This window comes from Nonomuraea sp. NPDC050310, assembly GCF_040655795.1.
Lineage (GTDB): Bacteria > Actinomycetota > Actinomycetes > Streptosporangiales > Streptosporangiaceae > Nonomuraea.
The window spans coordinates 1-56,049 of the sequence record NZ_JBFAKP010000030.1 but is presented as its reverse complement, the minus strand read 5'-3'; the positions used below and the strand labels follow the sequence as shown (position 1 = coordinate 56,049).

General features: G+C 71.3%; 51 protein-coding genes, 2 pseudogenes and 1 riboswitch (1 of these 54 only partly in view). Of the genes and pseudogenes, 34 read left to right on the top strand and 19 right to left on the bottom strand.

Annotated elements, in window-relative coordinates; genetic code table 11:
- The 3 genes from AB0I67_RS39375 to AB0I67_RS39365 form a co-directional block, all read right to left on the bottom strand.
- Nucleotides 1–874, bottom strand: the 5' portion of a protein-coding gene (locus AB0I67_RS39375; RefSeq protein WP_357935104.1) for a mandelate racemase/muconate lactonizing enzyme family protein. 275 nt of this gene lie to the left of the window's left edge; 874 of the gene's 1,149 nt are visible here — the first part of the coding sequence; it begins with the start codon at nt 872–874; the stop codon falls past the left edge of the window.
- Between the two features lie 85 nt (nt 875–959).
- The gene (locus AB0I67_RS39370) at nt 960–1,670 is read right to left on the bottom strand and encodes a FadR/GntR family transcriptional regulator (protein WP_357935102.1); all 711 of its coding nucleotides are present in this window, start codon (nt 1,668–1,670) and stop codon (nt 960–962) included.
- A gap of 4 nt (nt 1,671–1,674) precedes the next feature.
- Nucleotides 1,675–2,970 carry an MFS transporter gene (locus AB0I67_RS39365; protein WP_357935099.1) on the bottom strand — a complete coding sequence of 432 codons (1,296 nt, stop codon included), beginning with the start codon at nt 2,968–2,970 and terminating at the stop codon, nt 1,675–1,677.
- A gap of 100 nt (nt 2,971–3,070) precedes the next feature.
- Between AB0I67_RS39365 and AB0I67_RS39360 the strand changes: the two genes are divergently transcribed.
- The 9 genes from AB0I67_RS39360 to AB0I67_RS39320 all read left to right on the top strand — a co-directional run bounded on the left by AB0I67_RS39360 (nt 3,071) and on the right by AB0I67_RS39320 (nt 18,384).
- Nucleotides 3,071–5,365, top strand: coding sequence for an alpha-L-fucosidase (locus AB0I67_RS39360; RefSeq protein ID WP_357935095.1), 2,295 nt, complete (start codon nt 3,071–3,073; stop codon nt 5,363–5,365).
- A gap of 100 nt (nt 5,366–5,465) precedes the next feature.
- Nucleotides 5,466–6,455, top strand: a complete 990-nt coding sequence (locus tag AB0I67_RS39355; RefSeq protein WP_357935092.1) for a LacI family DNA-binding transcriptional regulator — start codon at nt 5,466–5,468, stop codon at nt 6,453–6,455.
- Between the two features lie 76 nt (nt 6,456–6,531).
- Nucleotides 6,532–7,800: a sugar ABC transporter substrate-binding protein gene (locus AB0I67_RS39350; protein WP_357935089.1), complete on the top strand. Its 1,269-nt coding sequence runs from the start codon at nt 6,532–6,534 to the stop codon at nt 7,798–7,800.
- Nucleotide 7,801: 1 nt separating this feature from the next.
- Nucleotides 7,802–8,737, top strand: a complete 936-nt coding sequence (locus AB0I67_RS39345; RefSeq protein ID WP_357935086.1) for a sugar ABC transporter permease — start codon at nt 7,802–7,804, stop codon at nt 8,735–8,737.
- Nucleotides 8,737–9,576 (top strand): carbohydrate ABC transporter permease, encoded by an 840-nt coding sequence (locus AB0I67_RS39340; protein ID WP_357935083.1) that lies wholly within the window; start codon nt 8,737–8,739, stop codon nt 9,574–9,576. Before AB0I67_RS39345 ends, AB0I67_RS39340 begins: the two co-directional genes overlap by 1 nt.
- Nucleotides 9,573–12,485 carry a glucoamylase family protein gene (locus tag AB0I67_RS39335; protein WP_357935080.1) on the top strand — a complete coding sequence of 971 codons (2,913 nt, stop codon included), beginning with the start codon at nt 9,573–9,575 and terminating at the stop codon, nt 12,483–12,485. The genes AB0I67_RS39340 and AB0I67_RS39335 overlap by 4 nt, the downstream gene beginning before the upstream one ends.
- A complete protein-coding gene (locus AB0I67_RS39330) occupies nt 12,482–14,785 on the top strand; it encodes an alpha-L-fucosidase (RefSeq protein ID WP_357935077.1) in 2,304 nt (767 codons plus the stop codon). Before AB0I67_RS39335 ends, AB0I67_RS39330 begins: the two co-directional genes overlap by 4 nt.
- A 4-nt stretch (nt 14,786–14,789) precedes the next feature.
- Nucleotides 14,790–16,196, top strand: coding sequence for a sulfatase (locus AB0I67_RS39325; protein WP_357935074.1), 1,407 nt, complete (start codon nt 14,790–14,792; stop codon nt 16,194–16,196).
- Nucleotides 16,177–18,384: an alpha-L-fucosidase gene (locus AB0I67_RS39320; protein ID WP_357935071.1), complete on the top strand. Its 2,208-nt coding sequence runs from the start codon at nt 16,177–16,179 to the stop codon at nt 18,382–18,384. The genes AB0I67_RS39325 and AB0I67_RS39320 overlap by 20 nt, the downstream gene beginning before the upstream one ends.
- On the opposite strand, the gene AB0I67_RS39315 is transcribed toward AB0I67_RS39320, so the two are convergent.
- The gene (locus AB0I67_RS39315; RefSeq protein ID WP_357935068.1) at nt 18,368–19,729 is read right to left on the bottom strand and encodes a family 20 glycosylhydrolase; all 1,362 of its coding nucleotides are present in this window, start codon (nt 19,727–19,729) and stop codon (nt 18,368–18,370) included. The genes AB0I67_RS39320 and AB0I67_RS39315 overlap by 17 nt on opposite strands.
- A 117-nt stretch (nt 19,730–19,846) precedes the next feature.
- Here AB0I67_RS39315 and AB0I67_RS39310 point away from each other — a divergent pair.
- A pseudogene (locus AB0I67_RS39310) lies at nt 19,847–21,220 on the top strand (ABC transporter ATP-binding protein); the annotation flags it as partial.
- A gap of 92 nt (nt 21,221–21,312) precedes the next feature.
- On the top strand, nt 21,313–21,627 hold the full coding sequence (locus AB0I67_RS39305) for an ATP-binding cassette domain-containing protein (RefSeq protein WP_357935170.1): 315 nt from the start codon (nt 21,313–21,315) through the stop codon (nt 21,625–21,627).
- 19 nt (nt 21,628–21,646) lie between these two features.
- On the opposite strand, the gene AB0I67_RS39300 is transcribed toward AB0I67_RS39305, so the two are convergent.
- Nucleotides 21,647–22,228 (bottom strand): TetR/AcrR family transcriptional regulator, encoded by a 582-nt coding sequence (locus AB0I67_RS39300; RefSeq protein WP_357935065.1) that lies wholly within the window; start codon nt 22,226–22,228, stop codon nt 21,647–21,649.
- Nucleotides 22,228–23,616 (bottom strand): MFS transporter, encoded by a 1,389-nt coding sequence (locus tag AB0I67_RS39295; RefSeq protein WP_357935062.1) that lies wholly within the window; start codon nt 23,614–23,616, stop codon nt 22,228–22,230. The genes AB0I67_RS39300 and AB0I67_RS39295 overlap by 1 nt, the downstream gene beginning before the upstream one ends.
- 102 nt (nt 23,617–23,718) lie before the next feature.
- Between AB0I67_RS39295 and AB0I67_RS39290 the strand changes: the two genes are divergently transcribed.
- From AB0I67_RS39290 to AB0I67_RS39280, 3 genes are read left to right on the top strand one after another with little or no spacing between them, the layout of a single operon-like run.
- On the top strand, nt 23,719–24,027 hold the full coding sequence (locus AB0I67_RS39290) for a nucleotide pyrophosphohydrolase (protein ID WP_357935167.1): 309 nt from the start codon (nt 23,719–23,721) through the stop codon (nt 24,025–24,027).
- An 8-nt stretch (nt 24,028–24,035) separates the two neighbouring features.
- The gene (locus AB0I67_RS39285; protein WP_357935059.1) at nt 24,036–25,187 is read left to right on the top strand and encodes a lactate 2-monooxygenase; all 1,152 of its coding nucleotides are present in this window, start codon (nt 24,036–24,038) and stop codon (nt 25,185–25,187) included.
- A gap of 49 nt (nt 25,188–25,236) precedes the next feature.
- The gene (locus AB0I67_RS39280) at nt 25,237–25,440 is read left to right on the top strand and encodes a DUF5302 domain-containing protein (protein WP_357935057.1); all 204 of its coding nucleotides are present in this window, start codon (nt 25,237–25,239) and stop codon (nt 25,438–25,440) included.
- 115 nt (nt 25,441–25,555) lie between these two features.
- Here AB0I67_RS39280 and AB0I67_RS39275 read toward each other — a convergent pair whose 3' ends face one another.
- Entirely contained in the window at nt 25,556–26,506 is a 951-nt protein-coding gene (locus AB0I67_RS39275) for an NADP-dependent oxidoreductase (RefSeq protein WP_357935054.1), read from the bottom strand.
- A 190-nt stretch (nt 26,507–26,696) separates the two neighbouring features.
- Nucleotides 26,697–26,832: riboswitch (cyclic di-AMP (ydaO/yuaA leader) on the top strand.
- Nucleotides 26,833–27,022: 190 nt separating this feature from the next.
- Between AB0I67_RS39275 and AB0I67_RS39270 the strand changes: the two genes are divergently transcribed.
- Together AB0I67_RS39270 and AB0I67_RS39265 are read left to right on the top strand one after the other, a co-directional pair.
- Nucleotides 27,023–27,844 (top strand): hypothetical protein, encoded by an 822-nt coding sequence (locus tag AB0I67_RS39270; RefSeq protein WP_357935051.1) that lies wholly within the window; start codon nt 27,023–27,025, stop codon nt 27,842–27,844.
- A 164-nt stretch (nt 27,845–28,008) separates the two neighbouring features.
- A complete protein-coding gene (locus AB0I67_RS39265; protein WP_357935048.1) occupies nt 28,009–28,872 on the top strand; it encodes an alpha/beta hydrolase in 864 nt (287 codons plus the stop codon).
- Between the two features lie 55 nt (nt 28,873–28,927).
- Here the strand turns inward: AB0I67_RS39265 and AB0I67_RS39260 are convergent, their stop codons facing one another.
- The 5 genes from AB0I67_RS39260 to AB0I67_RS39240 all read right to left on the bottom strand — a co-directional run bounded on the left by AB0I67_RS39260 (nt 28,928) and on the right by AB0I67_RS39240 (nt 32,202).
- Nucleotides 28,928–29,299, bottom strand: a complete 372-nt coding sequence (locus tag AB0I67_RS39260; RefSeq protein WP_357935045.1) for a hypothetical protein — start codon at nt 29,297–29,299, stop codon at nt 28,928–28,930.
- Nucleotides 29,299–29,679, bottom strand: coding sequence for a roadblock/LC7 domain-containing protein (locus tag AB0I67_RS39255; RefSeq protein WP_357935042.1), 381 nt, complete (start codon nt 29,677–29,679; stop codon nt 29,299–29,301). Before AB0I67_RS39255 ends, AB0I67_RS39260 begins: the two co-directional genes overlap by 1 nt.
- A gap of 32 nt (nt 29,680–29,711) precedes the next feature.
- Entirely contained in the window at nt 29,712–30,482 is a 771-nt protein-coding gene (locus AB0I67_RS39250) for a DUF4388 domain-containing protein (RefSeq protein WP_357935039.1), read from the bottom strand.
- A gap of 3 nt (nt 30,483–30,485) precedes the next feature.
- Nucleotides 30,486–30,857 carry a roadblock/LC7 domain-containing protein gene (locus AB0I67_RS39245; RefSeq protein WP_357935036.1) on the bottom strand — a complete coding sequence of 124 codons (372 nt, stop codon included), beginning with the start codon at nt 30,855–30,857 and terminating at the stop codon, nt 30,486–30,488.
- A 145-nt stretch (nt 30,858–31,002) separates the two neighbouring features.
- Complete coding sequence (locus AB0I67_RS39240; RefSeq protein ID WP_357935033.1) at nt 31,003–32,202, bottom strand: DUF4032 domain-containing protein; 1,200 nt, start codon at nt 32,200–32,202, stop codon at nt 31,003–31,005.
- Between the two features lie 22 nt (nt 32,203–32,224).
- Between AB0I67_RS39240 and AB0I67_RS39235 the strand changes: the two genes are divergently transcribed.
- Nucleotides 32,225–33,793 carry a DUF885 domain-containing protein gene (locus AB0I67_RS39235; RefSeq protein WP_357935030.1) on the top strand — a complete coding sequence of 523 codons (1,569 nt, stop codon included), beginning with the start codon at nt 32,225–32,227 and terminating at the stop codon, nt 33,791–33,793.
- 204 nt (nt 33,794–33,997) lie between these two features.
- Here the strand turns inward: AB0I67_RS39235 and AB0I67_RS39230 are convergent, their stop codons facing one another.
- Nucleotides 33,998–34,849, bottom strand: coding sequence for a DUF4352 domain-containing protein (locus tag AB0I67_RS39230; RefSeq protein ID WP_357935027.1), 852 nt, complete (start codon nt 34,847–34,849; stop codon nt 33,998–34,000).
- Between the two features lie 535 nt (nt 34,850–35,384).
- Here AB0I67_RS39230 and AB0I67_RS39225 point away from each other — a divergent pair.
- Both AB0I67_RS39225 and AB0I67_RS39220 read left to right on the top strand, forming a co-directional pair.
- Nucleotides 35,385–35,792, top strand: a complete 408-nt coding sequence (locus AB0I67_RS39225) for a hypothetical protein (RefSeq protein ID WP_357935024.1) — start codon at nt 35,385–35,387, stop codon at nt 35,790–35,792.
- 405 nt (nt 35,793–36,197) lie between these two features.
- Complete coding sequence (locus tag AB0I67_RS39220) at nt 36,198–37,379, top strand: serine hydrolase domain-containing protein (protein WP_357935021.1); 1,182 nt, start codon at nt 36,198–36,200, stop codon at nt 37,377–37,379.
- Between the two features lie 17 nt (nt 37,380–37,396).
- Here AB0I67_RS39220 and AB0I67_RS39215 read toward each other — a convergent pair whose 3' ends face one another.
- The gene (locus AB0I67_RS39215) at nt 37,397–38,287 is read right to left on the bottom strand and encodes an NAD(P)-binding domain-containing protein (protein ID WP_357935018.1); all 891 of its coding nucleotides are present in this window, start codon (nt 38,285–38,287) and stop codon (nt 37,397–37,399) included.
- A 128-nt stretch (nt 38,288–38,415) separates the two neighbouring features.
- On the opposite strand from AB0I67_RS39215, the gene AB0I67_RS39210 reads away from it, so the two are divergent.
- Complete coding sequence (locus tag AB0I67_RS39210) at nt 38,416–38,754, top strand: helix-turn-helix domain-containing protein (RefSeq protein WP_357935015.1); 339 nt, start codon at nt 38,416–38,418, stop codon at nt 38,752–38,754.
- Here the strand turns inward: AB0I67_RS39210 and AB0I67_RS39205 are convergent.
- Nucleotides 38,738–39,340, bottom strand: coding sequence for a TetR/AcrR family transcriptional regulator (locus AB0I67_RS39205; protein WP_357935012.1), 603 nt, complete (start codon nt 39,338–39,340; stop codon nt 38,738–38,740). The genes AB0I67_RS39210 and AB0I67_RS39205 overlap by 17 nt on opposite strands.
- A 53-nt stretch (nt 39,341–39,393) precedes the next feature.
- On the opposite strand from AB0I67_RS39205, the gene AB0I67_RS39200 reads away from it, so the two are divergent.
- Nucleotides 39,394–40,434: a GNAT family N-acetyltransferase gene (locus AB0I67_RS39200; protein WP_357935009.1), complete on the top strand. Its 1,041-nt coding sequence runs from the start codon at nt 39,394–39,396 to the stop codon at nt 40,432–40,434.
- Here AB0I67_RS39200 and AB0I67_RS39195 read toward each other — a convergent pair.
- Both AB0I67_RS39195 and AB0I67_RS39190 read right to left on the bottom strand, forming a co-directional pair.
- Nucleotides 40,406–41,050 (bottom strand): class II aldolase/adducin family protein, encoded by a 645-nt coding sequence (locus AB0I67_RS39195; protein WP_357935006.1) that lies wholly within the window; start codon nt 41,048–41,050, stop codon nt 40,406–40,408. The two genes, AB0I67_RS39200 and AB0I67_RS39195, sit on opposite strands and share 29 nt — an antisense overlap.
- A complete protein-coding gene (locus tag AB0I67_RS39190; protein ID WP_357935003.1) occupies nt 41,047–41,637 on the bottom strand; it encodes a TetR/AcrR family transcriptional regulator in 591 nt (196 codons plus the stop codon). The genes AB0I67_RS39195 and AB0I67_RS39190 overlap by 4 nt, the downstream gene beginning before the upstream one ends.
- Before the next feature lie 49 nt (nt 41,638–41,686).
- Here AB0I67_RS39190 and AB0I67_RS39185 point away from each other — a divergent pair, with 49 nt between their 5' ends.
- The 9 genes from AB0I67_RS39185 to AB0I67_RS39145 all read left to right on the top strand — a co-directional run bounded on the left by AB0I67_RS39185 (nt 41,687) and on the right by AB0I67_RS39145 (nt 49,276).
- The gene (locus AB0I67_RS39185; protein ID WP_357935000.1) at nt 41,687–42,604 is read left to right on the top strand and encodes a sugar kinase; all 918 of its coding nucleotides are present in this window, start codon (nt 41,687–41,689) and stop codon (nt 42,602–42,604) included.
- Nucleotides 42,601–43,821: an aminotransferase class III-fold pyridoxal phosphate-dependent enzyme gene (locus AB0I67_RS39180; RefSeq protein ID WP_357934997.1), complete on the top strand. Its 1,221-nt coding sequence runs from the start codon at nt 42,601–42,603 to the stop codon at nt 43,819–43,821. Before AB0I67_RS39185 ends, AB0I67_RS39180 begins: the two co-directional genes overlap by 4 nt.
- 104 nt (nt 43,822–43,925) lie before the next feature.
- A complete protein-coding gene (gene ngcE, locus AB0I67_RS39175) occupies nt 43,926–45,377 on the top strand; it encodes an N-acetylglucosamine/diacetylchitobiose ABC transporter substrate-binding protein (RefSeq protein WP_357934994.1) in 1,452 nt (483 codons plus the stop codon).
- Nucleotides 45,378–45,383: 6 nt separating this feature from the next.
- Nucleotides 45,384–46,298 (top strand): sugar ABC transporter permease, encoded by a 915-nt coding sequence (locus AB0I67_RS39170; protein ID WP_357934991.1) that lies wholly within the window; start codon nt 45,384–45,386, stop codon nt 46,296–46,298.
- Nucleotides 46,298–47,143, top strand: coding sequence for a carbohydrate ABC transporter permease (locus AB0I67_RS39165; protein ID WP_357934987.1), 846 nt, complete (start codon nt 46,298–46,300; stop codon nt 47,141–47,143). The genes AB0I67_RS39170 and AB0I67_RS39165 overlap by 1 nt, the downstream gene beginning before the upstream one ends.
- A 4-nt stretch (nt 47,144–47,147) precedes the next feature.
- Nucleotides 47,148–47,390 (top strand): 4a-hydroxytetrahydrobiopterin dehydratase, encoded by a 243-nt coding sequence (locus AB0I67_RS39160; protein WP_357934984.1) that lies wholly within the window; start codon nt 47,148–47,150, stop codon nt 47,388–47,390.
- A 17-nt stretch (nt 47,391–47,407) separates the two neighbouring features.
- The gene (locus AB0I67_RS39155) at nt 47,408–47,965 is read left to right on the top strand and encodes a superoxide dismutase family protein (protein ID WP_357934981.1); all 558 of its coding nucleotides are present in this window, start codon (nt 47,408–47,410) and stop codon (nt 47,963–47,965) included.
- 40 nt (nt 47,966–48,005) lie between these two features.
- Nucleotides 48,006–48,956 (top strand): low temperature requirement protein A, encoded by a 951-nt coding sequence (locus tag AB0I67_RS39150; RefSeq protein ID WP_357934979.1) that lies wholly within the window; start codon nt 48,006–48,008, stop codon nt 48,954–48,956.
- The gene (locus AB0I67_RS39145) at nt 48,953–49,276 is read left to right on the top strand and encodes a nuclear transport factor 2 family protein (protein ID WP_357934975.1); all 324 of its coding nucleotides are present in this window, start codon (nt 48,953–48,955) and stop codon (nt 49,274–49,276) included. Before AB0I67_RS39150 ends, AB0I67_RS39145 begins: the two co-directional genes overlap by 4 nt.
- Here AB0I67_RS39145 and AB0I67_RS39140 read toward each other — a convergent pair.
- Nucleotides 49,270–50,232 carry a pirin family protein gene (locus tag AB0I67_RS39140; RefSeq protein ID WP_357934972.1) on the bottom strand — a complete coding sequence of 321 codons (963 nt, stop codon included), beginning with the start codon at nt 50,230–50,232 and terminating at the stop codon, nt 49,270–49,272. The genes AB0I67_RS39145 and AB0I67_RS39140 overlap by 7 nt on opposite strands.
- A gap of 59 nt (nt 50,233–50,291) precedes the next feature.
- Nucleotides 50,292–50,933 (bottom strand): GntR family transcriptional regulator, encoded by a 642-nt coding sequence (locus AB0I67_RS39135; protein WP_357934969.1) that lies wholly within the window; start codon nt 50,931–50,933, stop codon nt 50,292–50,294.
- A gap of 97 nt (nt 50,934–51,030) precedes the next feature.
- Between AB0I67_RS39135 and AB0I67_RS39130 the strand changes: the two genes are divergently transcribed.
- The 4 genes and pseudogenes from AB0I67_RS39130 to AB0I67_RS39115 form a co-directional block, all read left to right on the top strand.
- Nucleotides 51,031–52,962 (top strand): beta-galactosidase, encoded by a 1,932-nt coding sequence (locus tag AB0I67_RS39130; RefSeq protein ID WP_357934966.1) that lies wholly within the window; start codon nt 51,031–51,033, stop codon nt 52,960–52,962.
- Entirely contained in the window at nt 52,959–54,272 is a 1,314-nt protein-coding gene (gcvPA, locus tag AB0I67_RS39125; protein WP_357934963.1) for an aminomethyl-transferring glycine dehydrogenase subunit GcvPA, read from the top strand. Before AB0I67_RS39130 ends, gcvPA begins: the two co-directional genes overlap by 4 nt.
- Nucleotides 54,269–55,822, top strand: coding sequence for an aminomethyl-transferring glycine dehydrogenase subunit GcvPB (gcvPB, locus tag AB0I67_RS39120; RefSeq protein ID WP_357934961.1), 1,554 nt, complete (start codon nt 54,269–54,271; stop codon nt 55,820–55,822). Before gcvPA ends, gcvPB begins: the two co-directional genes overlap by 4 nt.
- A 3-nt stretch (nt 55,823–55,825) precedes the next feature.
- Nucleotides 55,826–56,049 (top strand): annotated as a pseudogene (locus AB0I67_RS39115) (ATP-NAD kinase); the annotation flags it as partial.

Here is a 56,049-nt window from a genome sequence, read left to right as displayed (position 1 = left end):
CCTGCGCGGCCACCCGCTGGAACTCGGTGATGCCGCCGACCATGCCGACGTCCGGCTGGACCAGGTCGACGCCGCCGGCCTCCATCAGGCGCTCGAACTCCTGCCGGGTGGAGTAGCTCTCCACGCCGGAGATCGGCACCTCCAGCGCGGCGCGGGCGGCGGTGTAGCCCGCCACGTCCTCGGCCCGGCAGGGCTCCTCGTACCAGCGCGGCCCGTATCGCGCCAGATGCTCGCCCACGCGCAGCACGTCGGCGAGCGGCCAGGGCCGGCCCGCGCAGCCCTGCACGGCGTCGAGGACGAAGCGGGTGCCCGGCTCCAGCGCGGCCACGACCCGGTCGATCAGGCCGATGGTGCGCTCGGGGCCGGTCATCGCGCGGAACTTCACCGTGGCGAAGCCGCGCGCCTCCATCTCCTTGACCCACGCCAGCACCTGCTCCTCGTCCACGCCGAGGCCGCCGCTGGCGTACAGCTCGACGCTCGGGTGCCGGAGCCCGCCGAGCAGCTCGTGCACCGGCACCCCGGCGGCCTTGCCGGCGGCGTCGAAGGCGGCCACCTCGATCGCGGCGATCACGCCGGAGGCCACCCCGCCGCGTGCCCAGAAGGCGGTGCTGGCCCGCAGCGCGTCGCCGACCGTGCCGGGCTCCTCGACGCTCAGGCCCACGGCGTACTGCCGCAGCGCCTCGACCACGCCCGGTACGGCGAGCGCGCCCATGATGCCCTGCGCCACCTCGCCGAGGCCGGTCACCCCGGCGTCCGTGGTGATCTCCACGAGCGCGGCGTCCCAGGTCTCGATGCGCCCGCCCACCCACTCCAGGGGCGGCTGCCCGGCGTAGTCATGGCTGAGCAGGACGGCGCGGATGTCAGTGATCTTCACATGAACCTCCTATTGGTCCAACCAATATAGCCATCTGAAGGCAAAGCGGTAGCTAAGCCTGGGAAGAACGCGGAGATTGGTCGGACTAATGCTGGGCGGCGCGGAGGAACGCCTCCACACCGGCCACGTGCGCGGCGGCCACCGCGCCCGCCCGTGCCGGATCCCGGTCGCGCAGCGCCTCGAAGATCGCCTCGTGCTCGCGGATCGCCCGGTCGAACACGCCCTGGTCCACCCGGCCCCGCCAGGTGCGGGCGCGCAGCGTGCGGGTGCTGAGCGCCTCGATCAGCGCGGCCAGCACCGGGTTGCCCGCCGCCTCGGTGACCACCGCGTGAAACTGTGCGTCGGCGTGCACCACCTCGTCGACGCTGCCGTCACCGCGCTGCGGGTCGTGCCGCATCTCCTCCAGATGCCCGGCCAGCCGGCCGAGCTGCTCGTCGGTGATGCGGGAGGCGGCCTGCGTGGCCGCGACCGACTCCAGGGCCCGCCGTACCTCCAGCATGTCGAGGACGGTCGCGTCCGCCGACAGCTCCACCAGCATCGCGAAGGTGTCGAGCAGCATCGCCGGGGACAGGCTGGTCACGTAGGTGCCGTCACCCTGCCGTGCCTCCAGCAGCCCGGCCAGCGTGAGCGCGCGGATCGCCTCGCGCAGCGTGTTGCGGGAGACGCCGAGCTGCACCGCCAGGTCCCGCTCGGTCGGCAGCCGCCCGCCCGGCGGGAACTCCCCTGAGGCGATCATCTTCTTCAGGTGCTGGATCGTCTCGCCCGAGGCCGAAGTGCGGGTGCCGTTGCCTGCCACGGAGTCAGCGTAGCCGTACCGGCGCGGCCTGCCGCAGGTCCGCTCCCCGGGTCTCCGGTACGGCCAGCACCGCCACCAGCGAGATGAGCGCGAGCCCGCAGACCAGCGCGGCGATCGGCCACGAGGCGCCCCCGGACCAGGCGAGCACGGCCGAGGCCACCAGCGGGGCGGGCCCGCCGATCAGCGCGGCGGTGGACTCGCGGGCCAGCGCGATGCCGCTGAGCCGGAAGCGCGCCTCGAAGAGCTCCGCGAACAGCGAGGCCTGCGCGGCGTACATCGAGGCGATGCCCACCGCCAGCCCGAGCACCACGGCCAGCACGATCGCGACCGGCGCCCTGGTGTCGACCAGCCAGAACATCGGGAAGGCGAACAACGCCAGGAACCCCGCCCCGAGGAACCAGACCGGCCGGCGGCCGATGCGGTCGGACAACATCCCGAACAGCGGGGTGGCGACGATGGCCAGGGCCGAGGCGCTGACGTTGGCGATCAGGCCGGTGCTCTTGGCGACGCCGAGCGTGGTCGTCACGTAGGACAGCACGAAGACCTGGATCAGGTAGGAGATCGCGACGAACGGCCCGTTGGCCGCCATGGCCAGCAGCAGCCGCTTCGGCTGGTGGCGGATCACCTCGACGACCGGCGCCTTGCCGGTCTCGCCGGTGCGCCGCAGTTCGGCGAAGATCGGGGTCTCCTCGACCTGGCTGCGGAAGTAGAGGCCGAGCGCGACGCCGGCCAGGCTGAGCAGGAACGGCAGCCGCCAGCCCCAGCTCTGGAACTGCGCCTCCGGCAGTGAGGAGATGCCGCTGAAGGTGAGCGTGGCGAGCAGGATGCCGATGAACACGCCGGTGCCGGGCAGCGACGACAGGAAGCCGCGCCGCCGCTCGTCGCCGGACTCGGCCGCCATGACCAGCGCGCCCACGTACTCGGCCCCGGCGCCGAAGCCCTGCAGCAGCCGGAGCAGCACCAGCAGGATCGGGGCGAGCACCCCGATGGTGCCGTAGCCGGGCAGCAGGCCGATCGCGGCGGTGGCGAAGCCCATCAGCAGCAGGGTCGCGACCATCATCGGCTTCCTGCCGATGCGGTCGCCGTAGTGGCTGAAGATCACCCCGCCCAGCGGCCGGGCCAGGAAGCCGACGGCGAAGGTGGCCAGGGAGGCGAGGGTGGCGGCCAGCGGGGAGGTGCCGGGGAAGAACTGCTCGCCGAAGACGAGCGCCGCGGCCAGGCCGAAGAGGGTGAAGTCGTAGTACTCCACCACGCTCCCGACCATGCTCGCGGCGGCGACGCGGTTGCCTGACGCGCTCAAGGAGACTCCAAAGGACGGTCCAATATGAGTGTTGAGAGGGAGTTTTTCGTACGATTTCGTCTCTTGTCTATGGATTGGCCCAACCAATACTGTGCAAGGCATGAGACGCAGCAAGTCGCTGGCGGTCGCCGCCGCCGTGGTGGCCTCGGCCGCCCTCCTCACCCCCGCCGCCTTAGCGCAGGCGCCCTACGAACCCACCGACGAGTCGCTCGCCCGGCACGTCGCCCCCCAGTGGTTCGAGGACGCCAAGCTGGGCTTCTTCATCACCTGGGGCGCCTCGTCCGTCCCCGCCTACGCCCCCGTGGACAAGGAGGACGAGAGCAAGTACGCCGAGTGGTACTGGTCCAAGATGAACACCAAGGACACCGCCACCCAGAAGCATCACCTGGCCACCTGGGGCAAGGACGTCGACTACGACGACTTCCTGACCGAGCACTGGAAGGCCGAGAAGTGGGACCCGAAGAATTGGCTGGACCTCTTCCGGCAGGGCGGCGGCAAGTACTACGTCCTGGTCGCCAAGCACCACGACGGCATCGCCCTGTGGGACAGCGCCTACTCCGACCGCACCACCGTCAAGTACGGCCCCGGCCGCGACTTCACCCGTGAGCTGGTCGAGGCCAACCGGACCGGCGGCTACGGGCTGAAGGACGGCCTCTACTTCTCGATGCCCGAGTGGTACAACCCCGCCTCGCCCGTCCAGTGGGGCGGCTGGTTCGGCCGCGGCGCGCCCAAGAACCCCTTCACCGGCCAGCCCGTGCCCTACACCGGCTACAAACCGGTCGCCGACTACGTCAAGGACTTCCAGCTCCCGCAGATGAAGGAGCTGGTCGACAAGTACGACCCCGACCTGATCTGGTGCGACATCGGCGGCGTCAACGACTCCAACACCTTCATGGCCTACTACTTCAACAAGGCCGCCGAGCGGGGCAAGGAGGTGACGGTCAACAACCGCTGCGGCAACAAGGCGCACGACTTCACCACGCCGGAGTACGCCGTCGAGCCGGACATCAAGAAGAGCAAGTGGGAGGCCTCGCGCGGGCTCGGCCACTCCTACGGCTACAACGCGCAGGAGGGCCTCGACGAGACCCTCACCCCCGACCAACTCGTCGACAGCTTCGTGGACATCGTCTCCAAGAACGGCAACCTGCTGCTCAACGTCGGGCCCAAGGCCGACGGCACCATCCCCGAGATCCAGGCCACCCGCGTGCGGGCCCTCGGCGCCTGGCTCCAGGCGCACGGCGAGGCGGTGTACGGCTCGCGCCACTGGACGCAGGCCGAGGACAAGGGCGCGACCGTGCCGGTGCGCTTCACCACGCAGCCGCGCGCCTTCTACATCACCGCCCTGGACTGGCCCGGCGAGAAGCTGACGGTCACCGCCCCGGTCCCGGTCAGGGACGGCGACGTGATCACCATGCTCGGCGACCCGCTGCCGCTGCCGTACAAGAAGAACCCGGACGGCACGCTGGAGATCACCACGCGCAAGCCCAAGGGCGCCTACGCCTACACCTTCCGCATCGCCCGGCCCGGCTACCTGCCCTCCATGGAGCGGCTGCTCGGCGTCGAGGGCAGCGTCGCGCCGGCCAGGGCGGGGGAGAACGCCAAGGTCGAGATCACCCTGGCCAACCGCGGCGACAAGGAGATCGCGGCCGGCCGGCTGACCGCCCGCGCGCCCTTCGGCACGCAGAGCTTCGCCTTCCCCAAGCTCGCCCCGCACACCCGGCTCAAGCAGACCGTCGAGCTGCCGATCCCGGCCGGGACCCGGTCCGGCTCCTACGAGGTGACGCTGGAGGCCGTCGCGGGCGTGCACGGCGCCTTCAGCGCCACCACGCCGCTCAAGGTCGTGGGGGAGAGCGTCCCGGTGGACCTGAGCGCGGTCTACGACCACGACTCGATCGCCGCCGCGGACGCGCCGAACGACGGCACCTTCGGCAACGCGCCGGTGGCCTACCCGGCCGAGGAACTGCCCGCCGCGGGCGAGATCGTCCACGACAACCTGCGCTTCCGGTGGCCGTCCGGCGCCACCGGCGTCAAGAACAACCTCAACGCCGGCGGGCAGCAGGTGCCGATCCCGCCGGGCTCCTACAGCACGCTGCAGCTGCTAGCCTCCGCCGGCTACGGCCCCGGCGCCAGCGACGTCACCGTCACCTACGCCGACGGCAGCACCGACGCCGCCAAGCTCACCGTGGCCGACTGGATGACCGGCGGCGATCGCGCGGTCCTCACGACCAGCCACCGCTACCAGTGGGGCAAGCTGGCCGACGCGGTCACCAAGGTGTACCGCTACGAGATCCCGGTGAACCCGGACAAGCAGGTCACCGGCCTGACCATCGGCCGGCCGGCGGGCCCGAGCCAGAACACGGCCACGCACGTCTTCGCCGTCACCGCCGAACGCTGATCCCCGGCCCTCTTTACAGCTCCGATCTCTGCCTGCAACACTCCGGTCATGGAACCGCTTCCAAAGGGTTGGAAGCGGTTCCAGCCAGAAAGGAGTTCCCATGACTGCCACCATCTACGATGTCGCCCAGCGGGCCGGCGTGGGCATCGCCACCGTCTCGCGCGCCCTGCGCGGCTCGGGATCGGTGCGTCCGGAGACCCGCGAACGCATCCTGCGGGCCGCCGAGGAACTCCACTTCACGCCCAGCCGGCTCGGCGTCTCCCTCGCCCAGGGCCGGCACGCCGCCAACGGCATCGTCTTCCCCAACCTCAGCGCCCCCTACTACGCCGAGGTGCTGCTGGGCTACGAGGAGGTCACCTCCGAGCTCGGCCGGTCGGTGATCATACTGTCGGCCGGCGGCCGCGGCGTCACGCCCGAGCAGGTGCGCGACCTGGCCGGCCGGGTGGACGGGCTGGTCGTCCACGGCAGGACCGTCCCGGCCGACCTCCTCGCCGAACTGGTCGACGGGGGTCTGCCCACCGTCCTGCTCGCCGGCGCGCCGGTGGCCGGGGCCGACCTGCTCACCACCGAGAACACCGGCTCCGCCCGGCTGCTGGCCGAGCACCTGCTCGGCCACGGCCTGCGCCGCCTCGCCTTCCTGGGCGGCCCGAGCGGGGGACCCGACGTGGACGAGCGCTGGTCGGCCGTGGCCGCCGCGCTCGCCGCCGCCGGCGCCCCGCCGCCCCGGCCCGCCCCGCTGACCGAGTACGGCGTGGCCGCCGCCCGCCGGGCCGCGCTGGACCTGCTCGCCGGGCCCGACCGGCCCGAGGCGCTGGTCTGCGCGCACGACGAGGTCGCCCTGGGCGCGCTCGCCGCGGCGCGCGAGCTCGGGCTCGACGTCCCGGGCGACCTGGCCGTCACCGGCTGGGACGACATCATGGCTGCCGAGCACTCCTGGCCGCCCCTGACCACCGTCCGCCAGCCGCTGCGCCTGCTGGGCGCGACGGCGGCGCGGGCGCTCGACGAGCTCGTCAGCGGAGCCCGCGCCGAGCCCGGGCACCGGATCCTGCCCACCGAACTCGTGCTCAGGTCGAGCTGCGGCTGCCGCTGAGCGGGACGCCCCGCGACCGCGCCGACCTGCCACGCCCTGTTGTGTAAGCGGTTACACCCACCCCCCGAGGAGAACCATGAGACTCGCCACCAAGGCCGGGCTCGGCCTGCTGGCCGCCGCCCTGGTCCTGACCGGCTGCGGCCGCTCGACCGGCACCGCCGCCCCCGAGCAGGCCAAGGAGGTCGCCACCGACACCCCCGCCACCGGCACTGTCAAGGTCTGGGCGATGGGCGGCGAGGGCGAGAAGCTCCCGCAGCTCGCCAAGGAGTACGAGGCGGCCAACCCCGGCGTCCGCATCGAGGTCACCGCCATCCCGTGGGGTCAGGCGCACGACAAGCTCGCCGGGGCCATCGCCGCCAAGACCACGCCCGACCTGTCCATGATGGGCACCACCTGGATGCCGGAGTTCGGCAGGACCGGCGCCCTCGACCCGGTGCCCAGCCTGATCGACACCACCAAGTTCTTCCCGGCCGCGCTGGAGCCGCCCACGGTCGACAAGACCCTGTACGGCGTGCCGTGGTACGTCGACACCCGCGTGCTCTTCTACCGGAAGGACATCCTCGACAAGGCCGGCATCAAGCAGGCGCCCAGGACCTGGGCCGAGCTCACCGCTGCCGCCAAGGCCGCCCAGGACAAGGGCGGCGCCAAGTACGGCATGTACCTGCCCCCGGGCAAGGGCGGCGCCGCCGACGTCTACCTGCCGTGGATCTGGCAGCAGGGCGGCGACATCCTCGGCGCCGACGGCACGTTCACCTTCGACACCCCGGAGAGCGTCAAGGCGCTCAGCTACTACCAGTCCTTCTTCACCGGCAAGCTGGCCCCGATGGCCACCCAGCCGGGCGACGCCGAGCGCTGGTTCGTCGACGGCAGCCTGGCCATGCAGATCACCGGCCCGTGGATGGTCAGCAAGTTCCTGGAGCTGGGCGGCCCCGGCTTCGCCGACAAGTTCGCCGTCGCACCCGTGCCCGGCGACAAGACCCGCACCTCCTTCGTGGGCGGCGCCGACCTCGTCGTCTTCAAGGACTCGCCCAACCGCGACGCGGCCTGGAAGTTCGTCAACTGGCTGAGCGACCCCGCCGTCCAGGTCAAGTGGTACGGCCTGCAGAAGGACCTGCCCAGCGTGCAGGCCGCCTGGCAGGCCCCCGCGCTGCGCGACAACGACAAGGTCGCGCCCTTCGGCGAGCAGCTCAAGGACGCCAAGGCCACCCCGCCGATCGGCACCTTCCAGCAGATCCAGAAGCTCATCGAGGACCAGTCCGAGAAGCTGATCGTCGGCGGCGTCTCGCCCGAGGACACCGCCAAGGCGCTCCAGCAGGGCGCCGAGCGCATCGGCACCGGCGCCTGACATGGCGACGGCCACCCTGCCCGAGTCCGCGCGGCGCGCGGCTGGAGCCCGGGCGCGGTCCTCCGACCGCACCCGGCGGGCGGTCGCGGGCTGGGTGTTCGCCCTGCCCTTCGTCCTGCTCTACGCCGCCTTCGAGCTCTTCCCGCTGATCGTCTCGGTCGTCATGAGCTTCACCGACATGAGGTCGACCGACCTGCGCGACCCGCTGAACATCAACACCGTCGGGCTGGACAACTTCGCCCGCATCCTCGGCGACGCCAAGTTCTGGCAGGCGACCTGGAACACCCTGGTCTTCGTCGCCTTCAGCGTGCCGTTCACCCTGGCCATCGGCCTGGCGCTGGGCATCGCGCTCAACTCCGGCGTCCGCCGGCTGAGGGCCGTCTTCCGGATCGGCTTCTACCTGCCGGTCATCTCCAGCGGCGTCGCGGTGGCGGTCATCTGGCGCTACCTGCTCAGCACCGACGCCGGCCTGATCAACTCGGCGCTGCGGCTGGCCGGCATCGACGGTCCGGCGTGGCTCAACGACACCAGGACCGCGCTGCCGTCACTGATCGCCATGGCGGTCTGGCGGCACGTCGGCTTCGCCATGGTGATCTTCCTGGCCGCGCTCCAGGGCATCCCGCGCGAGTTGTACGAGGCGGCCGAGATCGACGGCGCCGGCCGCCGGCAGGCCTTCCGGCACGTCACCCTGCCGCTGCTCCGCCCGGCGGTGTTGTTCATCGTGGTCATCTCGGTCATCGGCAACCTGCAGTTCTTCGAGGAGCCGTTCATCATGACCCAGGGTGGCCCGCTGGACACCACCACCTCGATCTCTTACCAGATCTACACCACCTTCGGCTTCGGCCAGTACGGCTACGCCGCCGCCATGTCGTGGGTGCTGTTCGTGATCATCGCCTGCCTGACGCTGCTGCAGTTCCGGCTGATGAGGGAGAAGTGATGGCGACCGGCACCCGGCCCGGCGAGTACCGCGGCCAGCCCTGGATCTACGGCGTCCTGGTCGTCGGCCTGGTCGTGGTCTGCCTGCCGTTCGTGTGGATGGTCTTCAGCTCCTTCAAACCGGAGGACGAGATCTGGCGCTTCCCGCCGACCTTCCTGCCGGAGCGGCCGACCACCGCCAACTACGCCGACCTGCTCACTCAGCTCGACTTCGGGCGGCTCGCGTTCAACAGCGTGCTGATCGCGCTGGTCTCGACCGCGGGCAACCTGCTGTTCTGCTCGATGCTCGGCTACGCGCTGGCCAAGCTGGACTTCCCCGGCAAGCGGCTGGTCTTCGGGCTGGTCATGTCCAAGCTCATGATCCCCGGCATGGTGCTGGTCATCCCCACCTTCGTGGTGGTCGCCGCGCTCGGGCTGATCAACACCTACGCCGGCATCATCCTGCCGGGCCTGGCCGGGCCCATGGGCGTCTTCATGATGCGGCAGTTCATGCTCGGGCTCCCCGACGACCTGGCCGAGGCGGCCCGGATCGACGGGGCCGGCGAGTACCGGATCTTCTTCCGCATCTTCCTGCCGCTGTGCAAGCCGGCGCTGGCCACGCTCGGCATCCTCACCTTCCTCGGCTCCTGGAACTCCTTCCTGTGGCCGCTGATGGTCGCCCAGGACAAGGACCTGTTCACCCTGCCGGTCGGGGTCGCGCTGTTCGCCTTCGACCACCAGAACACCGACTACGGGGTGCTGCTGGCCGGCTCGACGATGCTCGTGCTGCCGGTCATCGCGGTCTTCCTGTTCTTCCAGCGCCACTTCGTGCAAGGCATCGCCACGACGGGACTCAAATGAGAAGGTTCCTCACCGCCACCGTGCTGACCGTGCTCACCGCAGCGCTGCTCGCCACCGGCCTGAGCGGTACGGCGGCAGCCGTACCCGAGCGGTTGCCGGACGCCGACCGCGCCGTCCTCACCCAGTACGCCGCCGACACCTGGAAGTCGCTCGAAGCACTCGTCGCGCCCGAGACCGGGCTGCCGGCCAGCTACGTCAACGCCGACCTCACCGTCCGCTCGCACCAGACCGGGCCGACCCCGTTCGGCGGCTACCTCTGGTCGGCCACCACCGCCTGGCGGGTCGGCCTCATCGGCCGCCGCGCCGCCCGCGAGCGGGTCGAACGCACCCTCGACGCCCTGGGCCGGCTCGACTACCACCGGCCGACCGGCATGTTCTACCGCTGGTACGACCCCTACACCGGCGGGCTGAAGGACGCCACGCCGGCCTCGACCTTCCTGTCCAGCGTCGACAACGCCTGGACCGCGGTCGGGCTCATGGTGGTGCGCAACGCCTTCCCCGAACTGCGCGGCAAGATCTCCCCGCTGCTCGACCGGATGGACTTCCGCGCCTTCTGGCAGGACGGCGCCAAGGGCGCCAACGAAGGCGGCGGCCTGATGCGCGGCGGCATCTGGCCGGTGCCGCCGGGCGATGCGACCTGCACCGAGAAGGTGAACGGCGTCGACTACACCTGCCACTTCTACGGCGCGCTCGGCGAGACCCGGATGGTCACCTACGTGGCCGTCGCGCTCGGCCAGGTGCCCGGCGCGAAGGCCTACTACGGCCAGAACCGCACGCTCGCGCCGGACGACTGCGGCCAGGAGCAGAAGCCGGTCGGCCGCTACCGCACCTACGGCGGGGTCAAGGTCTGGGAGGGCGCCTACACCTACCGCGGCATGCGCCTGGTCCCCAACTGGAACGGCTCCATGTTCGAGGCGATGATGCCCAACCTGTTCGTGCCCGAGGAGCGCTGGGGCCCGCGGAGCTGGGGCGTCAACCACCCGCTCTGGGTGCGCGCGCAGATCGAGCACGGTCTCGACGAGGCGGGCTACGGCTACTGGGGCTTCTCTCCGTCCAACAACCCGGCCGGCGGCTACCGCGCCTACGGCGTGGACGCGATCGGCACGGGCGCCGACGGCGCCTACTCCGACCAGGACCGGACGCCGGTGGACACCGGCTTCGAGGGCTGCCGCCCGGCCCAGCCCGAGCCCGTGCGCTTCGGCGACGGCACGGTCACCCCGCACGCCTCCTTCCTCGCCCTGCGCTATGCGCCGCGTGAGGCGCTGGACAACCTGGCCAGGCTCAAGCGCGACTTCGACGTCTACGGCCCCGGCGGCTTCTACGACTCGGTCTCGGTCAAGAGCGGCCAGGTCGCCAAGGAGTACCTGACCCTCGACCAGTCGATGGTGATGGCGGCGCTCGGCAACGCCCTGGCCGGCGACCACCTGCGCGACTACTGGAGCCTCGGCCGGCCCGCCGCCAGGATCCGGCCGCTGCTGGCCGCGGAGGAGTTCTCCGCCGCGCCCCGCGAGCAGGGCTGGAGCGCCGACGAGGTCACGCTGCGCCGCTACGCCGCCGACACCTGGCGCTCGCTGGACGCGATGGTCGAGCCCGCCACCGGCCTGCCCGCCGACAACATCGGCGGCGACCTGGCCCCCGCCACCCGCAACAAGTCCACCTCGCCGACCAACATCGGCCTGTACCTGTGGAGCGTCGCGGTCGCCCGCGACACCGGGATGATCAGCGAGGCCGACGCGGTGGCCCGCGCGGGCAAGGTGCTGGCCACGCTCGCCACCCTCGCCCACCACCAGGGCATGTACTACAACTGGTACAACCCGGCCGACGGCCAGGTGGCGCAGAAGTACCCCTTCCTGTCCAGCGTGGACAACGGCTGGCTGGCCGCCGGCCTGATGGTCGCCCGCAACGCCTTCCCCGGCCTGCGCGACCAGGCCCAGGCCCTGCTGTCGCGGATGGACTTCCGGCTCTACTACGACCCGGCCGCCAAGCCGGGCACCGGCCTGCTGCGCGGCGGCGCCTACCCGGCCAAGCCCGACGACGGCCGCTGCGTGGTCGAGGGCCAGGGCGTCTGGTACACCTGCAACCACTACGCCGGCCTGGGCGAGACCCGCATCGCCGCCTACGTCGGCATCTCCCTGGGCCAGCTGCCCGCCGAGCTCTATTTCGGCCCCTGGCGCTCGCTGCCCGACAGCACCTGCGGCCAGGAGCAGAAGCCGGTCGGCTCCTACCGGACCCACCTCGGCCTCCAGGTCTGGACCGGCACGTACGGCTACCGCGGCATGCGCCTGGTGCCGAACGCCGGCGGCTCGATGTTCGAGGCGCTGATGACCACCCTGGTCGTGCCCGAGGAGGAGTGGGGCGCCAAGAGCTGGGGCCGCAACCACCCGGTCTTCGTCAAGGCGCAGATCGAGCACGGCCTGACCGAGGCCGGCTACGGCTACTGGGGCTTCTCCCCGGCCAACAACCCGGCCGGCGGCTACCGCGCCTACGGCGTGGACGAGATCGGCTTCAGCACCGGCGGTTACTTCTCCGACCAGCAGAACACCGCCGTGGACGTGGGCTTCGAGGGCTGCCGCCCGGCCCAGCCGCGCCCGGCGACCTGGGGCGACGGCGTCGTCACCCCGCACGCCGCGGCCCTGGCCTACCGCTATGCGCCGCGCGAGGCGCTCGACAACCTCGCGAAGCTGCGCCGCAACCTGGACAGCTACGGCCCCGGCGGCTTCTACGACGCGATCGCCGTCAAGTCCGGCCAGGTCTCCAAGCGCTACCTCAGCCTCGACCAAGGCATGTTCCTCGCCGCCGCCGGCAACGCGCTGACCGGCGACAAGCTGCGCGCCTATTTCACCGCGGGCGAGGCCGAAACCAAGCTCAAGCCCGTGATGGGCCTGGAGGAATGGGAGTCGCACCCATGATCGGCAAGACCCTGCTGGCCCTCGCTCTGCTGCACCCGGCCGCCGTGACCGGGGCGGCCGAACCGTACCGGCCGACCTACGAATCGCTCGCCCGCCACCAGGTGCCGCAGTGGTTCGAGGACGCCAAGCTCGGCATCTTCATCACCTGGAACCCCTCGTCGGTGCCGGCCTTCGCGCCGAAGGAGGGCCGGCCGGCCGGCTCGCCGTACGCGGAGTGGTACTGGAAGGAGCTGCAGCAGAACAAGAGCGGCCCGACCTTCAGGCACCACAGCGAGACCTACGGCCCCGGCGTGGTCTACGACGACTTCCTGCGGCAGTGGAAGGGCGAGAAGTTCGACCCCCGCGCCTGGCTGAGCCTGTTCAAGGCGGGCGGCGCCAAGTACTACACGCTGGTCACCAAGCACCACGACGGCGTCGCGCTCTGGGACACCGCGACCAGCGACCGCAACAGCGTGAAGTACGGCCCCGGCCGCGACATCGTCAAGGAGCTGGTCGAGACCAACAACCGGGAGTTCGGGCTGAAGAACGGCCTGTACTACTCGATGCCCGAGTGGTTCCATCCGAACATGCCCAAGGTGGGTGGCGGCTGGTTCGGCGGCACCGGCCCGAAGAACTGGCTGACCGGCGAGGACGTGCCCTACACCGGCTACAAGCCGATCACCGACTACGTCCGCGACCACCAGGCGCCGCAGCTCAGGGAGCTGATCGACCGCTTCTCGCCGGACGTGATCTGGTGCGACATCGGCGGCTTCGACGTGGACGACAGCCCCAACGTGCACGCCTACTACTTCAACAAGGCGGCCGAGCAGGGCAAGGAGGTGGCGGTCAACAACCGGTGCGGCAGCAAGGTGCCGCACGACTTCACCACCCCCGAGTACGCCGTCGAGCCGACGATCAAGAAGACCAAGTGGGAGGCCTCGCGCGGCATCGGCAGGTCCTACGGCTACAACGCGGCCGAGCTGCCCGCCGACTACCTGAGCGCCGACCAGCTCATCGACTCCTTCGTGGACATCGTCGCCAAGAACGGCAACCTGCTGCTCAACGTGGGACCGAAGGCGGACGGCAGCATCGAGGCGACGCAGGACCAGCGGGTGCGCGAGCTCGGCGCCTGGCTGAAGGTCAACGGCGAGGCGATCTACGGCTCTCGGTACTGGACCCAGGCCGAGGACCCCGGGGCGGGCGTGCCCGTGCGCTTCACCACCCAGCCGCACGCCTTCTACGCCACCGCGCTGGCCTGGCCGGGCGCCGAGCTGAAGCTGACCGCTCCGATCCCGCTGCGCGACGGCGACCAGGTGCACCTGCTCGGGCACCGCCGGCCGCTGAAGTGGACCCGCAACGCCGACGGGACGATCTCCGTCGACACCTCCAGGCTGACCGACCCCGGCAGCCACGCCTACGTCTTCCGCTTCGCCCGCCCGGGCTACCAGCACGCGCTCGAGGCGCTGGTCGGCGTGGAGGCGGCGGCCGTGCAGGCCAAGCCGGGGGAGACGGTCGAGGTGCCGGTCACCCTGGTCAACCGCGGCGACCGCCCCACGACAGCGGGCCTGGTCACCGTCACCGGGCCTGGCGGCAGCCGCGCGGTCGCCAAGGCACCCGCGCTCAAGCCGCACAGCCGGGCGAGCGTGCGGGTCTCCTTCACCGCCCCCGGCACGCCCGGCGAGGCCGAGCTCAAGGTGAGCGTGGTGGTCGGCGGCGGCATCCACCCGGTGTTCGAGACGAGGGCGCCGATCAACGTCCTCGGCCCGGTCACCCCGGTGGACCTGTCGGCCGCCTACGACAACGACGGCATCGCCACGGCGGCGGACCCGGCCGACGGCGACTTCGACGGGGCGGGCTCGACCTACCCCGCCGAGGAACTGCCGGCCTCGGGGCTCTGGGAGAGCCCGCAACGCCTCGCCTTCCGCTGGCCGGCCGCCCAGGACGGGGCGGCGAACAACGTCGTCGCCGCGGGGCAGCGGCTGGCCGTACCGGCGGGCAGGTACCGCAAGCTGCACCTGCTGGCCTCGGCCGGGTTCGGTCGGGACGGAAGGACCACGGTGACCGTCACCTACGCCGACGGCTCCACGCAGGCGCTGCCGATGACCTTCGCCGACTGGCTGAGCTCCGGCACCACCCCGGTCGCCGTCGCCACCCGCTACCGCTACCTGGCCAGCGGAGCCAAGGACATCGGCGCCCACGTCAACCTGCACTCCTTCGCCGTCGATCCGGCCAAGGAGGTCGTCTCCGTCTCGGTGGCGAAGGCCACCGGCTTCAACCCCCGGGTGGCGCTGCACCTGTGGGCCCTGACCATGGAGAGCTGAACCCATGCGACCCAACATCGTCTTCATCATGGCCGACGACCACGCGGCCCACGCGGTGAGCGCCTACGGCAGCAAGATCAACCACACGCCGCACATCGACCGCATCGCCGAGGAGGGGGTGCGGCTGGACAACTGCTTCTGCACCAACTCGCTCTGCGCGCCGTCGCGGGCCTCGATCCTGACCGGGACCTACAACCACGTCAACGGGGTGCGCACGCTCTCCACCGAGTACGACTCCAGCCAGCCCGCCCTCCCGGAGCTACTGCGGGTAAGCGGCTACCAGACCGCGCTGGTCGGCAAGTGGCACCTCGGCCACGGCCCGGCGCACGACCCGCGTGGCTTCGACCACTGGACGGTGGTGCCGGACCAGGGCCGCTACCACAACCCGGTGTTCATCCGGATGGACGGCTCGCAGCACACGGTGCCCGGCTACGCCACGAACGTCATCACCGACCTGTCGCTCGACTGGCTGGACCGGCGCGATCCGGAGCGGCCGTTCTTCCTGATGGTCCAGCACAAGGCGCCGCACCGGAACTGGGAGCCCGAGGCGCGCTACCTCGACCTGTTCGAGGGGCAGGACCTGCCGGTGCCGGAGACCTTCTTCGACCGCTACGAGGGCCGGGCCGAGGCGGCGCGGGCGGCGAAGATGCGGGTCGCCGAGCACCTGCGCATCGACGACCTCAAGAAGCTCCTGCCGCCCGGGCTGACCGAGGACGAGCAGGCGCTCTGGAAGTACCAGGTCTACATCAAGGACTACCTGCGCTGCGTGCAGAGCGTGGACGACAACGTCGGGCGGGTCCTCGACTATCTCGACGAGCACGGGCTGAGCGAGGACACCCTGGTCGTCTACACCTCCGACCAGGGCTTCTTCCTCGGCGACCACGGGTGGTACGACAAGCGCTTCATGTACGAGGAGTCGCTGCGCATGCCGTACGTCATGAGATATCCGCGCGAGATCCCGGCCGGCGGGACCAACGCGGACCTGGTGGTGAACGTCGACTTCGCGCAGACGCTGCTCGACTACGCCGGCGTCGAGCCCCATCCGCGCATGCAGGGCCGCTCCTTCCGCCCCCTGCTGCGCGGCGAGCGCCCGGCCGGCTGGCGCGAGTCGGTCTACTACCGCTACTGGGAGCACGACGACGGCATCCACCACGTCTGGGCCCACTACGGCGTGCGGACCGAACGGCACAAGCTCATCTACTACTACGCCGACGGCCTGGGCATCCCGGGCGCCTCCGACCGGGTCTTCGAGCCCGAATGGGAGCTGTTCGACCTTGCCACGGACCCCTGGGAGCTGCACAACCGCTACCACGACCCGGCCTACGCCGCCGTCCGCGCCGAGCTGGAGGCGGAGCTGGCCAGGATCCAGGCGGAGATCGGAGACACCCCGCATGTACGAGCCGACGCTTGAGTCGTTGCGGCGGCACGAGACGCCGCAGTGGTTCGAGGACGCCAAGCTGGGCGTGTTCCTGCACATGGGCCCCTACTCCGTGCCCGCGTGGGCGCCGGTCGAGGGCTGGCCGGCCGGCAGTGACTACGCCGAGTGGTACTGGAAGGAGCTCAACCGGCCCGGCAGCCCCACCCGCGAACGCCACCGCGAGGTGTACGGCGAGCACGTCGAGTACGACGACTTCCTGCACGCCTGGAAGGCCGAGCGCTTCGACCCGGCCGAGGTGCACGCGCTGATCGAGGCGGGCGGGGCGCGGTACTACGTCTTCGGCGCCAAGCACCACGACGGCGTGGCCCTGTGGGACAGCGCCGTCACCGACCGCACCAGCGTCCGGTACGGCCCGCGCCGCGACCTCGTCGCCGAGGTGGTCGCCGCCACCCCGCCGGGGATGCGGGTGGGCCTCTACTACTCGATCCCCGAGTGGTACCACCCGCGCATGCCGGCCATCGGCGGCGGCTGGTTCGGCGCGGGGCCGCCGCGCAACGCCTTCACCGGGGAGCCGGTGCCGTACACCGGGTACCGGCCGGTCGAGGACTACGTGCGCGACCACCAGCTCCCGCAGCTCCTGGAACTGGCCGACCGGTTCGATCCCGACCTGATGTGGGCCGACATCGGGCTGGGCGGGGTCAACGACTCGCACGCCTTCATGGCGCACTACTTCAACCGGCGGCCCGATGTGGCGGTCAACAACCGCTTCGGCAACGGCGTGTACGACTTCACCACGCCCGAGTACTCGGTCGAGCCGGTCATCCGGCCCGGCAAGTGGGAGGCCTGCCGCGGCGTCGGCCGCTCCTTCGGGCACAACGCCGCCGAGGGGCCCCAGCACCACCTGACCGGGGCGGAGCTGATCCGGCTGTTCGCCGACGTGGTCAGCAAGAACGGGAACCTGCTGCTCAACCTCGGTCCAGCAGCGGACGGAACCGTTCCCGAGCTCCAGCGCCGGCCGCTGCTGGAGCTCGGGGCGTGGCTCGCGGTGCACGGCGAGGCGATGTACGGCTCGGCCCCCTGGAGCCGGCCCGACGACCCGCTCGCCTCGGTCCCGGTGCGCTTCACCACGCAGCCGCACGCCTTCTACGTCACCACCCTCGGCGATCCGGCCGGTGAGCTCCGGCTGCGCGCGCCGGTGCCGGTCGAGACCGGTGAGCACGGGACGCGCACCGAGATCGTCCTGCTCGGGCACGGACCGGCCGGGTGGCGGCTCGACGGGGAGGAGCTCGTGGTGGAGGTGCCGTCAGGCCTGCCGCCCGCGCCCGCCCGGACCTTCCGGCTGGCCCGGCCCGGCTACGACCCGGTGAGCGCGATCCTCCTGGGGGTCACCGTCACCGCCGAGCCGGTGCGGCCGGGTGAGGCGGCGGAGGTCACCGTCACGCTGGCCAACCGGGGCGAGACGCACGCCCCGGCGGGCCGGGTCACCTGCGGGCCGGCCGACCTGGCCACGCCCGCGCTCGCGCCGCACACCCGGCACCGCCTCAGCCTCACCGTGCCCTTCGCGGACGTGATCCGGGTGCAGGTCACCAGCGGGGCCGAGCGCTTCGGGGCGGCGATGGCGGTCGTCGAGCTGGGCGACAGCCTGCCGGTCCGCCTGCCGTACGACAACGTGGGGGCGGTCGCCGGACGGGAGACACAGGCCGGTCCCGAGGTGGCGCGGCACATGGAGCAGGACACCGGTGCGGTCGGTGAGCCCGTGCCAGGTGAGCCGGGCTTCACCGGGACCGGCGGCACCTACCCCGCCGAGCTCCTCCCTCCCCCCGGGCCGTTCCACTCCCGGCGGGTGCGCTTCGAATGGCCGCGGCACGCACCGGGCCGGCCGGACAACCTGCTGGCCACCGGCCCCGAGGTCGCCATCCCCGAAGGAGCCCGCCTGCACCTGCTCGCCTCCGCCTACGGCCGGTGGAAACCGGTCGAGGCCCGGCTGACCGTCCGGACCCGGAGCGGCGACCGCCACGAGCACACCCTGCTGGTCGGCGACTGGCGCAACCCGGCCGCCGACCCGATCGCCCTCCACCTGCCGTACGTCCACTCGCCCCGCGGCGAGCGCGAGCCGGACGGCTTCGTCTACCACCACACCGTCCCGCTCCCACCCGGCGCGCGCTCCTTCACTCTCACCGGCGACAACGTGCACGTGTGGGCGGTCACCGTGGAGACCTGACACCCCACCACTCGACCTCGAGCCCCTCGGGCGCGTCCACCACCCGCAGCGCGGCGAACTCCCCGGACAGCGGCAGCTCGTTCCAGACCGGGTACGGCTGGGCGGTCACCACCGCCAGGTCCTCCCACGGACCGTCTGCAGTCCTGGCCCCCTGAAAGCGGGTGCCGCGGACCGCGTCGAGCGCCTCGGCGACCGGCGCGCTCCACCGGCCCGCCTCGGTGCCGCCCTCCGGGGCGTGGGGCCGGAACCGCACGCGGGTCACCCGGCCCGCGCCGAGCCGTACCTCACCGGGCACCCGGTCGAGCTCGGTCAGGAAGGCGTCGGCGTCGGGGAAGGCGGGCGGGCCGCAGAAGCGCGCGCCGAGCACCTCCAGCGGCCGGCGCAGGTAGGACTCGAAGTAGGCGTCGGGCTCCTGCTCGGCCCAGTCCGCCCAGACGCAGAGCTGGTAGCCGAGCGGACCGGGCGCGGGCCGCCAGTCCTCGTAGAGCCGGCGCGGGTCGGCCGCCACGTACGGCTTGCCCGCCAGGTTCCCCGGCGCGGTGCGCGGGGTGACGTAGTGCGTGGCCGACGGGCTGGCGACCACCTCGTAGCCGTGCCGGAGGAACCAGGCCAGCCGCTCCTCGTCGGTGTCCCAGGCGACGATCCGGATGTCGCGGTCGGGCCATAGGCGGAAGTCGCCGCCGGAGGCGCGCTCCCACCAGTTCCACATCTCCGGCCGCCGCCCGCGCGAGCGGACCACGCCGGCCAGCTCGTTCATGAACGCCACCAGCGCGTCGCCCGCGGTGTAGGCCGGGTCGAGACTGCGGGCGTGGTCGTTGAGCGCGGCGCACGCCGACAGGCCCGGTTCGATCGGCCACTCGTCGCCGCCCAGGTGCACCGCGGGCGTCTCCAGCGCGTCGGTGAAGGCGGCGAGCAGTCCCTTGATCCAGTCGCGGTTGGCCTCGCCGGTGATGTCCATGGTCCAGCCGTCGGTGGGGGAGCCGTGCCAGTAGGCGCCGTCGTTGAAGTGCTCGGCGCCGGGTCCGGTGAAGCGCAGCTCGGGGTGGTAGCGGATGATCGCGGTGGCGTGCGCGGGCAGGTCGATCTCCGGCACCACCTCCACCCCGTGCCCGGCGGCCAGCCGGACCAGGTCGTTGATCTCCTCCGGGGTGTAGCTCCGCTCGGCGGCCAGGCCCTCGTAGTCGGGCAGGCGCAGCCGGAAGGCGTTCCACTCGGTGAGGTGGAGCTGGAGCCGGTTGTAGCCCAGCGCGGCGATGCGCGGAATGAAGGCGCGCAGGTAGTCGAGCTCCCAGTAGCGGCGGCCGAGGTCGAGCATCACACCGCGCACGGCGAGTGGATCATTCATGCTGCGCAGTATCCCCTTTATGGGGACATGTCCACGTGACACGCTCAAGCGGTGAACGATCCCCCGGCCGCGGCAGGCCCTCCGGAGGAGGAGCGGCCGTTCACCATCGACGACCTCATGCGCCAGGACGGCACCCCGCGCGACTGGCGGGACCTGCCCCGCCTGCTGGCCGCCTCCTTCCGCCTGGCCCGCCGGGCCGCCCCCAGGGAACTGCTGTGGGCATCCGGGCTGCAGGTCTTCAACGGCGTCGCGGTGGCCGCGCAGCTCCTGGTCGGCCGCGAGCTGCTGGAGGTGCTGTTCGGGCCCGGCGCCAGCCTGCCCGCGCTGCTGCCCTGGCTGGCCGCCCTGGTCGCGGTCGGCGCGCTGCAACGCTTCGCCGCCATCGCCGAGCAGGAACAGAACGAGCTGCTGCGCGAGCTGGTCAACCAGCACACCCAGAGCCGGATCCTGGGCGTGACCGCCAAGGTGGACCTGGCCGAGTTCGAGGGGCACGAGTTCTACAACCGCCTCCAGCGCGCCACCATGGGCTCGGGCATGCGCACCATGCAGATGGTGCAGGGCCTGTTCATGCTCGCCCGCGCGGTGACCGCCGCGGCCGGCGGGCTGGCCGTGCTCTTCGTGCTCCAGCCGCTGCTCATCCCGCTGCTGCTGCTCACCGCGGTGCCGCTGTGGCTGGTGACCAAGCTGAACAGCCAGGCCACCTTCAGGTTCTTCGTCGGCATGACGCCGCTGGAGCGGGCCCGGCAGTACCTCGCCCACCTGCTCACCGACCGCGGTACGGCCAAGGAGGTGCGGGCCTTCGGCCTGGCCGGCTACCTGCGCGACAAGCACGCCGGGCTGAGCGCCGAGCGGGTGCGCGAGCTGCGCGAGATGACGCGGAAGGTGATGCTGCGCTCGCTGGCCGGAGCGGTCGGCTCCGCGCTGGTGGTCGGGGCGGCCTTCGCCGCGCTCGCCTGGCTGCATCTCAGCGGGCGGCTCGACCTGCCCTCCGCCGGGGCGGCCGTCGCGGCGATGATCCAGCTCGCCGGGACCACCGCCCAGCTCGGCGTCGGCACGGCGCAGCTCTACGAGGCGTCGCTGTTCGTCCGCGACTACGAGGAGTTCCTGCGGCTCGGCGCCGGGCGGGAGGCGCCGGCCGAGTCCGAGACGCTGCCGCCCTTCACCGAGCTGCGGGCCGAGGGGGTCACCTTCGCCTACCCGGGCTCCGCCGTACCCGCGCTGCGCGAGGTGGACCTGACCGTCCGCGCGGGCGAGGTGACCGCGCTGGTCGGGGAGAACGGCTCGGGCAAGACCACGCTGGCCAAGCTGCTGGCCCAGCTCTACCGCCCGGACACGGGCCGGATCACCTGGGACGGCCACGACACCGCCCGCTCACCGCAGCACGAGCAGATCACCGTCATCTTCCAGGACTTCGTGCAGTACCACCTGACCGCCCGCGAGAACATCGCCCTGGGCCGGTACCGGCAGGCCGCCGACCACGAGGCGGTACGGCAGGCGGCCCACCAGGCCGACGCGGGCTTCCTGGAGAAGCTGCGCGACGGCTACGAGACGATGCTCGGCCGGGAGTTCATGGGCGGGGGGACCTGTCGATCGGCCAGTGGCAGCGCGTCGCGCTGGCCAGGGCCTTCTTCCGCCAGGCGCCGTTCATCGTGCTGGACGAGCCCACCGCGGCCCTCGACGCCCGCGCCGAGCACGAGCTGTTCGTGCGGATCAAGGAGCTGTTCGCCGGGCGGACGGTGCTGCTCATCTCGCACCGCTTCTCGACCGTCCGCTCGGCCGACCACATCTACGTGCTGCACGAGGGGCGGATCGTGGAGCACGGCGGCCACGCGGAGCTGATGGCACTGGGGGGACGCTACGCCGAGCTCTTCACCCTCCAAGCCGCCTCCTATACGTGAGCGTCTTCCGGGCCGCCTCCTACACGTGACCGAGGCGGCGGATCAGGGTGCCGGCCGCCTCGATGACCTCCATCGCCTCCGCCCGCGTCTCGCACATGGCCACCTCCCGCCCCGCCTCGCCCATCGCGCTGGTGAACATGCCGACCTTGAGCCGCTCGAAGGCGCCGCCCCCGGCCCGCAGCAGCACCGAGTTCTGCCGCAGCCAGTCGCGCCCCCGGCCGCGCCGCAGCGCCTCGAAACCGGGCGGCCCTCCGCCGTCGGAGAAGAGCCGGACCAGGTCGCGCCGCTCCCAGCAGCCTTCGAGGAAGGCCCGCGCACCGGCGGCGAACAGCTCGATCGGCTCGGTGCACCCGGCCGCCTTGGCGGCGGCCACGGCCGAGGCGGAGGCCTGCTCGTGGGCGTTCTGGTGCTCCTCGTACAGCGCCAGGAAGAGCTCGCCCTTGTTGCCGAAGTGGTGGTAGAGGCTGCCGGTGCTGCATCCGGAGCGGCGCACCACCTCGGCGATGCTGGCGTCGGCGAAGCCGTACCGGGTGAAGACCTCGCGGGCCGCGTCGAGGATGCTCCGGCGGGTCTCCGCGGTACGGCTCCACTGCCAGGACATCACTCGATCGTAGCCGCGCGGGCGCTGTCCAGGACGCGTTGCGCGTCACGGTCGAAGAACCCGCGCGCCAGCAGGCAGAGCAGCCCGCCCAGGACCATCGGGATCACCAGCACGAACATGGCGGTGAGCAGCGAGCCGCTGCGGTCGGAGGCGATGCCGACCACCAGCGGGCCGACCGCCGCGCCGGCGGTGGTGAACAGTTGCAGCACCGCGAAGGCCAGGCCGCGCGAGTCGGCTCCGACCACGTCGGCGATGGCGGCGGTCATGTTCGGGATGGCGGTGGCCGACAGGATGGTGAAGACGAGCACCATCACGATCAGCGCCAGGTAGCTGTCCATCATCAGGGCCAGCGCCTGGACCACCGCGCCGAGGGTGATGCCGAGCCCGCCGACCAGCAGCCGGCCGCCCTTGCGGGTGCCGTGCGCGCGGCGGCCCATCCAGGCGCCGAGCAGGGTGCCGATCAGCACGCCGACCACGCTGATCAGGCCGGCCACCGAGCTGGCCTCGCCGAGCGGGACCTTGAAGGCGCGGAAGATGTAGGTGGGCATCCAGTAGGCGATGCCGGCCAGGCCGACGGTGAGCACGCCGATGCCGACCGAGACCAGGGTCAGCGTGGGGATCCGCAGCATCGCCTTGACCTGCCCGGCGAACTTGATCCGCCCGGCCAGCCGGTCGGACAGGCCCTCGGTGGGGCGCGGCCCGACGGCGGTCTCGGGGACCGGCACCGGCTCCTTGCCGCCCAGGGCGATCACCCGGTCGAGGAAGCCGCGCGCGGGCTCGCGCAGCCACCACACCAGCAGGGCGGTCAGCACGCCCGGGATGGCCATGATCATGAAGCCGGTGCGCCAGCCGAGCCCGGCGGCGAGCACGCCGCCCAGCGCGGTGCCGAGGCCGCCGAGGTAGGTGGTCACCCGCACCAGCCCGTAGGCCTTGGGCCGGTTGGTGGGCGGGTAGTAGTCGGCCAGCAGGCTGCCCGAGGCCGGGTTGTCGATGTTCTCGGCGGCGGCGAGCACCGTGCGCATCAGGAAGAAGATCGCGAAGCCGGTGGCCAGGCCGGAGCCGAGCGTGGCCAGGCCCCAGACGAAGACCACGACGGCGATGATCCGGGTGCGGTTGTAGCGGTCGGCCAGCCAGCCGGCCGGCAGCGCCACGACCGCCGCGGCCAGCGCAGCCGCGGTCGGGATCGAGCCGAGCTGGGTGTCGCTCAGGCCCCATTCCGCCTTGAGCAGCGGCAGCATGCCGGACAGGAGATTGGCCTCGACCCGGTCGACCAGACCGACGATGAACAGGACGATCAGCGGGGCCCAGCCGTACGGTGCCGGGTCCATCGCGCTGATTCCGGCGCGTGGCGGCGTCCCCAGCCGCCCGCGATCCGCTGCAACGACCATCGTGTGCTCCCTTGCGCTAGAACCTTTTTCTAAAATTTGGTTCTAGTGGGGGAGAGTGCCACAGATCACACCGCACCGGTAGTCTCCGAAGCTGTGAAAGAGCTGACCGAGCGGGTCAGGCGGTTCGCCGACGAGCGTGACTGGCACCGTTACCACACGCCCAAGAACCTGGCGATGGCCCTGGCCGGCGAGGTCGGCGAGCTGCTGGCCGAGCTCCAGTGGCTGACCCCCGACGAGGCCGCCACCGTCATGGACGACCCGGACGCCGCCGCGCGGCTGCGTTCGGAGCTCGCCGACGTGCAGATCTACCTCGTACGGCTGGCCGACGTCCTCGGCGTCGACCTGATCGAGGCCTCGCACGCCAAGATCGACGTCAACGAGGGCCGCTTCCCGCCGGATCCGCCTGATTGAATGCGCCCATGGCGCAGAATTTCGGTGATCACCAGCTCGGCATCTACCTGTCCGGGATGCTGGAGGCCAAGACCCCCGCCCTCACGACCGACCTGGCCGCCCTGGAGGAGCACGCCCGCCACGCGCTCAGCCCCGAGGCGCTCGGCTACATCGTCCCCAGCGCCGGCAGCGGAGCCACCGCCCGCGCCAACCGCGAGGCCTTCGACCGCTACCGGATCGTGCCGCGGATGCTGCGCGGCGTGGAGCGCGAGCGCGACCTGTCGGTGGAGATCCTCGGCACCCGGATGCCCGCGCCGGTCATGATCGCCCCGATGGGCGTGCAGACCCTCGCGCACCCCGAAGGCGAACTGGCCACCGTGCGCGCCGCCGCCGCGCTCGGCCTGCCGTACATCCACTCGACCATGGCCGCGCACTCCTTCGAGCAGGTGGCCGAGGCGGGTGGCGACGCGCCCCGCTGGTACCAGCTCTACTGGCCGGCCGACGAGGACCTCTGCCGGAGCTTCCTGGCGCGGGCCAAGGCGGCCGGGTGCACCGGGCTGGTCGTCACCCTCGACACCGGGCTGCTCGGCTGGCGGCCGGCCGACCTCGACCGGGGCTACCTGCCCTTCCTCAGCGGCGCCGGGCTGGCCAACTACCTCACCGACCCGACCTTCGCCGGCGTGGACAACCCGGTGCTGCGCTGGGCGGGCCTGTTCGGCAACCCGGGGCTGACCTGGGCCGACCTGCCGTTCCTGCGCACGCACTGGGACGGCCCGATCCTGCTCAAGGGCATCGTCTCGGCCGAGGACGCGCTGCTGGCCGCCGAGCACGGCGTGGACGGCGTGGTGGTCTCCAACCACGGCGGCCGGCAGGTGGACGGCGGCATCGCCGCCCTGGACGCGCTCCCGCGGATCGCCGAGGCGGTGGGGGAGCGGCTGACCGTGCTCTTCGACTCCGGCATCCGCACCGGCGCCGACGCGGTCAAGGCGCTCGCGCTCGGCGCGCGGGCCGTGCTCGTCGGCCGCCCGGTGCTGTACGGCCTGGCCCTCGGCGGCCAGGAGGGCGTGGAACACGTGCTGCGCTGCCTGCTGGGCGAGCTGGACATCACCCTCGCGTTGTCCGGCCACTCCGGTCCCGGCGACCTCGCGGGCCTGGTGACCGGCGGCCCGATGTCGCACTGACTGGGCGCTCGTGGGAAACTTCGGATGTCCCCTACACCAGGAGGTCCTCATGACTGATTCCCAGGCTGAGCCCGAGTCGAGCTCTGACTCGCCGGAAGATGAGATGAAGCGCAAGTTCCGCGAGGCGCTGGAGGCCAAGCGTAACCAGCACGCCAGCGCGGAGGCCGGTGGCAGGGGCAAGGATCCGTCCAAGATCCATGGCGCCCATGGCCCGGCCGCCAACAAGCGTTCGTTCCGGCGCAAGAGCGGTTGATGCGCCCGGACCGAAGGGGTGTGGCCCTGGCCACACCCCTTCGTCATGTCCTGGCGACTTCGCTCGCCCTCGCTGCGCGCCGGGCTCGGGCGACTTTGCTCACACTTTCCGTTGGTCATGTCCCGGCTATTTTGATCACCGTCTTGCCCCTGGCCAGCCCCGCCCGGTTGCGGGCCACGGCCTCCGCCGCCTGGTCGAGCGGCACCTCCACGTCGACCCGCACCCGGTAGCGCTCGGCGTCCAGCAGGTCGGCCAGCGTCTCCAGCAGCACCACGCTCGCGCTGTTCTGGAAGTTGACCGCGTGCACCTCCCGCTCGGCCAGCGCGTCCACGTCCGCCACGCCCTGGGTGGTCAGCGCCATGCCGCCGGGACGCAGCAGATCGGTGGCCGCCTCGAAGCCGCCCGCGTCCTGCACCAGGTCGAAGAGCACGTCCAGGCCCTCCGGATGCAACGCCCGCACCTGGTCCGCCACGGGTGAGGCGGTGTGGTCGATCACCTCGTCGGCCCCCAGCTCACGCACCAGCGGAGCCAGGTCCGCGGTCGCGGTGGCCACGACCCTGGCCCCCTGCGCGTCGGCGAACTGGACCACGCCCTGCCCGACGCCGCCGGTCGCGCCGACGACGAGCACCGTCTGCCCTGCGTCCACCCGCGCTTCTTTAACCAGGTTGTAGGCGGTCATCGAGGCCGTCGGCACCGCCGCCGCCTGGCTCAGCGTGAGCCCCCTGGGCGCCCTGGCCACCGAGCCGGCCTTGGCGACGGCGAACTCGGCGAAGGAGCCGCCCCCGGTGGACAGGCTCATGAACTGCCCGTAGACCTCCTCGCCCGGACGCAGCTCGGTGACGCCCTCCCCGACCGCCTCGACCACGCCCGCGCCGTCGTTGCCCATGACGAGCGGGAAGGCGTGCGGGACCACGTCCTTCAGCAGCCCGTCGGTGACCTTCCAGTCGAAGGGATTCAGCCCGGCGGCGTACATCCGCACCAGGACCTGCCCTGGTCCAGGCGTCGGAACGGGCACTTCCATGACCTCAGGACGCTCGCCGAATCGGGTGATAGCCACCGCTTTCATGATTCCTCCTCAATGATCGCATTTGAGGGGGATGAAACCCATGTAATCAAAGGCGTTCCGGCCACTCGGGAGGCGGGGTGGACCTGGAGTTTCGTGGGCATCCAAGGTAGATCTTCTGCCCTAATCATGGGTTTAGTTTTGCTTTTGCCCGTTTCTTGGCCTAATGTCCATTGAGTCAGGAGCCCGCTCAGCAGGGCAGACGCCGAATCCCGCGCCGCGCGGGAACCGGGGACCCACTTATCTGGGGTGAATCCGACGCATCGTCGGTAGGGCATCTCCACGCCCGAACCCGTCAGCTAACCCGGTAGGCGAGATGGAGAGGACAACAGCCAGTGCAGCACCGTGACAGATTCTCCGGCCGCGCCGTATCGGCACTCGGGTACTGATACCCCACCGCAACACCAACTGATCTTTTCGCGCCTCGCGTAGCGACCGTCGGCATCCCCTTTTTGCCCGGCTACGCCCTTCATTGATCAGGCGCTGCCCCTGTCTCCGCACGAAGGACTTTCGCTTTTCATGACCGCCCGTTTTGGCATGCGCGCTTTCACCCTGCTCTCTTCCGGTGCGCTGGCCGGCCTCATGGCCATGACCGTCCCCGCCCACGCCGACTCCGTGCAGCTCACTCCGGTGGCCAAGCAGGAGCAGAAGCAGATCCTGCTCAAGGGCACCACCACCGCGTCCTACTACTGGGACGACTCCTCCGGCCGCAACGGCGACACCGGCCTGCCGGCCAGCGGCAAGCCCATGCAGAAGGGCATGGCCGCGAGCCCGAGCTGGCCCCTGTTCACCGAGGGCTACGTCGTCTACAAGGGCAAGAAGGCCCCGTTCTTCGTCGGCGACCGCGGTCCCGGCAACCCGTCCAACCGCGGCATCATGCTCGACCTGGACGCCAAGACCTTCGCCTACCTGCTGGGCGGCACCTTCAACGACAGCTCGCTCTCGGTCGAGGGCGTCGGCGGCGAGGGCCACGCCAAGGTGCAGTACGTCATCACCAAGTGGGGCGACGGCGTCGGCAAGAAGAACCACCCGGTCGCCTTCTCCACCGGCGCGTGGGGCCGCAAGGACAGCAACCCGGCCAAGCCCATCCCGCTGGTGAAGAAGACCGAGCCGAAGAAGGACCAGGAGCCCGAGGGCCAGGAGCCCGTCGTGGCCGCCGCCGCGGTCCCGGCCGAGCAGCCGGCCAAGGAGGCCACCTCCGCGGACCTGAAGACCATGGCCGTCAAGGAAGACGCCAACGGCAACAACTGGGGCGGCGTCCTGCTCGTCGGCGGCCTGGCCGTGCTCGGCGGCGGCGCGTACCTCGGTCGCGACCGCGTGCGCAAGCTCGTCCGCCAGTAGACCTTCCTCGAACCCCCCTCCTGAAGAGGCCCGGCACCGTGATCCCCCTCACGGCACCGGGCCTCTTCCTTTTCCTGCATGTGTGAGGGCCTCTTCACGGCGGCCCTCCCTCCTCGCGGTGGGGTCCCTTTACGGCGGGCTACCAGAATGTCATTCTGTTCCCCGTGACCACGACCGTACCCGCGAACGGCATCGAGATCGCCTACGAGAGCTTCGGCTCCCCCGAGGGCCGCCCGCTCCTGCTCATCATGGGCCTGGGCGCCCAGATGATCCTCTGGGACGACGAGTTCTGCGCCCTGCTGGCCGACCGCGGCCACCACGTGGTGCGCTACGACAACCGCGACGTCGGCCTGTCGACCCACCTGCACGAGGCCGGCCCGCCCGACCTGGCCGCCGCGCTCTCCGGAGCCCCGTTCCAGCCCGCCTACCTGCTGTCCGACCTCGCCGACGACGCCGCCGCGCTGATGGACGCCCTGGGCTGGCCCGCCGCGCACGTGGCCGGCGCCTCGATGGGCGGCATGATCGCCCAGGAACTGGCCCTCTCGCACCCCTCCCGGGTGCTCAGCCTCACCTCGATCATGTCCACCCCGGGCAAGGCCGGCCCGCCCACTCCCGAGGCCAGCGCCGCCCTGCTGTCGCCGCCCGCCCGCACCCGCGAGGAGGCGATCGCCGGAGCCCTGACGGCCTGGAAGGTCCTGGGCTCGCCGGGCTTCGGGCTGGACGCCGAGCGCATCGCCCGCCGCGCCGGCCTCAGCTTCGACCGCGGCCACGACCCGGCCGGCGTCAGCCGCCAGCTCGCCGCCATCCTCGCCTCGGGCGACCGTACCGAACGGCTGGCCAAGCTCGACGTGCCCACCCTGGTCCTGCACGGCGAGCAGGATCCGCTGATCCAGCTCGCCGGGGGCCAGGCGACCGCCGAGGCCATCCCCGGCGCCCGCCTGGTCACTTTTCCCGGCATGGGGCACGATCTGCCCCGGCCGCTCTGGGAGCGGATCGTCACCGAGATCACCCGGCTCACCGCCGCCTAGAGCGGGGGTCGCGGCGGTGCCGCCCGCGGGCCGGGCGGCTCCGCCGTACGGGCGCTCAGACCTCGAGCTTCTCCTCGATGCCCCGCAACTGGTGCCGCGCGAGCGCCAGGTTGGCGCGGTTGCGGTCCAGTGCGAGGTAGAGGAACAGGCCCTTGCCGCCGCGGCCGGTCATCGGCCGGATGATGTGGTAGTGCGTGCCGAGCGTGATGAGGATGTCCTCGATGTGGTCCTTCAGGCCCAGCGTGTCGATCGTCCGCATCTTGGCCTTGACGACCTCGGTGTTGCCCGCCGCCGCCACCTGCAGGTCGAGCTCCTTGGAGCCGCCCAGCACGCCGAGGGCCATGCCGCTGCCGTAGTCGACCACCGCCGCGCCGAGCGCGCCGTCGATGGCCATCATCTCCTTGAGGGAGACGTCCATGCCTGCCATCACTTACCTCCAGATCGTGATGCGATGGCGGCCAGTTTCGCCGCCGCTTTCCGGCCCTCCAGCCGCAGCAGACCGAGGTTGGCCCCCGGATCGGCGACGACTGCGAGGACGATCGTGGGGCCCGCCGCGTAGAACGCGGCGTAGCCGGCGCTCCCGGAGACCAGCGTCTCCTCCAGGGCGCCCTTGCCGACGAGGGTGGTCATCCGCCGGCTGAGGGCCAGCAGCGCCGAGGAGAGCGCCGCGGTCTGCTCGGCGCCGTCCCACTCGGGCTCGCAGGCGATGGTCATGCCGTCGACCGTGCACGCGATGCTCCCGGTGACGTCCGGCGTGCGCTCGCGGAGCAGGATCATCTCCTTGAGCACCTCCTCTTGCAGCTCCATGGACGGCCTCCTCCTTCTGCGGGTGAGGATCCTCACGCCAGCTCCTCCAACGCCTTCCTGAGCCGCAGGAGCACGTCGAGGTCGGTCGGCTCGTACGGCTGCGCCGGTTCGGCGGGCAGTTCGGTCTTGATCCGCCGCGGCAACGACGGCCGTTCGGCCACCGGCGCCACCCGCACCAGCAGCCCCGCGGCCGCCAGTTGCCGTACGGCCAGCAGCACCGTGTAGGCCGGGCGCCCGAGCCGCCGGGCCAGATCGAGCGGGGTCGCCTCGCGATCGGCCTGCACGAGGAGCTCCCACTGCAGGGAGGTGAGCACGACACGATCCCCTGGCAGGCGCCGCACGGGCACCACCGGGACGTTGTCCAGCTCCGTCGAGGACCAGGCCCGCTCCAACTCCGCCCTCCTCCGGCCGCACTCGCGCACGAGCCCGGCCACCTCGAAATACCATTGCGGTCCCAGCCAGTGCCGTTCGCCGGGCACGAACCGGGGACGCGCGCTCCTGGCCGGCAGCAGGAAGAAGGCGGCGTCCATCGTGCTGATCAGCGCGCAGTACTGCAGTTCGGCCCGGGTGAGCAGGCCCTGCTCGACCAGCGAGGCGGCCCCGTCCTTGTGGGCGCGGCGCAACGCGTTCTCGGTGACCCGGCCGTCGGCGGTGAGCACGTCCTCCAGCCGGGTCGAGGCGGAGCACTCGATGTAGGTCACCCGGCCGTCGCTGAGGAAGACCGTGCCGAGCCGGCCGACCCGTAACGCGCCGGTGGCGCGTTCGAGGGCCAGTCCGGACAGGAGGCTGTCGAGCGCGGGCATGGGCTACATGTCCAGCCGCGAGGAGATCGAGTGCAGCAGGTGCCGGGCCAGGGCGAGGTTGGATCGCTCCAGGTCAAGGTGGACATAGATGACCAGAGGCCCGTCGAAGCGGGTCTCCAGCGGGCGGAAGAGGTGGTAGCCGCGGTCGCTCACCACGATCATGTCCTCGATCCGGACCGTGCCGCCGGAGGAGGTCTGGGCTATGCCGTCCGTCATCACGCGCAGCGTCTCGCTCAGCGCGGCGGCGGAGTATTCGGGGTCGGTGCCTGATCCGCCGGCGGCCACGGCCATGCCGCTGTTGTGATCGAGAACGAGCGCGTCGATGGCACCCGGGATGGCCATCACCTCGGAGAGGCAGTCGTCTAGTCCAAGCACCGGGTCAGCGTAGGAGCGCTCGGCGTGATCGCGAGGCGGCCCGGCGGCCCGTCATGTCCCGGGGGAGAGGGTTTCTAGCCCCGGATGCCAAGAATGACCAACCAGTTGCTATCTATGTTGATAAATCGTCTTTTTGGGACGGGAGTTATTCCTCGGGCAGCAGGGCCTTTTCGTCGGGCTTGTGGACCAGCACGTTGGCCACGTACGACTTGACGGCGGCGTCGAGTCCGACGTCCGCGCCCGCCTCCTCCGACAGGTACCACCGGTGGTCGAGCACCTCGTGGAAGAGCTGCGCGTGGTCGAGCTTGCGGCGCAGCTCGTCGGGGACCGCGGTGATGGCCGGCTGGAAGATCTCCGCCAGCCAGCGGTGCGCCACGACCGCCTCGTCCTCGTGCCGCAGCCCCTTGGCCACCCGGAAGCCGTCCAGGTCGTTGAGCAGCCGGCGGGCCTGGTTCTCCTCGGTGTCCAGGCCGGTCAGGCGCAGCAGGCGGCGCTGGTGGTGCCCGGCGTCGACCACCTTCGGCCGCACGATCAGCCGGCCGGTTCCGACCTTGCGGCGGACCATCATCTCGGCCACGTCGAAACCGAGCAGGTTGAGGCGGCGGATGCGCTGCTCCACCTTGTGCCAGTCCACCTCCTCGATGATCTCGTCGGAGGTGAGCTCGGCCCACAGCCGGTGGTAGCGGTTGACGATGTCCTCGGCCGTCTCCAGCGGGTCCACGTCCTTGTGCAGCAGGCCGCCCGCCTCCAGGTCGGACATCTCGCCGAAGATGTTGAGGTGCGCGATCTCGATGTCGTGCAGGCGCTGGCCCTCGCTGATCATCGGGTGCTCCTCGCCGGTCTCGGCGTCGACGAGGTAGGCGGCGAACGCCCCGGCGTCGCGGCGGAAGAGCGTGTTCGACAGCGAGCAGTCGCCCCAGTAGAAGCCGACCAGGTGCAGCCGGACCAGCAGCACTGCGAGCGCGTCGAGCAGCCTGGTGAGCGTGTCGGGACGCAACGTCCCCGACATCACCGCGCGGTAGGGGAGCGAGAACTGCAGGTGGCGCGTGATCAGCGCCGCGTCCAGACCCTCGTCGCGGCCGGTCACGTACGCCACCGGCTCCACGGCCGGGGCGTCCAGCCGGGCCAGGTCCCACAGCAGGCCGTACTCGCGCTTGGCGTACCGCTCGCTGATCTCCTTGATCGCGTAGACCTTGCCGCCCACGCGCGCGAACCGCACCACGTGCCGGGAGATGCCGCGGGGGAGATCCACCAGGTGGTGCTCCGGCCACTCGGCGAGCGGCAGGTGCCACGGGAGGCGGATCAGGTCGGGTTCGCCCAGCGCGCCGGTGATCTGGAGTGCCATCGCACCAGGATATGGTGCAAATGTGGACGAGTTTCTCACCTGGTACTTCGCACATAATCCGATCTCCGCGACCCTGCTCGGCGCGCCCGGCCACGAGCACACGCTGGGAGACTTCTCGGCCGCCGGACTCGAGGCCTACGAACGGGAACAGGCCTCCTGGCTCGCCCGGCTCTCCGCCGTCGAAGGCGGCAGCCTCGACGACCGGATCGACCGCGGGCTCGTCATGTCTCACCTACGCGGCGAACTCGCCCTCGCCGACTGGCCCTGGTGGCGGCGCGACCCCACCGGCTACCTCGGCGCGATCTTCTCCTCCCTCTTCGTGCCGTTCCAGCGGGCCCTGTCGGAGGAGTCCGCCCTGGTCGCCGCCGCCATCTCGCAGCTCGCCGAAGTGCCAGGGGTGCTGGACGCCTGCCGTACCAACCTGGACCCCGACCTGACCGCCGACCTCATGGTCCAGCGCGCCCTCGGCCAGGCCCGTACGGCCCGCGGCCTGCTCACCCGCACCATCCCCGGCATGGTCCGCGACGAGAACCTCCGCGCCCGCCTGGCCGAAGCCGCCGAACCGGCCGCCGCCGCCTTCGACGACTTCGTCACCTTCCTCGAAGGCTTCCGCGCCGGCGGCTCCTGGCGCATGGGCGAGAAGCTCTACTCCACCCTGCTGCGCGAGCGCGAGATGCTCTCGTACGGCGCGGCCGAACTCCACGCCCGCGGCATCGAGCAGTGGAACCTCCTCGACGCCCAGATGACCGAGGTCTCCCGGCGCCTCGGCACCTCCGACGGCTGGCGGGCCGCGCTCGAGACCCTCATGGACGACCACCCGCCCACCCTCGAAGCCATGCGCGCCGAGTACGACGCCGAGACCCAGCGAGCCCGCGAGTTCGTCCGCTCCCGCGACCTGGTCACCTTCCCCGAGGGCGAGGAGTGCGTCGTCCTGCCCTCGGCCGAGTACAACCGGCCCATCCTCGCCGTCGCGCACTACATCGCCCCGCCGCCGCTCAGCTCCTCCCGGACCGGGTACTTCTTCGTGCCCTACACCCCGGACACCTTCACCCCCGAGCAGGTCCGCCAGCGGCTGCGCAGCAACTACCGCGCCGGCATGCCCGACATCGCCGTCCACGAAGCCTACCCCGGGCACCACTGGCACCTGTCCTACATGGCCGGCAACCCCCGTACCGTGCGCAAGGTCTTCCGCACGCCGTACTTCACCGAGGGCTGGGGCCTCTACGTCGAGAAGATGGTCCACGAGCAGGGCTACTTCGACACGCCCGCCACCGAACTCGCCTTCCTCGACGGCCGCATCTTCCGCGCCGCACGCATCGTCGTGGACACCGCCCTGCACTGCGAGGACATGTCCATCGAGGAGGCCGAGACCTTCATGGCCACCAAGTCGGCACTCTCGCCCGAGACCGCCCGCGGCGAGGTCAACCGCTACTGCGCCTGGCCCACCCAGGCGCCCTCCTACCTCACCGGGGCACTGGAGATCGACCGGATCCGGGAGTCGTTCAAGGGCAGCCTGAAGGAGTTCCACGACCGGATCGCCGGGTCCGGGGGGCTTCCTCTCGGGCTGGCGGAGCTTGCTGCCCTGGGGTAACTGCGTCGTCCTCGCGCTTGCCCGCTCGGGCTGTGCGTGTGGGGGAGCCGAGCTCCCCCACACCCCTTGCCGGGGTCTCCCGAGTGTTGGGCGGCGTCGAGAGGTTCCCCGGAAGGCTGAGCATCGGGGATTCGGTGACCTTTCCTCCTGGGCCGGCGAGCGGGCTCGTCGGGCTGACCCGGGCCGATCCCGTGTCCTAGGCCGCTAGTTCAGCAGCCACTCGCCCCGCTGAGGGGCCAGGCCGCTGTCCAGGCCCAGTTGGAACTTCGCCAGGCGGACGCCGTCCGGGACCTCGAAGACGAGGGCGCCTCGGCGGGTGTCGGTGCCGGTCATGGAGACGAGGCCGCCGAAACCCTGGGCCTCGCGGACGGTGGCGAAAGTGGAACGGTACTGGCGGCCCTCGGTGTCGATGAGGGTCGATCCTATGGAGGGGGAGTCGCGGTAGGCGGCCTGGCCGGCGTTGGTCAGGGTCACCTCGACGGCCACGAACCGGTTGCCGGCGCTCGGTTTCATGAACAAGTTGTCGGGGGTGGCTGGGTCGAAGACCTTGACGACCTGGACCTCCACCTTGAGGGCGGGGTCGAGGCCCTCCAGGGTGAGTGGCCGGCCCACCGGAACCGCGGACGGCTGCTCGTCGGCGGGCTCCGGCTCTGGCTCCCCTCGGTTGGTTTCCGGGGCAGCCTGGTGGTCGACGGATGGGGGCTGGGCTTCGGTGGTGGCCGTTGGGCCGGCGGTCATGGCGGCGGACGGCTCGATCCGCTCGCGGGCGGGGAGGGCGGCGTCGTCGCCGACGGAGAACACCAGCGCCGTGCAGCCGCCCAGCAGGACCAGAGGTAACCCGATGGCGAGGATCAGAATCAGCGGCAGGTTGCTCCGGCGCGGCGGAGGCGGCGGCGGGGGTGGGGGAGCGGGCTGCTGGTAGCCGTAGGGGGAGACGCCGGGCTGTGGCCCGTAGCTGGGCAGGTGGGCGGCGGGCTGGGGTGGGTACCCGGGCGGCTGGTGGGGGCCGGTGGGCTGCTGGCCGTAGGGGTCGTGCGGGGGGTGGGGGTAGCCCATGGTGTTCTCCTCGACACGGCTGGGACTGGTGGGACGCCCGGTTCGAGGAGGCGGTTTACGGCGTGCGGGTGTCCACATCCGGACAGTAACGGCCGGCCGTTCATCTGGTCACGCTTCCCCCGGACGGGGACGGGGGCAGCAGGCCGTGGAGCTGAGGGTCATCAGACGCTGGAACGGACCCGGCTGACGTCTCGCTTCTGGCGTTAAGTCAGCGCTTAACGCGGTGTCGCGCGATCCGGCCTTGCCGCTGCTGTGCCGTACCGGCCCGGCCTGCCGGCCTCGGCGCCGGAGGAGGCTCGCCGGTCGGTGGCCGCCGCGGTGGCCGACCCGTCGCTGGCGGCGATCGCCCGGGAGCCGCGCCTCCGGCCGCCCGGCAGCAGCCGGTCCCGGCCGCAAGCCACTGAAAGACGGCCCACCGGCTCGGCGGGCGGGCCGGTGTCAAGGCCCGCGTCAGGCCGGCGACGGTCCCGTATCAGCGCAGCCCGCGATCGTAGACCCATCGAAGTTCACCACCGGAAAACAGGAGCTCACCACCATGTCCCTCTCCCTCACCACCCAGGACAAGCTGACCCTCCGCACCGCCGCCTACGGCGCCGTCTCGCTGCTGGCGGCCGCCGACGCCGCCGGTGCGCCGCACAAGTCCGCCACCGCCGGCTCGCTCGCCCTGTACGCGGCGACCGGCCCGGTCGGGCACGTGCTGGCCGAGAAGAAGCCGGGCGTGCAGCTCGAAGGCAAGACCGTGGCCGCGATGGCCGACCACGTCCTGCCCGCCCTGACCGCCTCCATGGCCCTGCTCACCGCGCAGGACCCGGACGCGGCCGGCGACTTCCGGCACACCGTCCTGCTCGCCGTGGACGCCGCGGCCCGCGCTCACCGGGGCGAGCCCAGCCCGACCGCGGCCGAGATGACCCGCAAGATCACCGCTGCCCTCGACGCCGCCTAGTTCACCGAGGCCGAGGCGCGGGTCCGGATGGAGGCGGCCGCCTCCGGGGTGAAGGTCGGCATCGTCCAGCCGCGCGGCTGCTGGACCGACCTCCGCACCGGCATGACCACGACCACCCCGGCGGAGCCGTACGGCCCGCTGCGGGCCGAGCCGGCCGCGCAGTGGGCCGGGGCTCGATCGACAGCGACCCCCGCCGGCCGCGAAGGCGCTGCTGGAGCTGGTCGACAGCCCCGAGCCGCCGCTGCTGCTCGGAAGCATGGTCTACGACCTGGCCTTCGACCGCTCCCGCCGCCGGAGGGAGGTCTGGGCGGGCTGGGAGGAGACCAGCCAGGGCGCCGAGCACGCCATCCCCCGGCATCGCCGGCTGACCCCCGATTGTCCACATCCACCGAAAGGCGAGGAACCATGAGCACCCAGTCCCCCCGAGCGGCGAAGGCCCTGCGCCGGTCGGCCGTCGCCGTCCTGGCCGCCGCGCTGGTGGCCGGCCCGGCCGCCACCGGCGCGAGCGCCGCCACGCCGGACCGTCCTGAGTTGCGTACGGCCATGCAGGCGTTCATCGACGCCGGCTTCACCGGTGTGCAGCTCCGCGTGCGTGACGAGGACGGTGAGTGGACGAGCAGCGCCGGGGTGCGCAAGCTCGGCCAGGCCGCCAAGCCGCCGACCAACGGGAGCTTCTGGACGGGCAGCGTCGTCAAGCCCTTCACCGCGACCCTGGTGCTGCAACTGGCGGCCGAGGGGAAGCTCCGGCTGGACGACCCGGTGGCCGACCACCTGCCCGGCTACGGCTTCGACCGGCGGATCACCGTGCGGATGTTGCTGCAGCACACCAGCGGGTTGTTCAACTACACCGGCGAGTTCACCGCCGACGGCACCCTCGAGCCGGGCATCATCGCCAACGGCGACGAATGGCTGCCGATCCGCTTCCGCGACTACCGTCCTGAAGAGCTGGTACGGCTGGCCCTGTCCAAGCCCGCCCGCTTCGAGCCGGGCGCCGGCCAAAGCTACTCCAACACCAACTACACCGTCGCCCTGCTGCTGATCGAGCGGGTCACCGGCCGCTCCTACGCCGAGGAGATGCACCGCAGGATCCTGCGGCCGCTCCGGATGACGGGCACGGTCGTCCCCGGAACCCGCTCGCAGCTCCCCGGGCCGCACGCCCACGGCTACTACCGCTACCAGGACGCCGCCGGCAAGTGGACGACGGTCGACATCTCCCGGCAGAACCCCTCGTTGCTGGCCGGCGCCGGGGACCTGATCTCGACCACGCGAGACCTCCAGACGTTCTTCTCCGCGCTCAACAGCGGCCGGCTGCTGCCCGCCGGCCTGCTGGCCGAGATGCGCCAGCCGTACGGCCCGCTCAAGTACGGCCTCGGCGTCTTCGCCACGGACCTGGGCCCGGGCTGCGGCACCGTCTACGAGCACAAGGGCAGCCCGCCCCACGGCTACGGGGCGCTGATGTACAGCTCGCCCGACGGCGCCAGGACGGTGACCGGCTCGGTGACCTGGGTGGACGAGGCCACGCGTGGCCCGGCGAAGGACTTCCAGAAGCTGGTCGACAACCTCGTCCGAGAGGTCTTCTGCGACTGACCGGCGGGCCGGGGGCGTCAGGCCGCCCGGCCCGGCTCGCGCAGGACCTCGGCCAGCGCCGCGATGCTGTGCTCGCCGTGTCCCGCCTCCTCGGCCCGCCGGAGCAGGTCGTACAGGGGAGCGAGCCACGCGGCGTCGACGCCGGTCTCCTCGGCCAGCTCCTGGTCGTGCGCGGCGCCGGCCAGGAAGAGGCCGACCGAGGAGGCCGCGGCGGAGTAGTCGCCGCGGTCGATCTCGTCGGCGTACACCGGCAGCAATGACTTGATCATGTCCAGCCACTTGCCGGAGAAGCGCACCATCGACGCGGCCGTCAGCCCGCGCGACCTTAGCGCCGCGGCGCCCTGGAAGAAGCCGACCAGCGCGGGCAGCAGCGTGGCGCCGACGGCCATCTCGTAGAGCGCGGCCAGGTCGGGCTCGTCGCCGAGATGGACGGTGTCGCCGCCGAGCACCGCCAGCGTGCGCTCGTGCTCGGCGAAGACCGCGTGCTCGCCGCTGTAGTAGAGCAACGTGTCGGGCGCGCCGACCGCGGACGGGACGTTCTTGACCGCCCCCGCCAGGAACCGCGCCCCCTGCTTCTCGGCCCACGCGGCAGTCCCGCGGGCGCCGGCGGGGGAGCCGCTGTTCAGCGTGACCAGGTCCCGGCCGCGCAACGCGGCGGCGGCCGGGGCCAGGACCTGCCGCGTGTCGTCGAACGTGGTCAGCACGGTGACGATCAACGGGCTCGCGGACACCGCCTCCTCGACGCTCACCGCCCGGACCGCGCCCTTGGCCACCAGCGCGTCCGCTTTGTGCGCGGTCCGGTTCCACACGGTGGTCGGATGGCCCGCCGCCAGGAAGGCCTCGGCCAGCGCCGCCCCCATCGAGCCCAGCCCGATCACGGTCACCGGCGTGCGGGATTGGTCAGCCATGTTCTGCTCCAGTCGCAGGATCTCATCAGGGTCGAGGCCTCGTGCGATCCATGCTGCTCGCCTCACTGGTGGAACAGCAAGTACCGACTATTTTCTCAGGTACTGACCATTTTGTTAGTGTGACAAGCATGACGAACCGGTCGTTCACCTGTGGCCTCGACGCCGCCATCGCCGTCATGGGCGGCAAATGGAAGGGCCTCATCCTCTTCGCCCTGCACGAGGGCCCCGTCCGCTTCGGCGAGCTCAGGCGCGCGGTCCCCGGGATCAGCGAGCGGGTGCTCATCCTGCAACTGCGCGAGATGGAGGCCAGCGGCCTGGTGCACCGCGAGGTCTACCACCAGGTCCCGCCGAAGGTGGAGTACTCCCTCACCGACTTCGGCCAGTCACTCAACACCGCCCTGGGCCCGCTGGGCGAGTGGGGCGAGCAGCACATGGAACGGATCGAGTCGGTCACGCTCGGGCGCTGAGCCGTACGGTGGCCAGGAAGTTCTCCGCCAGGTCGCGTTGGCGGTCGGGTGGGAAGGACGCCGGGTCGAAGAGGGCCTGCACCACCAGGCCGTGGGTGAAGGACAGGACGGTGGCGGCCAGGTCGGCGGGGTCGGCGGTGGCGGGCAGCTCGCCGAGGCGTCGCGCGTCCTCGACGGCGGTGCGCAGGTCGGCGCGGATGCGCTCGTAACGGGCGGTCTGCGCGGCGTAGAGGGCGGGGTCGGCCAGCGCCATGTCCCAGGAGCAGACCCACACCCGGTTGATCGTCACGCCCTCCGGGGTGAGCGGCAGCATGTTGAGCACCTGCGCGCGCAGCGTGGCCAGGCCCGGAGAGGGGTACGGCAGGCGGGGCCGGGCCTGGGTGCGGGCTTCGAGGATGTCCAGGGCGTGGGCGACGAGGGCCTGCTTGCCGCTGAAGTAGTGCGTGACCAGCCCGGTCGAGGCGCCCATCGCGGAGGCGACGGCCCGCAGGGTGAGGCCGGCGAAGCCGTGCTCGGCGAGCACCTGCCAGACGGCCTCGGAGACGTCGTGCCGGCGGGCGTCGTGATCGGTGCGGGCGGGGCTCATGGCCTGTTAGCGTACATACCGAACGTTTGTTATGCACGTTGCGGAGGAGTGCCATGCTCGCTGTGTCCCTGACGGCCGAGGCGGAACTGCGGGAGCTGGAGCCGTGGCGGGCTGAGGAGTTCCTCGCCCACCTCGACCGGGCCCGGGAGCACATCGCGCCTTGGGTGCCCGCGTCGTTCGTCGCCTCCGATCTGGAGCAGGCCCGGCAGGTGCTGCAGCGGTACGCGGACCTGCGGGCGCGGGACGGGGGCGGGATCTGGGGGATCTGGCTCGGCGGGGTGCTGGTGGGCGGGGTGATGTTCGCGTCCTTCGACGCCGCGCGCGGGGTGTGCGAGGTGGGGTGCTGGCTGGAGCCGGGGGCGCAGGGGCGTGGGCTGATCACCCGGGCGGTGGAGCGGGTCGTCGGCTGGGCGGTGGGGGAGCGGGGGATCGCGCGGGTCGAGTGGCGGACGTTGCCGGCCAACGCCCGCAGCATCGCGGTGGCCAAGCGGCTGGGGATGCGCCTGGACGGGGTGCTGCGGCAGGCGGTGCCCGGCGCGGGCGGCGGACCGCGCGCCGACATCGAGCTGTGGTCGCTCCTCGCCGAAGAGTGGCAGGCGCGCACCACCGAGCCCCGCACCACCGAGCCCCGCACCACGCTGACCCCGGAGGCCGGGCGGGACAAGGGGGAGATCGACGAGCTGACCGCCGCCTTCTACCGCCTGTTCGGCAACGCCGGCGGCCGCGTCCCCGACCTCGCCGCCATCCACGACCTGTTCGTCCCGGGCGGCGTGATCGTCCAGGGCGGCCCCCGCCAGGCCCTGCACGACCTGGAGGCGTTCATCCGCCCCCGCCAGGCCCTGCTGACCTCGGGCGAGCTGACGGACTTCACCGAGGCGGAGACCGAGGAACACACGGTGATCTTCGGCGACGTGGCCCAGCGCCTGGGCCGCTACACCAAGCGGGGCGTCCGCGACGGCGTCCCCTTCACCGGCGCGGGCACGAAGAGCATGCAGTTCCTCAAGACCCCGCAGGGCTGGCGCATCGCCGCGATGTCCTGGACCGACGACCCCGAGCAGGCCGGCCTCAGCGCCGCGGAAAGACCGGCGGGTTGAGCGACCGCTCGACCACCGCGTCGAGCTGCTCCGGCGTGAGCACGACCGGCTCCCCGACGCCCAGCCCCCGCACGTACACCTCGCACAACCACTCCAGCAGCCGGCTCGCCTCGAAGGCCTGGGCGAGCGTCACCCCGATGGTCACCCCGCCGTGGTTGGCCATCAGGGCGGCGCTCTTGCCCTCCATGGCCACCCTGACGTGCTCGGCCAGTTCCGGGGTGCCGTAGGTGGCGTACTCGGCGACCCGGACGGTCCCGCCGAGCTGCAGCGCGTTGTAGTGCACCGCGGGCAGTTCGGTCCTGGTCGTCGCGACCACGGTGGCGAAGGTGGAGTGCGTGTGGCAGACCGCCTGGGCGAAGGTGCTGTGGTAGATCGCCAGGTGCAGCGGCGTCTCCGACGAGGGCTGGAGCTCGCCCTCCACCAGGTAGCCGTCTAGGTCCACCACGGGGCACATCTCGGGCGTGAGGGCGTCGAGCGCGACCCCGGCCGGGGTGACCGCCACCAGGTCGCCGGTCCGGACGCTCAGGTTGCCGGACGTGCCGAGCACCAGTCCGAGCTCCACCGCCCGCCTGCCGTACTCGCAGATGGTCTGCCGCGCCTCGGCGCACCGGGTCATGGTTCGAGCCTTTCGATCGCGGCCAGCATGAGCCGTTCGAGGTCGTCCGGCGACACCCCGTCCGGGTAGAGAAGCAGGTGCAGGCTGAGCCCGTCCACCAGGGCGAGCAGGAGTCGGGCGGCGTCGTCGAGGTCGACGTCCGCGCGGATCTCGCCCGCCGCGCGGGCCTGCTCCAGCAGGTCGCGTACGGCGGAGCGGAGCTCGTCGGTCTCCTGCCGCTGCATCTCGGCCAGGTCGGGGGAGGCCAGGCTGCGGCTCCAGAAGCTCACCTCCAGCCGGGTCTCGCGGTGCCGCTCCTCGTCGAGGGGCAGGTTGTCGAGCAGCACCTCGCGCAGCGCGGCGAGCCCGCCGAGGCCCTCGACCTTGGCCAGGAGCCGCTCGCGGATGCGGCGGTGGGACTCGCGCAGCGCGTCGAGCAGGATCGTGTCCTTGTCGGCGAAGTAGTGCGACAGGACGCCGTTGGACAGCCCCGCCTCGCGGGCGATGGCGCGGCTGGTGGCGGCGTCGATGCCGTCCCGCACGATCACCCGGCGGGCGGCGTTCAGCACGTCGTGTCGGCGCTCGTCGTGGTCCACGATCTTCGGCATGGGAACAGTCTATTGACTTTTTAGTCGGACGTCTGTCTACTAAACTGACATGACGGTCGTCACCCTCGGCGTGCACATCGTGGACATCCTGACCAGGCCGGTCTCGCACCTGCCCGACGGGCAGGACACCGTGCTGGTCGACCAGATCCGGCTCACCGCGGCGGGTTCCGCCGCCGGGACCGCCGTGGATCTCGTCCGGCTCGGCAACCGGGTCGTCAGCCTCGGCGCCATCGGCGACGACGAGCTCGGCGACTTCCTTCTCATGATCATGTCCAGGCACGGCGTCGACGTGTCCGGGCTGCGCCGCCGTACCGGCGAGCAGACCGCCGCCTCGATCCTGCCGATCCGCCCCGACGGCGGCCGGCCCAGCTTCCACACTCCGGGCGCCAACCTGTCGGTGACCATGGCCGACGTCGATCCGGGCGTGTTGCGCTCGGCCCGCGCGGTGCATCTGGGCGGCGTGGACGTCACCTTCGGCCTGGGCGACCCGGCCTTCTTCGCGCTCCTGGACGAGATCCGGGCGGCCGGGACGATCGTCACCATGGACCTGCTCTCGGAGTTGCCCGACCTGCTGGGCATGGCCCGCGCCTTCCTGCCGCACGTGGACTACGTGCTGCCCAACGAGTCGCAGGCGATGGCGATGACCGGCGCGGCGAGCCCGGAGCAGGCCGCGGAGGCGCTGCTGGCCGACGGCCCGCGCGGCGTGCTGGTCACCCTCGGCGAGCAGGGCAGCCTGGTCGTGACCGAGGCCGGCGCCACCCGCGTCCCGGCCCGGAAGGTCGACGTCGTGGACACCACCGGCTGCGGGGACGCCTACTGCGCGGGCTTCCTGACCGGGCTGCTGCACGGCCACGACGTGCTGACCGCCGCCGCCTGGGGCACCGCCGCGGCGGCCTCGGTCGCCACCGGCCTCGGCTCCGACGCCGGGCTCACCGACCTCGACACCCTTCTGGAGCAGCTCCGATGACAGACGCCGACCTCCGCGCCCGGGCCCAGAAGGTGGTCCCCGGCGGCATGTACGGTCACCTGAACGCGGCCATCTTCGCCCCCGGCTACCCGCAGTTCTTCGACAGCGCCCGCGGCTGCCGCCAGACCGACGCCGACGGCCGCGAGTACATCGACTTCATGTGCTCCTGGGGCCCGATCGTGCTGGGTCACCACCACCCCAGGGTCGAGGAGGCCGCCCGCCGCCAGGCCGCCAAGGGCGACACGCTCAACGGCCCCGGCGAGATCATGGTGGAGCTGGCCGAGCTGCTGGTGGACACCGTGCCCAGCGCCGACTGGGCGATGTTCTCCAAGAACGGCACCGACGCCACCACCCAGGCGCTGATGGTCGCCCGCGCGGCCACCGGCCGGCCCAAGGTGCTCATGGCGCACGGCGCCTACCACGGCGCCGACCCGTGGTGCACGCCGTCCCCGGCGGGCACGACCCCGAACGAGCGCGCCGATCTGGTCGAGTTCACCTACAACTCCCTCGCGAGCCTGGAGGCCGCCGCCGCCGAGCACGACGGCCAGGTCGCGGCGATCATCGTCACCCCGTTCAAGCACGACTCCTTCGAGGACCAGGAGCTGGCCGAGCCGGAGTTCGCCCGCGGGGCCAGGGCCCTGGCCGACCGGATCGGCGCCGCGCTGGTGATCGACGACGTGCGCGCCGGCTTCCGCATCGACCTGCGCGGCTCGTGGGAGCCGTACGGCGTGCGCCCCGACCTGACGGCCTGGTCGAAGGCGATGGCCAACGGCTACCCGATCGCCGCGGTGACCGGGACCGACGCGCTGCGCGGCGCCGCGCAGACGCTCTACACCACCGGGTCGTTCTGGTTCTCGGCGGTCGCGATGGCGGCGGCCAAGGCCACCATCGAGACGTTGCGCGACGAGGACGGGATCGCCGCGATGGAGCGCGCGGGCACGCTGCTGCGCGCCGGGCTGCAGGAGCAGGCGAAGGCGCACGGCTTCGAGGTGAACCAGACCGGCCCGGTCACGATCCCGTGGCTGAGCTTCGCCGGCGACGCCGATCTCTCGGTCGCGCTGCACTGGAGCGACGCCTGCCTGCGGCACGGCGTGTACCTGCATCCGTGGCACAACTGGTTCATGTCCGCAGCTCACACCGAGGACGATGTACGGCAGGCGCTGGAGGGCACCGACCGGGCCTTCGCCGAGACTCGATCGCATTTCGGAACCCGGTAGGTCACGGCTAGATTGCACCCACTTGACGCCTCCCGGCGCACCTCCTACGTTCGGGCAAACGATTAGGAAACTTTCCTATTTGATCCACGTCACGGGAGCCCCGAATGACCCACCCGGGAGAGATCACCCGGCGCCAGTTGCTGCGCCGGATCGGCCTGACCGCCGTCGTCGTCGGCCCCGGCGCGGGCCTGCTGTCCGCCTGCGCCACCGGCGGCGGCACCGCGGCCGGCCCGTCGGCCTCCGCGCCCGCGGCGGCCTCCAGCGCTGCCTTCGACCCCAAGAACCCCTTCGCCGTCGACGCCAAGAAGGGCCTTGAGGTCGTCATCTTCACCGGTGGCTTCAAGGACGAGTACGCGACCGGCGTCCACGAGCCGATGTTCACCAAGGCGTTCCCGGGCGTCCAGGTCAAGCACACCGGCACCCAGAACGTCGGCACCATGCTGCGCCCGCGCTTCCTGGCCGGCGACGCTCCCGACGTGGTCAACAACTCCGGCCCCGAGGCCATGGACGTGGCCGCGCTCGCCGCCGAGGGCCACGTGGCCGAGCTCACCGCGCTGTGGGACGCCCCCTCCTACGACGACCCGGGCAAGAAGGTGCGCGACACCGTCACGCCGGCCGCGCTGGAGGAGGGCAAGCTCAACGGCAAGGACATGACGCTCAACTACATCGTGTCCCAGCGCGCCCTCTGGTACAACGCCAAGCTCTTCGAGTCCAAGGGCTGGGCCCTGCCCACCACCTGGGAGGAGTTCACCGCGCTCGGCGAGAAGGCCAAGGCCGAGGGCATGCACCTGTTCGCCTACCCGGGCCAGAAGGGCCCGTACTACCAGCTCTGGAACATGCTCTACACCGCTGCCAAGATCGGCGGCAACCAGGTCATCATCGACATCGACAACCTCGTCGACAACGCCTGGAAGTCCGAGGCCTTCAAGGCGTCCGTGACCGCCTGGCTGGACATCTTCACCAAGTACTCCGACAAGTCCTACCTGGGCCTGGACCACACCCAGACGCAGATCAAGCACCTGCAGGACAAGTTCCTGTTCTACCCGACCGGCTCCTGGCTCGAGAACGAGATGGCCAAGGACAAGCCGGCGACCTTCGAGTACGCCATCGCGCCGTTCCCGAGCGTCACCGCTTCTGACGCCATGCCGTACGGCGCCATCCAGGTCGGCTCCGGCGAGGTCTTCTTCGTCGCGGCCAAGGGCAAGAACCCGCAGGCGGGCCTCGAGTACCTGCGCGTCATGCTCTCCAAGGAGGGTGCGAAGGGCTTCGTCGAGAAGACCAAGAACCTCACCATCGTCAACGGCTCGGCCGAGGGCGTCGACCTGCCCCCGGGCCTGCAGTCGGCGGCCAAGGCGACCGACGCCGCGGGCCAGAACGTCATCACCAGCGCCCGCTTCGAGGGCTGGTACAAGGAGCTGTTCGACTACGCCTGGGCGCAGCAGAACATCCTGTTCGGCGGCCGGATGACCGTCGACGAGTACCTCGACAAGGTCCAGAAGAAGGCCGACGCGATCAAGGCCGACTCCTCCATCGCCAAGCAGACCCGGAACGCGTAAGCGACGATGGAGCGGCTTCGCAAGTACGGTTTCGTCGCGGGATTCCTCGTCGTTCCCGTGACGCTCTACGTGGTGTTCGTGATCAGCCCGTACATCCAGGCCTTTCAGCTCTCGCTGACGAGCTGGAACGGGTACCAGGCGAACCCGGCTTTCGTCGGGCTGGAGAACTTCACCAAGCTCTTCAACGATGAGGTCTTCTGGAACGCCCTGCGGACCCACGGCATCGTCCTGCTCGTGATGCCGCTCGTCGTGCTCGCTCTCGCGCTGGTCTTCGCCTTCCTGCTCAACCTGGGGGGCGGCTCGCGCGGGGCGGGCATGCGGGGCGTGTGGGGCTCGACCTTCTACAAGGTCGTGTTCTTCGCGCCCCAGGTGCTCGCGGTCGCCATCGTCGGCGTGCTGTGGAAGGCGATCTACCGGCCCGACGAGGCCGGGGTGATCAACGGGGCGCTGATTAAGCTGGGCGGCGAGCCCGTCGGCTGGATGAGCGACCCGGACCTGGCCCTCTGGTCGCTGATCGCGGTCATGGTCTGGCAGGCGGTCGGGTTCTACGTGGTGCTCTTCTCGGCCGGCATGGCGGCCATCCCGAAGGACTACTTCGAGGCGGCGGCGCTGGACGGGGCCGGGCGCTTCACCCTGTTCTTCCGCATCACCCTGCCGCTGCTGCGCGACACCGTGCAGGTCGGCTGGGTCTACCTGGGGATCGCCGCCTTCGACTGCTTCGCGCTGGTGCAGGTGCTCACCCTGGACGCCGGCGGCCCCGACGGGGTCACCACCGTGCTCCCGGTCGAGATCTTCAAGAGCGCGTTCTCCTACAGCAAGGTCGGCTACGCCTCGGCCATGGGCGTCGCCCTGTTCTTCCTGACGATCACCTTCGCGGTGCTGACCCTGCGCGTCACCCGGCGCGAGAAGATCGAGCTCTAATGCGTGCTTCCAAGCCCAAGCCGAGTGTGTTCAACGGCCTGTCGCATCTCGCTCTGGTCGTCTGGGCGCTGCTGATCATCCTGCCGCTGCTGTGGACCTTCCTGGCCGCCTTCAAGGACAACACCGAGATCTTCGGCGACGCCCTGCAACTGCCCGGCGAGATCCGCTGGGACAACTGGGCCCGCGCCTGGGAGAAGGCGCACGTCGGCCAGTACATGATCAACACGGTCATCGTGGTCTTCTTCAGCACCCTCGGCACGATGCTCTTCGGCTCGATGGCCGCCTACGTCCTGGCGAGGTACAAGTTCGTCGGCAGCAAGCTGATCTACTTCCTGTTCGTCTCGGGCATGGCCTTCCCGGTCTTCCTGGCGATCACCCCGCTGTTCTTCGTGGTCAAGCAGGTCGGGCTGCTCAACTCCTACCTGGGCCTGATCGTCGTCTACATCGCCTACTCGCTGCCGTTCACCGTCTTCTTCCTGGCCGCGTTCTTCCGCACGCTGCCGGAGGCGGTGGCCGAGGCGGCGAAGATCGACGGCGCGTCGCACACCCGCACGTTCTTCCAGGTCATGCTGCCGATGGCCAAGCCGGGCCTGGTCAGCATCACCATCTTCAACGTGCTCGGGCAGTGGAACCAGTACCTGCTCCCGCTGGCGCTGGTGCCGGCCGACCGCTCGAAATGGGTCATCACCCAGGGCATCGCCGACATCTCCACCATCGCCGGGTACGAGGCCGACTGGCCAGCCCTGTTCGCCGCCATGAACCTGGCGATCATCCCGGTGCTGGTCATCTACATCATCTTCCAGCGGCAGATCCAGTCGGGCCTCGGCGCGGGCGCGCTTAAATAGGCTCATGTGGACGCAGCATGACAACGAGCTCCGGCGCACCATCGAGGCGCCGGACTTCCCCACCGCCATCCGGATCGTCGACGAGATCGCGGTCGAGGCCGAACGGCTGAACCACCATCCCGACATCGACATCCGCTGGCGAAAGCTCCATCTCGTCCTCACCACGCACGACACCGGGGGGCTCACCGAGCTCGACCACCAGCTCGCCGAGATCATCGACGGTATCGCCGCGAAGCACGGAGCGTAGTCACTAGGGTGGGCAGCGTGACAACGCCGCGACTGCTCACCCTCACCTCCGTCCTGGTGCTCGCCGCCGGGTGCGCCGCCCAGCAGCCGGTCTCCGGCACCCCGGCGCACGCGCCCGCGCACACTGGTCCGGCGCACAACGGATCGGCACAGCCCGGATCGTCTTCCGGCGTACGGCTGGCCGGGGGCGACCTGGTCGTCTACGACCGCGCCCTGGCCCCCGAGGGCGCCCGGGCCAGCGCCTCCGTCGACTCCACGGCCACCGGCACGGTCTCCTCGCTCACCGTCGAGGGCCTCCTGCCGCAGCGCACCTACGGCGCGCACCTGCACGCGAACGCCTGCGGCGCCAAGCCCGACGACGCCGGACCGCACTTCCAGCACACCCACGGCCAGGCCAACGCCACCAGCGAGGTGTGGCTCGACCTCACCACCGACGAGGCCGGCACCGGCCAGGCCACCGCCAAGCACTCCTGGAGCCTCGGCGCCATGACGCCGAAGTCGGCGGTGATCCACGCCCAGCCCACCAAGCCCGACGGCACCGCCGGGCCGAGGGTGGCCTGCCTCAGCCTCGGCTAGCGCCGGAATAGAGCGCGCAGGTGCGTGATTACAGGCTTACATGGCAATCACGCACCCTGGGTGGCAACGCCCGAGATTACGGCTGCTCGACACCGGCGAGCGCCGCGCCACCTGGCTCGAACTCCTCTACGACCTGGTCTTCGTCGTCGCCGTGGCCGAACTCGCCGGCCTGCTCGGCGAGCACGACCTGACCGGCTTCCTCGGCCTGTTCGTCCCCGTCTGGTGGGCCTGGGCGGGCTACGTCTTCTACGCCAACCGGTTCGACACCGACGACCTCAGCCACCGCCTGCTGGTCGGCGCCCAGTTGCTGGCCGTCGTGCTCATGGCCGCCGCCCTCGGCGACCCGGTGAACCGCTCGGCGTTGTTCGCCGCGGCCTACGTCGCGGTCCGGCTCCTGCTGATCGTCGCCTACCTGCGCGTCTCGCGGCACGTGCCGCAGGCCAGGCGGCTGGCGCTCAGCTACGTCACCGGCTTCTCGGCCGCCGCGGCCATCTGGCTGCTCTCGCTGGCGCTGACCGGGCCGGCGCGGTACGCCGCCTGGGCGGTGGCGATGGTCGTGGACCTGGCCACCCCGCTGGCGTCTCGCCGCTACCAGGGCGAGCTGCCGCCGCAGTCGGAACACCTGCCGGAGCGGTTCGGGCTCTTCGTGGTCATCGTGCTCGGCGAGGTGGTGGCCGCCATCGTGCTCGGCGTGAAGGGCCACGCGCTCACCCCGCTCACCCTGCTCATCGCCGCGGCGGGGGTGGCCGTGACGGTCGTGGTGTGGTCGCTGTACTTCGACCGTCTCGACGGCCGGGTCGTGCTGCGCACCCGGGCGGCCGGGCAGATCTGGGTCTACTCGCACCTGCCGCTGGCGATGGCGCTGGTGGCCTTCGGCGTCGGGGTCGAGCAGCTCATCCTGCATCCGGGCGGGTACGCGGCGGCCCTGATCGGGGCCGCGCTGGTGGTGGTTGCCGCGACGCTCGCGGCGCAGCGGAAGGTGTCGCGGTGAACGAGCTCTTCGAGCGGCAGCTCAAGGCGATCCGGGAGCGTGACCTCGGCGCCCTGGTGGCGCAGTACCACCCGGAGGCGGTGGTGGTCCGGCTCGACCTGGTCGCGGCCGGGCCGGACGAGATCAGGGACCTGTTCGCCGCCTACCTGGCCAGGGAGCCGGAGGTGGTCGAGCTCACCGCGCTGCGGACGACCGGGGACACGGTCTTCTACAGCGCGGTGATGGCTCTGGACGGCCTGCCGTACACGACCTTCGGGACGCTGGTCGCGCGCGACGGGCTGATCTGGCGGCAGACGGCGGGAGCCGTACCGGCTCAGTGACCGGCGGGGATGCTGCCGAACCTGCCGGACTGGTAGTCCTCGAAAGCCTGGACCAGCTCCTCGCGCGTGTTCATCACGAAGGGGCCGTAGTGCGCGACCGGCTCGCCGATGGGCTCGCCGCCGAGCACGATGACCTCCAGGGGTGACTTGGCCGAGGCGGTGAGGGTGATCGTCTCGGCCTCGGTGGCCAGGCCGGGCCGGTTGCCGAAGCCCTCGAAGACGGCCAGTTGCCCGGCGGTGACCGGCGCCTTCTCCGCGCCCGCGCTGCCCTTGCCGGACAGGACGTAGGCCAGGGCGTTGAAGTCCTTGCGCCACGGCAGGGTGAGCTTCGCGCCCGGGCTGACCGAGGCGTGCAGCAGCGTGATGGGCGTGTGCGTGGCGCCGGGACCGGCGTGGCCGGCGACGTCGCCCGCGATCAGCCGCACCAGCGCGCCGCCGTCGGAGCTGCTCAGCAACACGACGTTGTTCGCGCGGATGTCCTGGTACTTGGGCGCCAGCATCTTGTCCTTGGCCGGCAGGTTCACCCAGAGCTGGATGCCGTGGAACAGGCCGCCCTGCGTGACGAGCCACTCCGGCGGAGCCTCGATGTGCAGGATGCCGGATCCGGCGGTCATCCACTGGGTGTCGCCGTTGGTGATGGTGCCGCCACCGCCGTGCGAGTCCTGGTGGTCGAAGGTGCCGTCGATCATGTACGTGACGGTCTCGAAGCCGCGGTGCGGGTGCCAGGGCGTGCCCTTGGGCTCGCCCGGGGCGTAATCGACCTCGCCCATCTGGTCCATCATCACGAACGGGTCGAGGTAGGACGGCTTGATGGTGGCGAGCGCCTTGCGGACCGGGAAGCCTTCGCCCTCGAACCCGCTGGGCGCGGTCTCGACGGCGAGGACCTTGCGGTCTCGGCCCAGGTCCTCGGGGATGCGAGGCAGGGCGAGGATGTTCTCAACGGTTACGGCGGGCATGTGTGGTCTCCCTTCGGGGGGACACAACCAAGTTTAGTTTTCAACTATTCCGGCGTGGCCTACCCCGGGATACGGGACATCATCCGCTCCATGCCGTTGACCCAATTGTCGCGCAGGGCCGCGCTCGCGCCGTCGAGGTCCCCGTCGACGAGGAGTTCGGCGATCCGGCAGTGCTCGTCGGCCTCGCGTTCGAGCGGCGCCTCGTCACCCGCCTGCAGGTGCGCGTACCGCCGCATCCCGGCCTTGACGCTGGTGATCAGGTCGAGCAGCCGCTCGTTGGGGCAGCCGCTGAGCAGCAGGTCGTGCCACTCGTCGTCGTGCCGCTCGATCTCCTGCTGCTCGGCCACCGGATCGGGGAAGTCGCGGGCCAGGCTGAGCAGCTCGGGCCCGATCTTGCGCAGGTGACCGGGGTCGGACAGCTCCAGGGCCAGCGACTCCAGCGCCGCGACGATCTCGCAGAGCTCGCGGAACTCCTTGCGGCTGACCGGGGCGAAGCGGAAGCCGCGCCCCTGGTTGCTCTCCAGCACCCCCTCGCCGGCCAGGGTGATGAGTGCTTCGCGCAGGGGGGTGCGGCTGACGCCCAGCTCGGTCGCGAGCGAGGCCTCGTTGATGTCGGTGCCGGCGGAGAAGTCGCCACGATCCAGCCGGCGCAGGAGTTCGTCCCTGATCTGCTCCCGCAGCGGTCGTCGCTCGATCGGCATGCGCTCACCTTAGCTCTTGACGAGATTCAAAATACTGCACTATGAATTCTGCATACAAAATATTACATGGCATAGATCAAGTTGTAAGGGGAGCTGAGTGCTGAGGTTCGGCGGGGACTACAACCCCGAACAGTGGCCTGAAGAGGTCTGGGCCGAGGATCTTCGGCTGATGTCCGAGGCCGGGGTGAACATGGCGACCGTCGCCGTCTTCGCCTGGTCGCGGCTGGAGCCGGAGCAGGGCGCCTGGGACTTCGCCTGGCTCGACCGGATCCTCGACCTGCTCCACGAGCACGGCATCGACGCCGACCTCGCCACCGCGACCGCGACGCCGCCCCCGTGGCTGGTGCGCGCGCACCCGGAGATGATGCCGGTCACCGCCGACGGCGTCCGCCTGGAGTTCGGGTCCCGGCAGGGCTACTGCCCGAGCTCCCCGGTCTACAGGACGCATGCCGTACGGCTGGCGCGGACCCTCGCCACCCGCTACGCGAGCCACCCCGCGCTCAAGATGTGGCACATCGGCAACGAGTACGCCGACCACACCCTGGAGTGCTTCTGCGAGGTCTCGGCCGCGCACTTCCGCACCTGGCTCGAAGCCCGCTACGGCACGATCGGCGGCCTCAACGCCGCCTGGGGAACCTCCTGCTGGGGCCAGCTCTACACCGGCTTCGACCAGGTCGAGCCGCCCCGCACCGCGCCCGGCCCGGTCAACCCGGCCCAGCTCCTCGACTGGCGGCGCTTCTGCAGCGACGCGCTCCTGGAGCTGTTCGAGGCGGAGAAGGCGGCGCTGCGCGAGGTCACCCCGGACATCCCGGTCACCACGAACTTCATGAGCATCCTGCACGGCCTCGACTACTGGAAGTGGGCCGCCGCCGAGGACCTCGTCACCGACGACGCCTACCCCGACCCGGCCGACCCCGAGTCGCACGTCGCCATCGCGCTCAGCTACGACCTGATGCGCTCGCTGAAGCGGCAGCCGTGGCTGCTGCTGGAGTCCTCGCCGAGCGCGGTCTCCTGGCGCGCGGTCAACGCGCCCAAGCCGCCGGGCATGATGCGCCTGCACAGCCTCCAGGCCCTCGCGCACGGCTCCGACGGCGTGATGTTCTTCCAGTGGCGCCAGGCCCGCTTCGGCCCGGAGAAATTCCACTCCGCCCTGCTCCCGCACGGCGGCACCGCCACCCGCGGCTGGCAGGAGACGCTCCAGCTCGGCCGCGACCTCAAGGCCCTGGCCGAGGTCGCCGGCAGCTACGAGCAGGCCCAGGTCGCCCTGGTCCTCGACTGGGACTCCTGGTGGGGGCTGGAGGCGCCCGAGTCGATGCCCTCCGACCGGCTCAAGCTCAAGGAACTCCTGCTCGACTGGTACCGGCCGCTGCACGCCCGCGGCATCGCCGTCGACCTCGCCCCGCCCGGCCGCGACCTGACCGGCTACCGCCTGGTCATCGTGCCCAACCTGTACCTGTGCACCGAGGAGAGCGCCAAGGCGCTGTCGGCCTTCGACGGCGAGCTCGTCGTCGGCCCGTTCAGCGGCGTCGTGGACGCGGCCGACCAGGTGCACCCCGGCGGCGCGCCCGGCCCGCTGCGCGACCTGCTCGGCGTCACCGTCGAGGAGTTCTGGCCGCTGCACGACGGCGTCACCCAGGCCACCACCGCCGGCGCCGCCCGCACCTGGACCGAGTGGATCCACGCCACCGACGCCGAGGTCGTCGCCCGCTACCGGGGCGGCGAGCTCGACGGCCGCCCCGCGATCACCCGCAAGGGCGGCGTCACCTACCTGAGCTGCCGTCTCGACGACCCCGCGCCCTTCCTCGACACCGTGCTCGCCCGGGCGGACGTGCACGGTGTCGAGGTGCCGCGAGGCGTCGAGGCGGTCAGGAGGGCCGGCCACCTGTTCCTCCTGAACCACACCACCGACCCCCAGCGCATCACCCTCCCGCAGGCCGGCACCGACCTGCTCACCGCGACCTCCAGGCAAGGCGAGATCGAACTCGCGCCCCGCGACGCGGTCGTGCTCCGACTCGAAGGAAGAAAGTGACTCACCCCTACATCCCCAACGCGGAGCCCCGCGTCAGGGCCGAGATGCTCGCCGAGCTCGGCGTGGAGAGCGTCGAGGAGTTCTACGCGGACATCCCCGCCGCGCTCCGCCTCGACCGGCCGCTCGACCTGCCGGAACCGCTGGTCGCCGAGTACGAGCTGGTCCAGCACATGCGCGGGCTGTTCGCCAAGAACACCGAGGCGCTCAGCTTCCTCGGCCACGGCACCTACCCGCACTACGTGCCCGCCGTCTGCGACGAGGTCAACTCGCGCAGCGAGTTCCTCACCGCCTACGCCGGCGAGCCGTACGAGGACCACGGGCGGTTCCAGGCGCTCTTCGAGTACGTCAGCATGATGGGCGAGCTCCTGGAGATGGACGTCGTCAACGTCCCGACCTACGACGGCTTCCAGGCCTCCGGCACCGCGATCCGGATGGCCGCCCGCTACACCGGCCGTTCCAAGGTGCTGGTGTCCGGCGCGGTCAACCGCGACAAGATGAGCAAGCTGCGCGACTTCCTCGCCCCCGACATCACCATCGAGCTCGCTCCGGTGGCCGCCAACGGCGAGATCGGCGAGATCACCCTCGACGAGAGCTACGCCGCGATCTACCTGGAGACGCCGAACGTCTACGGCGTCGTCGAGACCCGCGGCCGCGAGCTGGCCGACCTGGCGCACGCCCACGGCGCGCTCCTGGTCGTCGGCGCCGACCCCATCTCGCTCGGCGTGCTGGCCCCGCCCGCCGCCTACGGCGCGGACATCGCCTGCGGCGACATCCAGCCGCTCGGCATGCACCAGTTCTACGGCGGCGGCCACGCCGGCTACATCGCCACCCAGGACCACGAGCCGCTGGTCGCCGAGTTCCCCTCCCGCCTGTTCGGCATCGCGCCGACCGCGGTCGAGGGCGAGTACGGCTTCGGCGACGTCTTCTACGACCGCACCTCCTTCGCCCTGCGCGAGGAGGGCAAGGAGTGGGTGGGCACCGCGGCCGCCCTGTGGGGCATCACCGCCGGCGTCTACCTCGCGCTCATGGGCCCCGAAGGCATGCGCGAGCTCGGCGAGACGATCCTCGCCCGCACCCGCTACGCCATGGACGCGCTGGCCCCGCTGGTCAAGCACGCCGACGCGATCCACTTCCGCGAGTTCGCCCTCGACGTGCCCGACGCCGCCGCGCTGCTGGCCGGCCTGCGCGCCAAGGGCATCTTCGGCGGCGTCCAGCTCGACGAGCGCACCGTGCTGGTCTGCGTGACCGAGCGCCACTCCATCGCCGACATCGACCGGCTCGCGGCAGCCGTCAAGGAGGTCCTCGCATGAGCAGCGGTCACGGCGAGTCCTTCGCCGAGCTCCCGGTCAAGCCCAAGCCGGCGCTCCGCCGCTTCCACCAGGCCCGCTGGGACGAGCCGGTGATCTTCGAGCTGTCGCAGCCGGGGCGGCGCGGCCTCGCCGTACCCGCGCCGGGCGCGCCCAAGGTGGAGCTGCCCGAGTCGGTACGGCGAGCGCAGCCCCCGGCGCTGCCGGAGCTGTCCCAGCTCCACGTGGTGCGGCACTACCTGCGCCTGTCGCAGGAGAACCTCGGCGTCGACCTCAACATCGACGTCGGCCAGGGCACCTGCACGATGAAGTACAGCCCCAAGGTCAACGACCGCTTCCTGGCCGACATCGCCGACCTGCACCCCGAGCAGCCCACCGACTCGGTCCAGGGCGTCCTGGAGATCTACCACAACCTCGAGCGCATGCTCGCGGAGATCTCCGGCATGGCCCGCGTCTCGTTGCAGCCCGGCTCCGGCTCGGCGGCGATCTACGCCAACATCGCGATGATCCGCGCCTACCACGCCTCCCGCGGTGACACGCACCGCGACCAGGTCATCACCACGATGTTCTCGCACCCGTCCAACGCGGCCTGCGCCAAGACCGCCGGGTACGAGGTCATCACCCTCATGCCGGACGCCGACGGCTACCCCGACATCGAGGCGCTCAAGGCGGCCATCGGCCCGCGCACCGCCGCGCTGATGATCACCAACCCGGAGGACACCGGCATCTTCAACCCGCGCATCGCGGAGTTCGTCGAGCTGGTCCACTCCGTCGGCGGTCTGGCCTGCTACGACCAGGCCAACGCCAACGGCATCCTGGGCATCACCCGGGCCGCCGACGCCGGCTTCGACCTGGGCCACTTCAACCTGCACAAGACCTTCTCCACCCCGCACGCCTGCGGCGGTCCCGCGGCCGGCGCCTGCGGCGTGTCGGAGAAGCTCATCCCGTTCCTGCCCGGACCGGTGGTGGACTTCGACGGCTCGCAGTACGTGCTGACCACGCCCGAGCAGACGGTCGGCAAGATCCGGCCCGGCCTGGGCGTCACCCCGAACATCGTGCGCGCCTACGCGTGGATCATGTCGATGGGCGCCGAGGGCCTGCGCTCGGTCGCCGAGACCGCGGTGCTCAACAACAACTACCTGATGCACAAGATCCTGCAGATCCCCGGCGCGTCGGTCCCGTGGGACAAGCGCCGCGTCGAGCAGGTGCGCTACTCCTGGCAGGAGCTGTCGGAGGAGACCGGGGTGCATTCGGAGGAGATCGGCGTGCGCGCCGCCGACTTCGGCGTGCACTACTGGACCTCGCACCACCCCTACCTGGTGCCCGAGCCCTTCACCCTGGAGCCGACCGAGTCCTACTCCAAGGAGGACCTCGACGAGTACGCGGCCATCCTCGCCCACGTGGCCGAGGAGGCCCGCCGCGACCCGGCCTTCGTCAAGGGCGCGCCGTACAACTCCACGGTCCACAAGATCGACATGTCCCCGCTGGACGACCCCAAGCAGTGGGCGCCCACCTGGCGGGCCTACGTGCGCAAGCACCTGTCGAAGGGCTGACCCGTGGTGAACGCGCCGACCGTGGGGCTCGTGGTCAACCCCGTCGCCGGGCTGGGCGGAAGCGCCGGGCTCAAAGGCAGCGACGGGGCCGACGTGCAGCGGGCCGCGCTCGACCGGGGCGCGGTGCCCCGGGCGGGTGAGCGGGCGGCGCGGGCCGTACGGGCTCTGCTCACCGCGCGCCCGGACGTGCGCCTGGTCACCGCACCGGGCGCGATGGGCGAGGACAG

Coding starts and splice junctions, on each gene's coding strand:
- AB0I67_RS39360 (WP_357935095.1), top strand. CDS start 3,071: ATGAGACGCAGCAAGTCGCTGGCGGTCGCCGCCGCCGTGGTGGCCTCG.
- AB0I67_RS39355 (WP_357935092.1), top strand. CDS start 5,466: ATGACTGCCACCATCTACGATGTCGCCCAGCGGGCCGGCGTGGGCATC.
- AB0I67_RS39350 (WP_357935089.1), top strand. CDS start 6,532: ATGAGACTCGCCACCAAGGCCGGGCTCGGCCTGCTGGCCGCCGCCCTG.
- AB0I67_RS39345 (WP_357935086.1), top strand. CDS start 7,802: ATGGCGACGGCCACCCTGCCCGAGTCCGCGCGGCGCGCGGCTGGAGCC.
- AB0I67_RS39340 (WP_357935083.1), top strand. CDS start 8,737: ATGGCGACCGGCACCCGGCCCGGCGAGTACCGCGGCCAGCCCTGGATC.
- AB0I67_RS39335 (WP_357935080.1), top strand. CDS start 9,573: ATGAGAAGGTTCCTCACCGCCACCGTGCTGACCGTGCTCACCGCAGCG.
- AB0I67_RS39330 (WP_357935077.1), top strand. CDS start 12,482: ATGATCGGCAAGACCCTGCTGGCCCTCGCTCTGCTGCACCCGGCCGCC.
- AB0I67_RS39325 (WP_357935074.1), top strand. CDS start 14,790: ATGCGACCCAACATCGTCTTCATCATGGCCGACGACCACGCGGCCCAC.
- AB0I67_RS39320 (WP_357935071.1), top strand. CDS start 16,177: ATGTACGAGCCGACGCTTGAGTCGTTGCGGCGGCACGAGACGCCGCAG.
- AB0I67_RS39315 (WP_357935068.1), bottom strand. CDS start 19,729: ATGAATGATCCACTCGCCGTGCGCGGTGTGATGCTCGACCTCGGCCGC.
- AB0I67_RS39300 (WP_357935065.1), bottom strand. CDS start 22,228: ATGTCCTGGCAGTGGAGCCGTACCGCGGAGACCCGCCGGAGCATCCTC.
- AB0I67_RS39295 (WP_357935062.1), bottom strand. CDS start 23,616: ATGGTCGTTGCAGCGGATCGCGGGCGGCTGGGGACGCCGCCACGCGCC.
- AB0I67_RS39285 (WP_357935059.1), top strand. CDS start 24,036: ATGGCGCAGAATTTCGGTGATCACCAGCTCGGCATCTACCTGTCCGGG.
- AB0I67_RS39280 (WP_357935057.1), top strand. CDS start 25,237: ATGACTGATTCCCAGGCTGAGCCCGAGTCGAGCTCTGACTCGCCGGAA.
- AB0I67_RS39275 (WP_357935054.1), bottom strand. CDS start 26,506: ATGAAAGCGGTGGCTATCACCCGATTCGGCGAGCGTCCTGAGGTCATG.
- AB0I67_RS39270 (WP_357935051.1), top strand. CDS start 27,023: ATGACCGCCCGTTTTGGCATGCGCGCTTTCACCCTGCTCTCTTCCGGT.
- AB0I67_RS39260 (WP_357935045.1), bottom strand. CDS start 29,299: ATGGCAGGCATGGACGTCTCCCTCAAGGAGATGATGGCCATCGACGGC.
- AB0I67_RS39255 (WP_357935042.1), bottom strand. CDS start 29,679: ATGGAGCTGCAAGAGGAGGTGCTCAAGGAGATGATCCTGCTCCGCGAG.
- AB0I67_RS39250 (WP_357935039.1), bottom strand. CDS start 30,482: ATGCCCGCGCTCGACAGCCTCCTGTCCGGACTGGCCCTCGAACGCGCC.
- AB0I67_RS39240 (WP_357935033.1), bottom strand. CDS start 32,202: ATGGCACTCCAGATCACCGGCGCGCTGGGCGAACCCGACCTGATCCGC.
- AB0I67_RS39230 (WP_357935027.1), bottom strand. CDS start 34,849: ATGGGCTACCCCCACCCCCCGCACGACCCCTACGGCCAGCAGCCCACC.
- AB0I67_RS39225 (WP_357935024.1), top strand. CDS start 35,385: ATGTCCCTCTCCCTCACCACCCAGGACAAGCTGACCCTCCGCACCGCC.
- AB0I67_RS39220 (WP_357935021.1), top strand. CDS start 36,198: ATGAGCACCCAGTCCCCCCGAGCGGCGAAGGCCCTGCGCCGGTCGGCC.
- AB0I67_RS39215 (WP_357935018.1), bottom strand. CDS start 38,287: ATGGCTGACCAATCCCGCACGCCGGTGACCGTGATCGGGCTGGGCTCG.
- AB0I67_RS39210 (WP_357935015.1), top strand. CDS start 38,416: ATGACGAACCGGTCGTTCACCTGTGGCCTCGACGCCGCCATCGCCGTC.
- AB0I67_RS39205 (WP_357935012.1), bottom strand. CDS start 39,340: ATGAGCCCCGCCCGCACCGATCACGACGCCCGCCGGCACGACGTCTCC.
- AB0I67_RS39200 (WP_357935009.1), top strand. CDS start 39,394: ATGCTCGCTGTGTCCCTGACGGCCGAGGCGGAACTGCGGGAGCTGGAG.
- AB0I67_RS39195 (WP_357935006.1), bottom strand. CDS start 41,050: ATGACCCGGTGCGCCGAGGCGCGGCAGACCATCTGCGAGTACGGCAGG.
- AB0I67_RS39190 (WP_357935003.1), bottom strand. CDS start 41,637: ATGCCGAAGATCGTGGACCACGACGAGCGCCGACACGACGTGCTGAAC.
- AB0I67_RS39185 (WP_357935000.1), top strand. CDS start 41,687: ATGACGGTCGTCACCCTCGGCGTGCACATCGTGGACATCCTGACCAGG.
- AB0I67_RS39180 (WP_357934997.1), top strand. CDS start 42,601: ATGACAGACGCCGACCTCCGCGCCCGGGCCCAGAAGGTGGTCCCCGGC.
- ngcE (WP_357934994.1), top strand. CDS start 43,926: ATGACCCACCCGGGAGAGATCACCCGGCGCCAGTTGCTGCGCCGGATC.
- AB0I67_RS39170 (WP_357934991.1), top strand. CDS start 45,384: ATGGAGCGGCTTCGCAAGTACGGTTTCGTCGCGGGATTCCTCGTCGTT.
- AB0I67_RS39165 (WP_357934987.1), top strand. CDS start 46,298: ATGCGTGCTTCCAAGCCCAAGCCGAGTGTGTTCAACGGCCTGTCGCAT.
- AB0I67_RS39160 (WP_357934984.1), top strand. CDS start 47,148: ATGTGGACGCAGCATGACAACGAGCTCCGGCGCACCATCGAGGCGCCG.
- AB0I67_RS39150 (WP_357934979.1), top strand. CDS start 48,006: ATGGCAATCACGCACCCTGGGTGGCAACGCCCGAGATTACGGCTGCTC.
- AB0I67_RS39140 (WP_357934972.1), bottom strand. CDS start 50,232: ATGCCCGCCGTAACCGTTGAGAACATCCTCGCCCTGCCTCGCATCCCC.
- AB0I67_RS39135 (WP_357934969.1), bottom strand. CDS start 50,933: ATGCCGATCGAGCGACGACCGCTGCGGGAGCAGATCAGGGACGAACTC.
- gcvPB (WP_357934961.1), top strand. CDS start 54,269: ATGAGCAGCGGTCACGGCGAGTCCTTCGCCGAGCTCCCGGTCAAGCCC.